Below are 57,671 nucleotides of genomic sequence, written 5' to 3' on the forward strand. Positions count from 1 at the left end.
TTTTTTCGTGTGCGCCCAGCATGGGCGCAATCTTGGAGGTGCGAGTCCTCCCGTGAGTTGACCACAGCGAACGAAGCGAAGCGCAACTGCGTGAGGGTGACCGAGCGTGGGGAGGAAGCGTGGAGCGAAGCCGCGAGCCGATGGACAAGAACCGGATAGAAGGCGGTGCCGATCAGGGCGAGCAGGCACGAAACTGCGAAGCTCTCGTGGTCAAGGATCAGGTGCTGTAGATCCGGCGGTTGTGCGGTGAAGGATTGCGTTCTTACCTGGGGAGATCTCGCCTCGTGCCTGAAAGGGCGACGGCGTCGAGTCGGAGCGAGAAGTCAGCAGAGGCCGTACTAGTCACAGGATAGGCCGGTGAGGCTGAAGCTAGTGATGAAGGGCCGAACGAGAAGGAGTGTTCAGCGTCATGTCGATGTGGCAGGCATTGCGTCAGATGCCCGGGCAAACGGGGCGAGCGGGAGTAGCGCGCGGTGAAGCTGCGCGTGTACCCGTGAGTGACGAAGCTTGCCGCCCGCGGCATGAATCCGGGAACACAGGGTCGGCGCTGCTGGAAGCGGCGTTGACGAGAGAGAACCTGAAGCAGGCGTTTAAGCGGGTACGGGCAAACAAAGGCGCTGCGGGTGTAGACGGTCTGGATATCGATCAGACCTCCCGACACCTGGTGACGGTGTGGCCTGTGATCCGCGAGCAATTGCTAAAGGGGACGTACCGGCCGAGTCCGGTACGGCGAGTGACGATTCCGAAAGCGGACGGAGGCGAGCGCGAGCTGGGCATCCCGACGGTGACGGATCGGCTGATCCAGCAAGCACTGCTGCAGGTGTTGCAGCCGATTCTGGACCCTACCTTCAGCGAGCATAGCTACGGCTTTCGGCCCGGGCGCAGTGCGCACGACGCGGTGTTAACCGCGCAGTCGTACGTGCAGTCTGGGCGGCGGGTTGTGGTGGACGTGGATCTGGAGAAGTTCTTCGACCGGGTCAATCACGACATTCTGATCGACCGCTTACAGAAACGCCTTGGCGACGCCGGAGTCATCCAGTTGATCCGGGCGTATTTGAACAGCGGCATCATGGATGACGGGGTGGTGCAGCAAAGACATCAGGGCACGCCGCAAGGCGGGCCGCTATCACCATTGCTGGCCAACGTGCTGCTCGATGAGGTGGATCGGGAATTGGAAAGGCGGGGTCATTGCTTCGTGCGCTACGCCGACGATTCGAACGTGTATGTTCGTAGCCGCCGTGCAGGTGAACGAGTGATGGCACTGTTGCGACGCTTGTATGGTCGGCTGCGCTTGAAGGTCAACGAGACCAAGAGCGCGGTGGCGAGCGTGTTCGGCCGCAAGTTTCTGGGCTACGGCTTGTGGGTAGCTCCGGGCGGTGTAGTGAAGCGCAAGGTAGCGGCCAAACCGCTCCTGGCGTTTAAGCGTCGCATTCGTGAACTGACCCGCCGTTCTGGCGGGCGCAGCATGAAGGAGGTGGTGGAACGGTTACGGCCTTACGTGTTGGGGTGGAAGGCATACTTCAGGATGGCGCAAACGCCCAGTGTGTGGTCGGCACTGGAGGAGTGGATGCGTCACCGGCTGCGCGCTATCCAGCTTAAACACTGGCGCCATGGCCTTACCATCTACCGGGAACTCCGTGCGTTGGGTGCATCCGCTGAAACAGCGCGCCAGGTGGCGGCGAATAACCGTTGCTGGTGGCGCAACAGCGACCGTGCTCTCAAACGCGTGCTCACTATCGCCTACTTCGATCGACTGGGGGTACCTCGACTCTCCTAACCTCAACTTCTCGAACCGCCCGGTGCGGACCCGCATGCCGGGTGGTGTGGCAGGGGTACGGCCTCTTGGCCGTCCCCTATGCCGATCAGAACGGCAAGTCGGGCTGACGTGGCGGTTTATCCGCACCGGCCACTTTTTGCGCCTTCAACCAGCGTTCGATAACCTGCACGACATGGTCCCGCTCGTCATCATCCAGCAGTTTTCCCGCCGCGATGCCATGCCATTTCGCGAGGCAACCCCGACAGCACGTTGCCGTGGCGTGCTGCGCGATAAATACCGGATGGCCGCGAAACGGCGTCTGCTTGCCGTCGTTCGGCGGATGCTCAGGCGCAAGCCGCCGCGCAATCAGTTCACGCGCATGGCTGATCACGTCCGTCATGCCGTGTTCACGCAAATAAGCCTCCTCACGCGCGCCCAAACGGAAACGCATGCGAAATTTCGAATGCGACAGGGCATCGAAAACGGTATCGATATCGCGCATGGCACTCGCTCAGAACGGCTTGCGATACAGCGATGAATCCGTAAAACCTTCCGCGTTCAGCACGTATCCCACCACGATCAACGCAGTCTTTTCGATGCCTTTTTCAAGCACTTTCCCTGCGATATCCGCAAGCGTACCGAGCACTTTCTCTTCGTCCGGCCAGCTTGCGCGGAAGATCACGGCTACAGGACACTCCGCGCCGTAATGCGGAATCAGATCAGCGACGATTCGTTCGATATGACGCACGCCAAGGTGAACTGCCATGGTCGCGCGATGGCGTGCGAGATCGGCGAGCTGCTCGCCTTCGGGCATCGATGTCTTCGTGGCGAAGCGCGTCAGGATCACCGTTTGCGAGATCCCGGGCAACGTGAATTCGCAACCAAGGGACGCCGCCGATGCCGCTGCCGCCGTGACGCCGGGAACGATTTCATAAGGAATCAAAAGCATATTCAAGCGCCGTATCTGCTCACCTATTGCGCCGTATAGCGATGGATCACCGGAATGCACGCGGGCAACGTCTTGCCCTTTGAGGTGAGCCGCTTCGAGCAACGCCACGATTTCGTCGAGATGAAGATCGGCCGTATTCACGACGCTTTCCGCGCCATGTCCGCTCAATACCGCTTCGGGCACAAGCGATCCAGCGTACAGGATGACCGGACAGGTCCGAATGAGGCGCTGGCCTTTCACCGTGATGAGTTCGGGATCTCCGGGTCCGGCGCCAATGAAATAGACCGTCATTTAAGGGGTTTTATCGAAAGTGATTGCGAATGGGACCCTGCTTCGAGTGCGTCTTGAAGCGAGTTTGTATCGGAGAATTCGCGCTGGACCGGTGGCAAGTTTGGCCTTTTCAGCATGACTACGGGCAAACCGCGTTCCCGCGCTACGGCAAGTTTCGCCTCCGTTGCCGCGCCGCCGCTATTCTTGCTGACGAGGACATCGGTTTGCTGCGTGTCGAAGAGCATGCGTTCACTTTCCAGCGAGAACGGGCCACGCGCACCGATGATTGTCGCGCGTGCGTTGCCCGGGTGCGAGTCGAGACAGCGAATGGTCCAGTGTTGCCCGGGAGGAATCTCATCAAGATGCGCAAGCGGTTCGCGGCCCAGCGTCCAGAGCGGAAATTTGTAAGGCGCGAGCGCGCGGATGATGTCCGGAAAATCGATTGCCTCGCGCCAATCGTCTTCGGATTGCGGCTGCCACGGTGCGCGGCGAAGCGCCCAGCATTCAATGTTTTTAAGCGCACTCGCCGTGCTCGCGTGATGGCTCATTTGTGCGGCGTAGGGATGCGTCGCATTGACGATCAAGCCGATGGATTCGGTTTCGATGAACGCCGCTAACCCTTCTATCCCGCCAAACCCGCCTACGCGGACGCGACAGATCAGATCGTCCGGTACACGGCCCAGTCCGGCGAGGCTATAAATATGCGCAGGGCCGAGACGTCGCGCGATTTTCAACGCGTCGCCGGTCCCTCCCAATAGCAGGGTCCGCATCATTGCGCCGCCCCTGCCGGCCGATCGATCCGCATCACGGTTTGACCGCGTGCAGCAGCGTGATCGGAAGCGCCTGGCGCCAGGTATCGAAGGCGCCTAGCGGCTGGGCATGCGCAACGCTGATACGCGTCATCTCGCCGCCGTGAAGCGCGCGCCATGCGACCAGCGTCATCTCGCTCTGGATCGTGACTGCATTGACTATCATCCGGCCGCCTTTCTTCAGATGAGACCAGCACGTATCAAGCATCTCCGGCACGGTCACGCCTCCGCCGATAAAAATCGCGTCGGGCTCAGGAAGTCCGGCCAACGCGTCAGGCGCTTCGCCCTCGACCAGTTGCAGTCCGGGTACGCCGAGCGCGTCGCGATTATGTTCGATCAGGCGTTGACGCTGGCCGTTCGCTTCGATCGCGATGGCACGGCAACCCGGATGCGCGCGCATCCATTCGATACCAATCGACCCGCATCCCGCACCCACGTCCCACAGCAGTTCGCCGGGCTCGGGAGCAAGCCGTGCCAGCGTGATCGCGCGGACATCGCGCTTCGTGAGCTGCCCGTCGTGCTGGTAAGCGTCGTCGGGAAGACCGGGCGTCAGGGGCAAGCGCCGCGCGTGGTTTTCCGCGATGCATTCGATCGCCACCAGATTCAGCGCGGCCACTTCGCTTGCCGTCCACGCACTGGCCACGCTGTCGATACGACGCTCGCGCTCGCCACCCAGGTGCTCGAATACGCTCAGCCGGCTCGCGCCGAAACCGCGCGTGGTCAGCAATTGCGCGACCACGCCGGGACTCGCGGCGTTGCTGCTCAGAACGAAAAGGCGCGCGCCGTGATGGAGCTGCGTTTCGAGGGCCGCGACCGGGCGCCCGACCAGCGAGACTACCGCGACGTCCTGCAGCCCCCAGTGCAAACGCGCGGCGGCAAGCGATAACGAAGACGGCGCGGGCACCACGCAGAATTCATCGGCAGTCAGTTCGCGGGCGAAAGTCGAGCCAACGCCGTACATCATCGGGTCGCCGCTTGCGAGAACGCACACCTGTTTGCGTCCGTGACGATATTCGAGCACGGGCGCGATCGTAAACGGCGCAGGCCATGCGCGACGTTCGCCGCCTATCCGCGCGGGTAACAACGCGAGATGACGCGCGCCGCCGAAAATAGTATCGGCTGCCAGCAGCGCCTGGCGCGCTTGCCGGCTCAGTCCGCGCCAGCCATCCTCCCCGATCCCCAACACGGTCAACCACGGTGACATCTGCCGGTCCTCTGATCTATTTTCCAACTCGTTCACTCACTCATTCACTGCTCGCGCCTCGTCTGCAACGCGGCCGGCACTATGCGGCTAAAGCACGTACGGCCTGACGCCTGCGCGCTTTAGCCGCTGCAAAAACGGGCATAATAGCGCGGTTAGTCGGTGCCCTTACGGGCCTAACAGGGAACACAGCAGAACTGTGGCTGCCCCCGCAATTGTACGCAGCGAGTCCGCGCTCCACTGCCACTGGTTTCGACTGGGAAGGCCGGTACGGATGACGACCTGCAAGCCAAGAGACCTGCCGACCGCAATTCTTCGTGCAAGCCAACATCGGGCGGGGTGTACCGATGCCGCGAACGTGCCATCCCGTGAAAGGGTCCGGCATGCTCGGGCGCCGCGCGAGACCGGACGGGTCACGCTTTGAACGAACCACTCACTACTGTACGCGGATTAGCGCACGCATCATCCCAAGCATCACGGCCATCGGCGTGTCCCGGTCTGATGCGGATCGTGCCTGCACGCGACGGCGGCCTGTGCCGCATTCGTCTCGTAAGGGGCGAGCTGAGCGCAGCGCAGGCGCGTGTCGTGACGCAAGTGTCGCTCGAATTCGGTTCCGGTTTCATCGATGCAACCAATCGCGCGAATCTCCAGATTCGCGGCGTCACTGAAGAGACAGACGCGCAGGAAGCGCTCGTCTCGCGGCTCGTCAATGCAGGGCTCGGTCCCGACACCCCCGATTCCGACGACCAGCGTAACGTCATGTCCAGTCCGCTGGCGGGCCTCGATTCGCACGCCTTGCTCGATGTCGTCCCACTCGTTTCCACATTGATCGGGCAGATGCAGCGTGACGTGCGTTTGCATCAGCTATCGCCAAAATTTGCGTTGATGGTCGACGGGGGCGAGCGCCTTGCCATGCTCGACCATCCTCACGATGTATGGCTTTCAGTGGTATCGGCGGAACGGTTTGTATTTGGGCTCGCGGGGTGTCCACCCCAATTTGAAAACGATGCGCCTGCGTTGGCTGCGGTGAAAACCGGGCACGTCCCTGAACTCGTTATTGCGCTGCTGCATACCTTCCTCGATCTTGCTCAGCCCTGGCAGACCAGGATGCGTGATCTGCTGACGACATATTCCATCGAAGACATTCTTGGCCGCGCGCAGGAGAAGCTTGGCTTTGCTTTGGATCATGACGTTGAGCATTGGCGACGTCCCGCCTCCGATGCAAAGCTGCGTTTCGGCGTGCATCGTCAAGAGATGGGCGACAGCGTGTGTGTCGGTGCGCAAGTGCCGCTTGGGCGCCTGGATGCCGCAACACTGCTTGCGCTCGCCGATCTTGCGCCACGATTACGCATGACGCCCTGGCAAAGCGTCATGCTGCTCGACGTGCCTTCTGCTAATGCCCAAACGGTCGTTGCACAACTCGCCGCACTCGGTCTCGCGACGAACCCCGACGAACCCTTCGCGCGCCTGATTGCGTGTGCGGGTTCGCCAGGCTGCGCAAAAAGTTTTACCGATACTAAAACTGACGCGCGACTTCTCGCTCGGTCAATGCCGCCCACGGGCGACGTACACCTAAGCGGTTGCGCGCGCTCATGCGCGGCGGCACATCGCGTCGATACCACCTTGCTGGCTGTTGCACCCGGCCGCTACGATCTCTACGGCAACGCACCTGAGCCCCTCGCGCGCCATCTCACCATTGAACAGGCAGCCCGCTGGCTAGCCCGGAGTCACCTTGATGCTTGACTACATTCGCGACGGCCAGGCGATTTATCGCGCGTCGTTTGCGACCATTCGCGCCGAGGCCAACCTCTCGGCCATTCCCACCGATCTCGAGAAACTTGCCGTGCGCGTGATCCACGCATGCGGCATGACAGACGTCATCGACGACCTCGTGTTCTCTCACGGCGCGGGCACGGCAGGCCGCCTGGCGCTCAGCAAAGGCTCTTCTATTCTCTGCGATGCCCGCATGGTCGCCGAAGGCATCACGCGCGCGAGACTGCCGGCGGATAACCGCGTGATCTGCACGCTCAACGATCCTTCCGTGCCTGAACGCGCTCGCGCACTCGGCAACACGCGCTCCGCTGCCGCGCTCGAGCTGTGGCAACCAGATCTTGAAGGCAGTGTGGTCGTGATCGGTAATGCGCCCACTGCACTCTTTCATCTGCTCGACATGCTCGACGCAGGCGCGCCCAGACCCGCGCTGATCCTGGGCTTCCCCGTGGGGTTTATCGGCGCGGCAGAATCGAAAGCGCTGCTTGCCGCCGATAGCCGCGGCGTGCCATTCGTCGCATTGCGCGGCCGGCGTGGCGGCAGCGCGATGGCGGCCGCTGCCGTGAACGCGCTGGCAACGGAGACCGAATAGATGAGCGGACGCCTCTATGGACTCGGTGTCGGCCCCGGTGACCCCGAGCTGATCACAGTAAAGGCACTGCGCTTGCTGACCTCGGCTGCGGTGGTCGCTTACTTCGTGGCAAAGGGCAAGAGAGGCAACGCGTTCGGCATTATCGAAGTGCATTTGAAAGAGACGCAAACCCGCATGCCGCTGGTTTATCCCGTCACAACAGAAGCGCTTGAACCGCCGCTCTGCTATGAAACGATCATCGGCGACTTCTACGATGAATCCGCCCTGCGCATCGCGGATCATCTAGAAGCCGGCCGCGATGTAGCCGTGATCTGCGAAGGCGATCCGTTCTTCTACGGCTCGTACATGTATCTGCATGACCGGCTGTCCGAACGATTCGAAGCGCATGTCGTGCCCGGCGTGTGTTCCATGCTCGGCGGGGTTGCCGTGCTTGGCGTGCCGCTTGTGTATCGGAACCAAAGCTTGTCGGTGTTATCGGGCGTGCTGCCGGAAGCCGATCTCAGGCAACGTCTCGCCACCGCCGATGCCGCCGTGATCATGAAACTGGGCCGCAACTTCGATAAGGTACGACGCGTGCTGACCGAACTCGGACTCGATAAACGCGCGCTTTACGTCGAACGCGCGACCATGGCGAACCAGCGCATCGTGCCGCTGGAAGAAGTCGATCCCATGGCGTCGCCCTACTTCTCGCTGCTCGTCGTGCCGGGGGAAAAATGGCAGGCGTGAGCGAGTTGAGCGATCAGGTTCCCGTAGCAATCGTGGTGCTGGGCACGGGCGCGGTTGATACCGCTCGCAGCATCCAGGCGCGGTATCCGGGTTCGCTCATTCATGGACTCGCAAGCCGCGTGCAGGGCGATGTTACGTTTACCGAACTGGGCTTGCACCTGCGCGAACTCTATGCGCGCAACACGCCGATTGTCGCCTTGTGCGCGGCGGGCATCGTGATCCGATGCCTGGCATCTGCGCTCGCCGACAAGACTCATGAACCGCCCGTGCTGGCCGTGGCCGAAGACGGCAGCGCGGTCGTGCCCTTGCTTGGTGGGTTGGGTGGAGTGAACGTGATGGCGCGGGAAATAGCGGCGGCGCTGGACGTCGCGCCGGCAATCACAACGAGCGGTGAACTACGTTTCGGCACTTGCTTGCTGAACCCGCCGGCGGGATACGTGTTAGCCGATATCGAACACGGGAAACGTTTTGTGTCCGATCTTCTGGCAGGCGCCACGACGCGTATTGAAGGTCACGCGCCGTGGCTCGACGCAGCAGACTTGCCACGCGCTGCCGACGCGGGCCTCGCGATCCGCATCACGCCGCATACGAGCGAAGTTGCGGGCGAGCTGATAATTCATCCGCGTTGCGCGGTGGTGTGCGTGACGGCGTTGTCGTCAGAGGGCTCCATCGTCGAACGCGTGCGCGGGATCTTGCGTGAACAACGCATTGCACCGATAGCGCTGGCGGCGGTCCTCGCGCCCTTGAACATGATGACGTCGGTATCGCTTGTCGAAGCCGCACATACATTAGATATGCCGCTGCGCTTCGGAACGCTTCCAGCAGGTTTTGTCGTGCTTGAGTCTCTTGATGCCGGCATCACAATTGCTCTCGCGCCACAGCCGCTCGATCCCTCGACACTCGGACAAGCACGCGGCACGCTGACCGTGATTGGTCTCGGCCCCGGCAGCGCAGATCTAATGGTGCCCGCTGCAAGACATGCGTTAATTCGAGCAGACGATGTCCTCGGTTACGAGACCTATGTGCGCATGGCCGGTCCGTTCGCGTCGCATCAGGTCCTGCATTGCACCGACAACCGCGAAGAGATGCAGCGCGCGCGTCATGCGTTCGAACTGGCGAGTGCAGGACGTAACGTGGTGGTGGTCTCGTCGGGAGATCCCGGGGTCTTTGCAATGGCCGCGGCCGTGCTCGAAGCGCTCGATCAGGCCCGCGACAACGCGCCGTGGAACGCGGTGGAGTTGGCGGTCGTCCCGGGAGTTTCAGCAGCCCTTGCGACGGCTGCCAAGGCCGGTGCGCCCCTCGGCCACGACTTCTGCATGCTGTCGCTATCGGACAACCTCAAGCCGTGGGCCGTGATAGAAACGCGCTTGCGGTACGCGGCTCAGGCCGATCTCGTGATGGCGTTTTATAACCCCGTCTCTCGCGCGCGGCCGTGGCAACTCGATCGCGCGCTCGATATCGTGCGGGAGCATCGGAGCGGGGCAACCGTGATCGTGCTGGGTAGAAATATCGGCAGGCCGGGCGAAACACTGACCACCACGACGCTGGAAAAACTGCATTCCAGTCAAGTCGATATGCGTACGATGGTGATTGTCGGTTCGTCCACCACGCGCAGTTTTCCGCGAGCCGATGGTCATGGCGACTGGGTATACACGCCGCGCTGGTACGAATGAACTAGGACGAAGTCATGGAAGCGGCCGTACGATACTCCGCGCGCCATGACTCGGCTAGCGTCGCGCAACGCCCTAAGCGCACCGCTTGATTTTCAAAATCGACGATGACAATCTGATCCGCCGCATCGGGACGCGAAGGTGTTTCCGGACTGCGGCCGTCGGTCAGCAGCCACAAGAAACGCCGCTGTGAAGGGCGATGACGTGCTGCCCTAAGCAGCACATTAGCGCCTGCATGTACGCCCAGCGCAAGCGGCGTTCCCCCGCCTCCACCAATAGGCGCGAGCCAACGTTCATTCCACCAATGCGCCGCTCCAGGTTCACGACGCACTTGCGCCTCCCCACCGCCGAAGCAGACCAGCGCCACCTCTGCGCGCTCGCGGTACGCCCGGTCGAATAGCGCCACGACCAGTCCTTTAGCAAGCGCGAGCCGCTTGCCGCTTAGCATCGACCCGGAGCAATCGAGCACGAAGCAATGCAACGCGCTGCTGTCGCCCTGCTCGCGATGAAATCTCAGGTGAGTTCTGTCCAGAGGTTGATTGCGTTTCGCCAGCAGCGTCTGCAACCAGTCGATGCGCGTGCTCACTTCGCCCGCACGTGATCGCGTTGTACCTTGCGCTGAAGGTTCTAGCCATCGAAGGCGGCCGGGTTCGGCCTCTGCATCATGCCTTCGATGGCTCAGGATTTTTTTGCGGCAAGCGGCCTGACGTTCTTGACTGCCTTGATGTCTACGGGCTCGGGAGGCATGAAGCCAAAGTTCGCTTCATCAGTGTCTTTCTGTTGCGTACGGGCTTCAGGAGAGCGTTGATTGCTGCCTTGATCGCTGGGTGCGCTGCCTTCTTTGCGTCGATGCAGCAACACCGATTCCGCCACGCGTTCCACGTGCTCAACGTTCACCGCTGGAGCCTCTTCGAACGCCGCCAGCGCTCGCGCTGCGCGCAGCATGGTGAGATCGGCACGCAAGCCGTCCACATGCGCATCGATGCATAACTCGCTGACGCGCGCGTGAACCGCGTCGTCGAATTCGAGGGTCGAAAGCATTGCTCTGGCTTGGCGAAGCTTTAGCGCCAAGGCTTCTTGTTGCCCCGTGAACCGCAAGCGAAAAGCGTCAGGATTCGTATCGAATGCGAGACGCGCCTTGACGATTTCACGACGTGTTCCCGCATCAAAACAGTTTTGCAGGGGGACCGCCAGACCGAACCGATCCAGTAGTTGCGGCCTGAGTTCGCCCTCCTCCGGATTCATCGTCCCAATCAGCACGAACCGCGCGTCATGCCGATGCGAAATGCCGTCTCGCTCAATGACGTTGACGCCACTGGCCGCGACATCGAGCAACTGATCCACGAGTTGGTTGGGCAGCAGATTGACTTCATCGACGTACAACACGCCCTGATGCGCTTTCGCGAGCAAACCCGGCGAAAAGCGCACGCCGCCGTCGCGCAACACAGCTTCGATATCCAGCGAACCAATCAACTGTTCTTCACTTGCCCCCAGCGGTAGGGTCACGAACTGGCCCTCGGGCAGCAGTTCAGCGAGAGCGCGCGCGGTCGTCGATTTCGCTGTGCCACGCGGACCGCTCACTAACACGCCGCCCAGCGCAGGATCGATGGCCGCCAATAAAAGTGCTTGCTGCAAGGGTTTTTGTGCGACCAGTGCGGCAAACGGAAAGATGGATTCGCTCACGTTCGTTGCCCTTCGAGTTGCTGTTCGGCATCCAGCAGATGACGTTCGACCTGCTCCTGATATGCGCCTGGACTTTGCCACAAGCCACGCTGCATCGCTTCGGTCAAACGCTCGCAGATCGAATGCAGCGCATGGGGATTGTGCTGCTGCATGAACTCACGCGTGTCCGAGTCGTTGACGTAGGCGTCCGCCACCAGCGCGTATTGATGATCCGATACGGCTCGCGCGGTGGCGTCGTAACCGAACAAATAATCTACCGTGGCCGCAAGTTCGGATGCGCCCTTGTAACCATGCCGCTTCACGCCGTCGATCCATTTTGGATTGACCACGCGTGAACGGATCACGCGCGAGATTTCTTCCTGCAAGGTTCGGATGCGCGGCGCGGCGGGATTGCTGTGGTCAGGGTTATACGCTTGCGGCTGGGCGCCCGAAAGATGCCGCACGGCCGCTACCATGCCGCCCTGAAACTGGTGATAGTCGTTCGAATCCAGCAAGTCGTGTTCGCGGTTGTCCTGGTTCTGCACCACCACGTCAATCGTCGACAAGCGCGCGCCGAAGGTGTCGCGAGCCTCCACGCCATCGCCTCTTTGCGAATACGCATATCCGCCCGAGCTTTGAAAACCGCGTGCGAGATCGGCGTCATTTTGCCATTGCTTCGCGTCGATCATCTCCTGCAAACCTGAACCGTACGCGCCCGGCTTCGTGCTGAACACGCGCCATCCCGCACGCAAGCGCGCTTCCTTTTCGTCGAGTCCGCGCGCCATGTGTTCGTCGCGTTCACGCATGATGCGCGCACGGATCGGGTTGAGGTCTTCGGCTTCGTCGTCGAGTTCGGCCACGGCTTGCACGGCGGCATCGAAGAGATGCATCAGGTTCGCGAACGCATCGCGGAAGAATCCCGATACCCGCAGCGTCACGTCGATGCGCGGACGGTTGAAAATGGTGATGGGCAAGACTTCGAAATCGGTCACGCGATTGCTGCCTGCCGCCCACTTGGGCCTAACGCCGATCAACGCCATGGCTTGGGCGATATCGTCACCGCCGGTGCGCATGGTGGCCGTGCCCCATACCGATAAACCAATCGCGCGCGGATAATCGCCGTGCTCCTGAAGGTGGCGTTCGATCAGCAGGTTGGCCGACTTCAGGCCGAGCGTCCACGCTGCGCGCGTTGGTACGGCGCGGGTATCGACCGAATAAAAATTGCGGCCGGTAGGCAAGACGTCCGGCCTTCCACGCGATGGCGATCCGCTTGGGCCCGGTGGTACAAAACGTCCATCGAGACCGCGTTGAAGCTGCTTTAGCTCCTGAGGGCCGCAAGCGTCGAGCCGTGCGAGCAAGTCGCCATTCAACCGCGTCAATACTTGCGATGTGTACGGCCCCGCTGTATTGGATGGCCGGTCAAGCAATGACGTCGCAAGCAACTCGAGACGCTCGCGCGTGTCGCCGTGATGACGCCACGGCGAGTCGATCACGTTTTCAAGTTCAGCAGGACGGGGACCTGTCCACGGCGCGCTCCAGTCGGCATCCAGCGGATCGAATGTCTCGCCCAGATTCAAATCTCGCGCCAGCGCGGTCAGCACGCTTGCGTTCGCGCCCTGTGCATCGCCAGTTGGATAACGGCCGAGAGCAAGCAGGGTATCGCGACGTTGCACGCCTTGCGGTGACGCGCCGAACACGTGCAGGCCATCGCGAATCTGAGCTTCCTTCAGCTCGCATAAATACGCGTCGGCTCGGGTCAGTAGCGTATCTTCGGTATCGGCGTCGCGGGGTTTATCGAGTCCGAGTTCTTCATGCAGACTGTGCTCGACGATGCTTGCCAAAATCGTTTTGCGAAGGAGTTTTGCGCGGCGTGGATCGACCATCAATGCTTCGTAGTACTCGTCGACCTGACGTTCGAGATCCTGCAACGGGCCATAGTTTTCAGCGCGCGTGAGCGGCGGCATCAAGTGGTCGATGATGACCGCCTGCGCCCGCCGCTTCGCCTGACTGCCCTCGCCCGGGTCATTCACAATGAACGGATACAGGTGCGGCATGGCGCCAAGCGTCAAATCAGGCCAGCATGAAGCGCTCAACGCAACGCTCTTGCCCGGCAGCCATTCAAGGTTGCCGTGCTTGCCCACGTGAACGATCGCGTCCACGTTGAATCGCAGCCGCAGCCAGAAGTAAAACGCGAGATAAGCATGCGGCGGCACGAGCTCCGCGTCGTGATAACTGGCGTAGTCGCCACGTTCACGAGAACGCGCCGGCTGAATACCGATGAACACATGCCCGCAGCGCCAGCCCGCGATCATGAAGCGGCCGCGACGGATGGTGGGATCACTTTCGGGCGGCCCCCAGCGCGCATTCAACTCCTGCTGGACGTTGTCCGGCAGCTTCTCGAAAGCATCGAGGTAATCATCAAGCGACAGGCTTTGCAACGCGGGACGCAAATCGCGAACCACCGGATCATTCGTCACGCCTGAGGTGAGCGCCTGCATTAGCGCGTCGCCATCGGCGGGAATTTGATCCACTCGATACCCTTCTTTCGCAAGCATCGAAAGAATGTTGACGACGGACGCCGGTGTATCGAGACCCACGCCATTGCCGATGCGGCCTTCACTCAGCGGATAGTTCGCAAGCACGAGCGCAATGCGTTTGTCGGCGTTATCGAGCTGCCGCAAGCGACACCAGCGTTGGCTCAACTCGGCCACGAAACGCACGCGTTCAAGGTCGGGCTGATATCGCACGACATCGACTTGAGTGATCTTGCATCGATACGCAAGTCCCTTGAAGCTGATCGCGCGCGTGATGATGCGGCCATCGACTTCCGGCAGTGCGACATGCATGGCGACATCGCGCGAATTCAGTCCGTGGTTGTCCTTCAACCAGTCTTCGCGATTTCCCCCGCTAAGAATGACTTGCAGTACCGGCGCATCGCCCGCGAGTTCGAACGGCACAGGGTCGTCTATGACGCCGGCAGCAAATGAGGTTGTGTTCAGCACCAGTGACACAGCGTGATCCGCGCAAAGCTGTTGCACGACCTCGCGACTCAACGGGTCTTTAAGCGACGCCATGGCGATCGGCAGCGGGTTGAGGCCTTGCGCCTCCAGGGCATCGATCAACGCATTGAAAACATCGGTATTGCCGGACTGCAAATGCGCCCGATAGAACAGCACCGCAACAACGGGCGCGCCTTGAACCCACTGCTCCTTCCAGTCGTCCACGATCGCGATCTGCCGCGCCGGATGATAGATTGCCACCGCTGGCAACGGGGTCGGTTCGTTCGCTTCACGCCCATATCCCAGCGCCCGGAACGCGATGCAACGCAGGAACGCTTCGGCATTCTTCGCGCCACCCTCACGCAGATAACGCCAAAGCTGATCGCACAACGCAGGCTCGGCTGTACTCTTCGCCACGAGATTCGCATCTTCCTGCAGGTCGCCCGAAAACATCACGAGCATCTGGCCATTGCGGCGCGCAAGCGTGGTGATGCTCTCGATCCCGTAGGGCCAATACGCTTCGCCGCCAAGATGATCGATAACGATCACGCGTGCATGTTTGAGCACGTCATCGACGTAAAAATCCACCGATGCCGGCTGGCGCAAGAACGCCTGGTTCGCCAGCCGGATCGCCGGGAAGTCCGCTTCCAGATTCGGCACGACACTGGCTAAAAGCGAGAGCGTGGTATCGGCGGAACTCAATATGACGACAGGTGCCGGCGTCTGGTCGATACGCATGACGCCGGCAGCGTCGTCGACAAAACCACCGGGCGTCGTGCGTAGCAGATGCATGGATCAGGCCTGCACGGGTGCGTTGGCGAGGGCGGCAGTCAGCGCTTGTTGCAGGCGCGGCTGGTCGAGATCCTCGCCAATCAACACGAAGCGGCTGATGCCTTCGAGAGCCTCCTTGCCGGTCCAACGGCGATCGAAGTAGGTGTCAAACCGCTGACCCACGCCCTGCACGACCAGCCGCATGGGCGTGCCCGGCAAAGCCGCGAAACCCTTCACGCGATAAATCGTGTTGGCATCCACCAGCGAGCGCAATGCCGCAATCACGGCCTCGCGCGACTCGACCCGTGCTTCGACCACGACTGAATCGAAGTCATCGTGGTGATGATCGACGTGGCCTTCGTCGTCGGCAGAACCATGATGGTCGACACGCAGATGAATCGTCGTCTCCGACGCTGCCTCCAGCCCGAGCAGCGCATGCAGATCAAGCTGCCCCATCTGCGCCGGTACGATCTTGACGCCGGCCGGAATCTCGCCGCGAATCAGCGTTTCCACCGCGCGCTGCTGCGTTTCATCGATCAAATCAGTCTTGTTGAGGACCACCAGATCCGCTGAAGCGAGTTGATCTTCGAACAACTCATGCAGCGGCGATTCGTGATCGAGATTCGGATCGGCGCGGCGTTGTGCATCCACTGCCTGGGGGTTAGCCGCGAACTGGCCGCTTGCCGCAGCGGGTCCATCGACCACCGTCACGACGGCATCCACGGTGAACGCATTCTTGATGGAGGGCCAGTTGAACGCCTGCACGAGCGGCTTGGGCAACGCAAGTCCGGAGGTCTCGATCAGCACGTGATCGATCTGATCGCGCCGCTCGACGAGCAGCTCCATCACGGGATAAAACTCTTCCTGCACCGTGCAGCAAAGACAGCCATTCGATAACTCGTACAGATTCGGCTGGTCCGTGACGCTTTCATCCTCGCAACCGATGGTGCAGCCCTTCAGGATTTCACCATCGATGCCCAGTTCGCCGAACTCGTTCACGATCACCGCAATCCGCAGCCCTTTCGCGTGTTGCAGGATGTGCCGCATCAGCGTGGTCTTGCCGCTGCCGAGGAAACCCGTGACCACCGTGACCGGGATTTTGCGCGTTTGCATCCGTTGCTCCGTTTTATCGATTGGCTGCTTGCTGCCGGAATGCGCGGCCCTTTTGCGACTCACGCGAGCATTGAAATGCGCGTGCGAATACGGCGATGCGGGACGGATATCCGGAAACAGCATGGTGAAAAGTGTCGAGCGTATGCCGCATCCCCGCGACATCGTCCGCTTCAGTGTTGACTCGTTCCGGCCGGTATCCGGGCTGGCGAAAGTGCCGCTTCACCTTCCCGCGTGGCATGGCCATGCAGTGGTTCTTGAAGCCGGCTTTATCGCGCTACATGACGTAAAACAGGGGTGAATCCACGTCGCGCGATTTTCGCTTACCGTTGCGGGGGCAGCGCAGGTTGGCATGGCCAGAGTTCCGGCAACGCTCCCTGCTTCCCGTTTAACTGCGCGCAGCAGAGACCGCGCGCGAGCACCAGAAAACTATCGCGAAGTCTAGGCTGATGGCTGATTAGCGTCAAGGTTCAGGCGGGGTACGCGTGGGGTATGCGCGGGGATCGCGTGGCGGTTAAAGGCCTGAAAGCCCAGCGCAACCCACACCCGCTGTGCTATCTTTGGCCCGCGTCTGGTGCTCACGCGCGCTTTTCCCGCGCGCGTAGGTGCTCACGCGCGCTTTTCCCGCGCGCGTAGTTAAACGGGAAACAGGATGCTGCACGCGCGTATTTTCAAGGTTCAACGCTTAAGACTTACGCTTGAGACCTCACGCGCAGTGTCGACAAAACCTGTGCTGTCCCCGCAACGGTAAGCGACCCGCGCGCGCATCGAATGACGCTCGTTCGACCCGCGCGCCCATTTCCTCCATAGCCACTGCTCCGCGGAGCGGGAAGGCGAGCGGAATGAGGTTGCTCAGCCCGGATACCGGCCAGTCGCCAAGTGGCGCGCTCTAAAAGCGCGCCGGACGCCACATCCGCGAGGGACGGATGAAGGACGCAATGCTTTTATCGACTGACATGAATCCAATTTTTCCGCGTCTGGCACCGCCCTCGCGCCGACCTTTACCTTTACGCGGGCCATCATGAGCGCATGGGTCATCGGCATAGGCTGCCGTCGCGGTGTCAGCGTCGAACAGATTCATGCTGCCGTATTCGCGGCGCTGGGAACGCGGCCACTGGCGGGCGCTCGCGCGCTGGCATCGATTGATAGCAAGAAAGACGAAACCGCGCTGCTCGAATTCGCCGCTCGCCACGGTTTGCCGCTGCATTTTTTCTCGAAGCAACGCATCGCGCAGGTTGAAACCGGCGCGTCGGAACGCGTTCAGGCGCTGCTTGGCATCGACGGTGTGTGCGAGCCGTGCGCGTTGCTCGCGTCGCGCAATGGCCGCATTGTCGCGCCGAAGACGGTGACCGATGGCGTGACTGTCGCTATCGCTGAAGACAATCTGAATCAACAGACTGACAACGAGACAACATCATGAAAACGGACGAAGAATCGCATCTGCGCATGACCCAGCGGCGCAAGGAAGGTCACGAGAAAAAGCAGGCCGCCGCATCGATAGAAAAGGGTCTGCTGATCGTCAATACAGGCACCGGCAAGGGCAAGACCACCGCGGCGTTCGGCATGGCCGTCCGTGTGCTCGGGCATGGCATGCGGCTCGGCGTGGTGCAGTTCATCAAAGGTGCATTACACACATCCGAGCGCGATTTCCTGGGCGCAATCGCGCACTGCGACTTCATCACCATGGGCGACGGCTACACGTGGGACACGCAGAATCGCGATGCCGATATTGCTACGGCTCGCAAAGGCTGGGACGCTGCGCGCACGATGATCGAAAGCGGCGAGTATCAAATGGTCGTGCTCGATGAACTGTGCACGGTGCTCAAATACGAGTACCTGCCCCTTGACGAAGTGCTCGCGGTGCTCACTGCGCGGCCCGAGATGCTGCATGTGGTCGTGACCGGCCGCCATGCGCCGGATGCGCTGATCGAAGCAGCAGATCTTGTGACGGAGATGCGCGCGATCAAGCATCCGTATCGCGAGCAAGGCGTCAAGGCACAACGCGGCGTCGAGTTCTGACGTGCGCGCCTGCCCCGCTTTATTCATCAGCGCGCCCGCGTCGAACCAGGGCAAGACCACCGTCACCGCGGGACTCGCTCGCTATTACGCGCGGCATGGCCTGCGAGTGCGGGTCTTCAAGACCGGTCCCGACTTCCTCGATCCGATGATCCTGGAGCGCGCGTCCGGCGCGCCGGTGTATTCGCTGCATTTGTGGATGGTGGGTGAAAGCGGCTGCCGCGCGCTGCTCGCAAAAGCCGCGCAGGAAGCCGATTTGATCCTGATCGAAGGCGTGATGGGCCTCTTCGACGGCACGCCCAGCAGCGCCGATCTCGCCACCACGTTCGGCGTGCCGGTGCTCGCTGTGATCGGCGCGCACGGCATGGCGCAGACCTTCGGAGCAATGGCGTTTGGACTCGCGCGCTATCGCGCTGACCTGCCGTTTCACGGCGTGCTTGCCAATCGCGTGGCGTCGGCACGGCATGCGCAAATGCTGAGCGAATCCATTCCCGAAGGCATTCGATATTGCGGGCATCTGTCGAGCACCGACGACATTGCGCTCCCCGGTCGGCACCTCGGTCTCACGCAAGCAGCAGAGGTGGCGGACATCGATGCACGGCTAGATCGCGCAGCGGATGCCATCGGCGAGACAACGTTGCGCGAGTTGCCGCCCGCCGTAATGTTTGCCCACGAAGCCCTTGAGCAGCCTCCGCGGTTGCTCGACGGCATGCACATCGCCATCGCCCGCGACGGCGCGTTTTCGTTCATCTACCCGGCCAACCTCGATCTGCTGACGTCGATGGGCGCAACGCTCGCGCCCTTCTCACCCCTCGCCGATGAACCCGTTCCCGCGCATGCCGATGCGCTTTATCTGCCGGGTGGATATCCGGAATTGCACGCCGTTCAACTCGCCGCGAACGCAGTCAGCGCCGCCTCAATTCGTGCGCATAGTGGCGCAGGTAAAGCGGTGGTCGCGGAATGCGGCGGCATGCTGTATCTGCTCGATTCGCTGACGGACATAGAGGGCTCGCAGCATACGATGCTCGGTCTCCTGCCCGGCCACGCGAAGATGCAAAAGCGCCTGGCCCGGCTCGCGATGCAACGTGTTGAAAGCCGCCACGGCACTCACACCGGCCACACCTTCCACTACTCGTCGATGACCACTTCCATGCTGCCAGCGCTCACCGCGACGCATGCCACCACGGGCGTGGAAGGCGAAGCGATTTACCGTCACGGCCCGATCACCGCAACCTACATGCACACTTACTGGCCGACGAATCCGGCGGTAGCAGCCGCCCTCTTTCGCGGCGAAATGCTATGACAATTACCCCGATGGAAATGCCTACCGAAATAAAAGTACCGCTTGAACTCACGTTCACTATTGAGCGCGCCAGACGGCTTGAACCCGTGGGCTCACCCTGCACGGACGTATGCCGGCTCGACAAAACCACCGGTCATTGCGAAGGCTGCTTCAGAAGCCGTGAAGAAATCAAGGCATGGAAGACCATGGCCGATACCGACAAGCTCGCGCTGTTCGATACCCTCCTTGCACGCAAGACAGCGCGATAAAAAAGGGGCGGCCCGCAAGCCGCCCCTCATTGAGTCTCCGCTCGCGAAAAGCTCAAGCCGAAGCAATCCGCCGTGCCGGCACCTTCTCCAACTCGCGATGTGCAAGCGCACCGAAGAGCAAGCCGAGCGTGGTCCAGATCACCGCTTGAATACCAATCGCGGCCACGCGGAATTTCCACAGCAGCGTGGCCGAGAACAGCCTCGGCACTTCATCAATCGGCGGCAACGCAAGGTACGCCAGCGCCATCAGCACGATATACACAGCAATCGAAACCAGTACCGCGTTCCAGTTGCCATGACGCGTTTGCAAACGGCGCTGCAGCCGAACAGCAAACACCGCCACGATCAGCGAGATCGCGACCATGCCGAAAAACAACGCGGTCCGTGCGCCGATGGTGTCAGGATTGCCTACGGATGGCGGATTAGGCGGGTACTTGAGGAACGGCACAATCGCAACCGTCACGAAGCCGAACAAACCGAGCAATGCCGACGTGCCGCGTGCGCGCAAAACGCCCATCCGAGCATACGAGAAGGCGAACACGAGCGAGAACAGGCCGCCCAGTGCTGTCCCGAACACGCAAACACCGGTCAGCAAACCTAGTCCCGCTTGCGTGCCGCGACTGACAAGTTCGACGTCGTCGGCGGGATCGTGCTGATGCCCCGCCGCCGCTTCCGCTTGCTCGTGCAGCTTTTCCTGCTGCGACTCAAAAGCAATCGCCCGTTCAACTGCAGGTTCACCAAAGGTCTTGGCCACGCAAAAGCCGAGCAGGCCCGCGACTAGTCCCGCGATCATGCCGCGTATCAAAAGGTTTCGGATCATGTCGTTCTCAGTGGCAGGGAAAGCCGAGCAGATGGCGACCGTCGTGGACGAACTCGTGGATGTACATGCCCTGGAAGATCGACGTCGCGCCCTGTTCGGCGCCGACAAAATAAATCGCGAGCAGCGCAAGCAAGCCAATAAAGATAGCCCAGGGCAACACTTCGCGCACCGGAATGGGCACGGGTGCATCAAATGCGGGATTGATGCCGGAGAAACTGGCGGATGTGGCAGGGCGGTTCATGAACGACTCCAAGGGAATACGCGTCCCGTAAGACAAAAGAAAGGCTGCAGCGGGGGTCTGACTTGCAGATAGGAATATCTGCTCACAGTGGCGCGACCGTGCCGGGTTTTCACCGGCTTCCTCGCGCTGCAAGCTTGCCATTCTAAAATGAGTTGGTGGAATGTAAAGCAATCCGTTAATCGAGAGCCATGAAAACTGAACTTATCTTGCTGTGTCACGCAACTACGCGCGCGATGAAAACCGGCTCGTTTCCGAAAATAGGCGACGCTATTGATGAATCGGAGTTACCCCGTCTCCCGCAACTTGCTTCGGCGTTTCGTCCGGATCGTGTCGTCACAAGCCCGGCAGACGCGGCCATGCAAACGGGTCACACGTTCAACATTACAGCGAGTGTCGACACCTCATGGCGCGATCTTGATTACGGTCGATGGCAAGGCCGCTCAATCCGCGAGATCCATGATGAAGATGCGGAGGGTTTGGGCGCATGGCTTTCCGAACCGGGAAGCATGGCGCATGGAGGCGAGAGTCTGGAAGCCCTTCAAACAAGGGTTCGCAGCGCACTGAAGAACAATCGGGAGGCCGGAGTCACGCTGGTCGTGACGCATGCCATCGTAGTGAAGACCGTGCTGGCCACAGTCCTGGACGCACCCCTGACTGCAGTCTATTGCATGGACCTGGAGCCGCTTTCGGCCATCACACTGACCCGCTCAGGCGACGCATGGCGTCTTCGATGCAAATCTTTCGTGTGATAAAACCACCGTCGTCTTCGCTGGCGTGCGTCAGTCTGCGGCGCCGCGTGCCATCCGCTGCAGCGTCGAAGAGTCGATCGCGCCTGCGCAGATCCTGACCGCTTCTTTCAGCGTGCGGGGGCGGCCCGCCGCGAAATGCGCTTCAAGAATAGCGATGGCGCGAAGCCGTTCACCATTGCCGAGCTTCTCGCCGGTCGCTAATTCGAGCACCGATATAAAGTAGGTCGCCGGTGGCGTCGAGCGCGAAGACCCCGTTGGCGTGGCGACCGGAATGGCATCTGTCCACGCCTGTTTTGCAATGGTCGCTACATCGGATTGGGCGCGCCAATCCGCGCTTCTCAATTCACTCAGTTCAAACTCGTTTCGACTGGTCATCAATCAAGCCCTGAAATATTCCTCGGATCACTGCGGGGATAAATAGCAAGGATTATTCCAGGTTGGATGAGTACGCTAAAGACGAATCGGGACGCACCGCTCAGTGCACCCCATCCCACCGCCGTGAGAACACGATCAGCAGCGGCATCAGGATCGCCCAGCCGATAGCCAGCAAGATCATCGCGGGCAGCGGATGCACGAAGCGAACCGCGCCGAGCGCTGCGCCGGCGCGAAACGACATCGGTCCGGCAATGGCGCCGAGCACCGAAGCAAGCAGTACGCGTTGTTTGAGCCAGCCGAACGTTGTGTTGAATTGAGCGGCAAACAGCGCCCACAATGCAAGGATCCAGTAAGGTGCAGCGCCGGGCAATATCATGCCGTTGGGGTACGCCAGCAGTCCGCTGAGAACCGGCAGGCTCTCCCAGATTGCGCCCATCGCTACTACACTGACCAGTAGCTTGAACTCTGTCAGCGGCCGCTCGACCCGCGCCAGATGGATGGCGACGAGCATGACGGCTGTGGCGACGCCCATCCATGGGACGTCGTGTGCAGCGCTCAGTACACACGCAAACCAGCCGAGTTGCCCGACCACGAAATAGATGGACGGTGCCCAGCGCTCCGCCCTCGACGGGCGCCGTGTGCCAAAGGATGAGATTTGCATGCCGTTTCTTGTTTCCAGACCAGGTGCGTAAGGTGTGAAGATGCAATACCGCTCGACGTATAGCTTGCGCATATCGCATGCCGCCCGCTTGTGCACCCTAAGCACGATACCCGCGATGCCCGGACAAACGTGGATCATTCGTCTGACCATCGGCTCCGCTTTCGACGGCCCTGTCGTAACATTCCTGAAATTATCGCGCCGGATAATCGATAATTTGCAGGATTGCCGGTTTTGTATTGCCTGCAGGGACGAGTCAACGCGGTCAATACGCCCAACCAAACGGAGCTTCCCATGATTTCGCAGGATAAACAGCGCCGCTTCGAAGAAGACCTGATTGACAGCTACGACGAAGAACTCGAGATGGAAGTCGACGACCGTATCCTCGATGGCGACAGCGCGCTTTCCGCCGAAGCACGCGAGCAGCGCAAGATCTACTTTCGCGAACTGTTCCGCCTGCAAGGTGAACTCGTCAAGCTGCAGGACTGGGTTGTCGCCAGCGGCCACCGGCTCGTGGTGATCTTTGAAGGACGCGACGCCGCCGGCAAGGGTGGCGCAATCAAGCGCATCACGCAGCGGCTGAATCCACGGGTTTGCCGGGTCGCTGCCTTGCCCGCACCGAACAATCGCGAACGCACGCAATGGTATTTCCAGCGTTATGTCTCGCATCTGCCGGCGGGCGGCGAGATCGTGCTGTTCGACCGCAGCTGGTACAACCGGGCGGGCGTGGAACGCGTGATGAATTTCTGTACCGATGCCGAGTACGAAGAGTTCTTTCGCTCAGTGCCGGAATTCGAAAAGATGCTGGCGCGCAGCGGCGTGCAGATCCTGAAGTACTGGTTCTCGATCACGGATGACGAACAGGAAGTCCGCTTTCAGGCGCGCATTCAAGATCCGTTGAAGCAGTGGAAACTGAGTCCGATGGACCTGGAAAGCCGTCGTCGCTGGGAAGCCTATACGCACGCGAAGGAAGTGATGCTGGCGCGTTCGCATATTCCCGAAGCGCCGTGGTGGGTCGTGCAAGCCGTGGACAAGAAACGCGCTCGGCTCAACTGCATTCACCATTTGCTGAGCCAGGTGCCGTATCACGAGATCGATCATCCCACGATCGAGTTGCCTGACCGCGTCTTTAACGACGATTACCTGCGGCAGCCCGTGCCCGAAAGCATTATCGTGCCGGAAATATATTGATTGATGAAGGGTTTAGCAGTGGCAAGTCTTGTCATGCATGGCATGGACCTGCGGCGGCTGGACATCGCAACGATCGGCTTGATCGTGGCGATGCCTGAAGACCGCTTGAAACATGTATTGCGAACTCTTCATGACCACGACGAACGTCACTTGCATCAGGTTGAAATCGAGCGTCACCATCAGGCGCATCAAGACCAACAGCGGTAGTACGACGGCGGGTCGGTAGAGTTGTCGTTCGATTAAAGCTCTCATGACGGCTCCCGTATCCATAGTTTTATTCTACGGACCGGGAGCCCCCGGATAAACCCTCTGTTATCGAAGACACTTGTCGCACGTATTGAACAATCGCGCTAACGGTGCTGCGATTCACGCTTAACGTGACGCTACGCTCGCATCTGACTCGGACGCAACCGGTGCGGCAGGTGCAGCCGGCATGTCTCCCCAGCCACCGCCCAGCGCACGGATCAGGTTCACTGTCGACGTCGCCTGCACGCCTGCCAGTTGAACCGCTGTGCGCTGCGACTGGAGCACGGTACGCTGTGCATCGATCACGTCAAGATACGTCACCGCCCCCTCCTTGTATTGCGACTGCGAGAGCTGAGCTGCCCGGTTCGACGCATTCACCGCTTCAGCTTGCGTGCGCGTCTGGTCCTGCAGGATGCGCAGGTCCGAGAGGTTGTCCTCTACTTCCTGGAACGCCACCAGCACCTGCTGCCGGTAATTCGCGACATCCTCTTCATAGATCGCGCGTGCGTTCGCGAGATTGCCCTTGCGCCGGCCGCCATCGAAGATCGGCAAATTGAGCGCCGTGCCCGCGAACGGTCCTAGCAGGAACGTACGGCTCGACCAGTTGAAGAGATCGCCCAGCGTCGCCGATTCGAAGCCGCCCGAACCCGTTATGTTGAGCGACGGGAAAAACGCCGCCTTCGCCACCCCGATGCGCGAATTCGCCGCTGCCATTGCACGCTCGGCCGCCGAGATATCCGGCCGGCGTTCGAGCAGCGATGAAGGCAAGCCCGGCGGAATCTTGATATCGACCGGCGTCAGCGGGTTAGCCGCCATCGAGAACTGCGACGCTGCCTTACCGAGCAGCACTGCAAGACTATGCTCGGATGCAGCACGCAAGCGCTGCACCGTCATGGCGTCGGACTTGGCCGTAGCAAGTTCTGACCTTGCCTGTGCTACGTCCAGCTCGCTGATCTCACCTTCGTTAAAGCGGTTTTGCACCAGCTTCAAAGCCTGCTCGCGCAGCGTCACGGTCCGCGCGAAGACATCGCTTTCCGAATCGAGCTCACGCAGGTTGAAGTAGTTCTGCGCCACGTCCGCCTGCAACGCGAGTTGCACGGACCGGAACAGCGCTTCGCTTTGCTCGGTGTCGGCGTTCGCCGCCTTCACCGAGTCCGACACGCGGCCGAACAGATCCACTTCATACGACGCACTGCCCTCTGCACGCCACAAAGTCTGTGCCGGTACATTCCCGTTAGCGGGAAGGAACTGCGACGCCGGCGAGAGTTTCTCGCGCGTCGGACCAAAGCCTGCATCGAGTGTCGGGAACAAGCCTGCCCGCGCGGTCTGGTTGATCGCCCGTGATTCCTTCACGCGCGCGGCCGCTGCCTTCAGGTTCTGGTTCGCCTCGAGCGCCTGATGCTCCAGGTCGTTGAGCGTGGGATCGTTGAAGACCGTCCACCATTCGCCGCGCAGCACCTGTTCCGACGGCTGCGCCGTCTTCCACGTGCCCTGTTCAGAGGGCGGCAACGCAGTTTCCTGCGGTGTTTCCTTGAAGGCTGCCGGCGCGCTTACGTCGGGCTTCGTGTAGGTCGGTGCGAGCGAGCAGCCCGCGACGACCAGCAACGATCCAAGTAACGCCGACAACCCCAGCCATCGCTTCGTATTCAACGTTTTCATTTCAATCTCTCTCATGCTTCAACTGAAGCATTGACACCGCGCATGTGCGGATTGTGGCCATGCTTGTCGACGAGATGTTCGCCGCCAGCCAGCTTTCTCAACAGCACATAAAACACCGGCGTGAGCATCAAGCCGAACAGCGTCACCCCGAGCATGCCGAAGAACACTGCCACACCCATTGCATGGCGCATTTCCGAACCCGCACCCGACGACAGCACCAGCGGCACCACGCCCATGATGAAAGCAATCGACGTCATCAGGATCGGCCGCAGACGCAAGCGGCTCGCTTCGATTGCCGCTTCCACGATGGAGCGTCCCTGCATTTCCAGCTCGCGCGCAAACTCCACGATCAGGATGGCGTTCTTCGCCGACAGCCCCACGAGCACCATCAAGCCGATCTGCGTAAAGATGTTGTTGTCGCCCTTCGTGAGCCACACGCCGACCAGCGCCGAGAGAATACTCATGGGCACGATCAGGATCACGGCGAGCGGCAGCGTCAGGCTTTCATACAACGCAGCCAGCACGAGGAACACGAGCAGCACGCTGATCGGGAAGACCCACAACGCGGCATTGCCCGCGAGGATCTGCTGATACGTCAAATCGGTCCATTCGAACTTGATGCCGCGCGGCAACGTTTCAGCGGCGATGCGTTCCACTGCTGCCTGCGCCTGACCCGACGAATAACCCGGAGCCGGACCACCGTTGATATCGGCAGAGGTGTAGCCGTTGTAGCGCACCACCATCTCGGGACCATAGGTCGGCGTCACCTTCACGAGCGACGACAACGGCACCATCTCGCCATTTGCGTTACGCGTCTTGAGCAGACCGATGTCTTCCGAACTCGAACGGAACGGCGCATCCGCCTGCACCCGGACCTGATACACACGGCCGAAGCGGTTGAAGTCGTTCACATACAGCGAGCCGAGATACACCTGCATCGTGCTGAATACATCGGTGACGGAGACACCCAGTTGCTTCGCTTTCACCCGGTCCAGATCCACGTTCAGTTGCGGCACGTTGATCTGATAGCTCGAGAACGTCGGACCGAGTTCAGGCGTCTGGGATGCACGCTTGATAAACGCTTGAGTCGCGTCGTTCAATGCGGCGTAGCCCAGCGCGCCACGGTCTTCCAGTTGCAGCTTGAAGCCACCCAGCGTCCCGAGTCCAAGCACGGGCGGCGGCGGGAACACAGCAATGAACGAACCCTTGATTGCCGCGTATTTCTGGTTCAGCGAGCCCGCTATGGCGCCTGCGGAAAGTGCTGCGCCCTTACGCTCGCCGAACGGCTTGAGCGTCACGAACACAATGCCCGCGCTCGACGAATTCGTGAAACCGTTCACCGACAAACCCGGAAACTCCACCGCGCTTTGAACGCCCGGCGTCTTTCTCGCGATGTCCGTCATCTGGCGAATCACCGCCTCGGTACGATCGAGCGACGCGCCGTTAGGCAACTGCGCAAAGCTGATCAAATACTCCTTGTCCTGCGCCGGCACGAAACCGCCGGGCACGACCTTGCTCATCAGCACGGCGCCGCACAGCAGCACGATATACACGCCCATCATCAGCGCCTTGCGGTTGATGACGCCCGTTACGCCCTTGCCGTAGTTTTCCGAACCACGCTTGAAGACCTTGTTGAACTGGCGGAAGAAACCACCGAACACACGGTCCATGCCGCGCGTCAGCCAGTCCTTCGGTTCGTTATGGCCCTTCAGCAGCAAAGCAGCCAGCGCCGGCGACAAGGTGAGCGAATTGAAGGCCGAGATCACCGTCGAAATGGCGATGGTCATCGCAAACTGTTTATAGAACTGACCCGTCAAACCGGACATGAACGCGAGCGGCACGAACACGGCAGTCAGCGTCAAGGCAATGGCGATAATCGGCCCGCTCACTTCTCGCATGGCCTGATAGGTCGCCTCTCGCGCCGATAACCCCGCCTCGATATTCCGTTCAACGTTCTCCACCACCACGATCGCATCGTCCACCACGATCCCGATTGCCAGCACCATCCCGAACAATGACAACGCGTTGATCGAGAAGCCGAAAGCCAGCAGCAGCGAGAACGTACCGATGATCGACACCGGCACGGCCAGCAGCGGAATAATCGATGCGCGCCAGGTTTGCAGGAACACGATCACCACCAGCACGACCAGCGCAATAGCTTCGATCAGCGTATGGATCACTGCTTCAATACTTGAACGCACGAACTGCGTCGGGTCATAGACGATTTCATAATCGACGCCCACCGGCATGTCCGCCTTCAGTTCCTTCATGGTCTGGCGGACCTGATCGGAAATTTGCAGCGAGTTCGCACCCGGTTGCTGGTTGATCGCCATCGCGACCGCCGACTTGTTGTCGAGCAGCGAACGCAAGCCATATTCCGATGCCGCCAACTCGACCCGCGCCACATCGCTCAGATGCGTAACTGCGCCGTCGGGCGACGTCTTGAGCACGATGTCCCGGAATTCCGCTTCGGTCTGCAAACGGCCTTGCGCATTCACGTTCAGTTGCAACGGCACGTTCGACGATGTCGGCGATGCACCGATCACGCCCGCCGCCACCTGCACGTTCTGCTCGCGGATTGCGTTGACTACGTCGGTCGCCGTCATGCCACGCTGGGCGACCTTTTGCGGATCGAGCCAGATGCGCATGGAGTAATCGCCCGAGCCCCAAAGCTGAACCTGCCCCACGCCCTGGATCCGCTCAAGCCGGTCCTTCACGTTGATCAGCGCATAGTTGCGCAGATACGTCATGTCGTAGCGGTCATTGGGCGAATTCAAGTGAACCACCATGGTGAGCGTCGGCGACGACTTGATCGTCGTCACACCAAGTCGCGTCACGTCTTCCGGCAGGCGCGGCAGCGCTTGCGCCACGCGGTTCTGCACGAGTTCCTGCGCCTTGTCCGGGTCCGTGCCGAGCTTGAACGTCACCGTGATGTTCAGGTTGCCGTCGCTGTTGGCTTGCGACTGCATGTACAGCATGTCTTCCACGCCGTTGATCTGCTCTTCCAGCGGCGACGCCACAGTTTCGGCGATCACCTTCGGATTGGCACCCGGATACTGCGCATGGACGACCACGGACGGCGGCACGACTTCCGGATATTCGGAGATCGGCAGCTTGAACATGGCGATGATGCCCGCCAGCAGGATGAGCACCGACATCACACCCGCAAAGATCGGGCGGTCGATGAAAAACTTGGAAATGTTCATGACGTTTTCTTTATGTGCATGAGAGGCTGCGCGCGCGTGAGCACCGGCCGGTTCGTCCTGTCAGGAACGAACCCGCCACGTGCCACGCACACAAGGAGCCGCTGTTAAGCGCTTATAAACCCGTCTTGCAAAGCGCGTCTTATGAAGCGTCTTTGGCCGGCAACGCATTCGCCATTGCTACGGAATTGGCCTTCACCACATCGTTCGGACGTACGCGCTGCAGACCGTTCACCACGATCCGCTCGCCTGGCTGCAGGCCCTTCACAATTACGCGCATCCCTTCGCTCAAGGTGCCGAGCGTGACTTCGCGGTATTGCACGCGGCTGTCCGCGTCGACCACCATCACGAACTTCTTGTCCTGGTCGGTGCCAATCGCGGCATCGTCAATCAGCACAGCCGGATGCGGCGTGCCTCCGCCAACCTTGATGCGTGCATAGAGGCCCGGCACCAGCGAACCGTCGGCGTTATCGAAACGTGCCCGCACGCGAATCGTGCCCGAGCCCGTATCGAGTTGATTGTCGACGGACGCAACCTTGCCTTCGCGCGAGAAACCATCTTCGTTCGCGAGGCCGAGCGAGACCGGCACGCTGGCACGCGAGTCGCGGCTGAGGTAGCGCAGGTAGGTTTGTTCATCGACATCGAACGAAGCGTAGATGGGCGACACCGACACCAGCGTGGTCAGCAGCGGCGCGCTGGAACCCGTCGACACGATGTTGCCGACCGTCATTTCCGCACGCGATACCCGGCCCGACACCGGCGCGGTGATCTGCGTGTATGTCAGGTTGATCTTCGCCGTCTCGAGCGCCGCTTGCGCAGCCTTCAGGTTCGCCGCCGCTTCGTGCGACGCGTTTTGCTTCTCGTCATAGTCACGCTTGGCGATGGCGTTATCCGCCAGCAAGCGCTCCGCGCGCGCGGCATCGGTCGATGTATAACCATTGCGAGCTTGCGCTGCCGCGAGTTGCGCAGCCGCTTGATCGACTGCCGCCACGTACGGCCGCGGGTCGATGGTGAAGAGCGCATCGCCCTTCTTCACCAATGCGCCATCGGCAAAATGCACCGCGACGATAGTCCCCGGCACAAGCGGACGGATCTCGACCTTGTCGACCGCTTCCAGGCGGCCCGAATAGTTCTGGTAGTCGGTGATGGTCTTCGAGACCACCGTGGCGACATCCACTTCCATGGCCGGCGCCGACGGTTTGACGGCGGCTTCAGCACCGTTCACCGGCAGATCGCCGCGGCCGAAACCATGCATGGCAGTGAATGTTCCGATGCCTGCGACGACCAGCGCGGCGCCTAGCGCGACGGTAAGACGTTTGCGAGTGATGGACATGCGTTGCTCCGATTAAGTCGTTGAGATTGTTTGAATTTTTTGGGTGTCGCGAAGCGCCGCAACCGGCGCGGCCGTCTGCACACGAAGCCGTTTCTTGAAGAACGCGACCACGTCGGCAATGGCCGCCGGGTCCGCTGCAAGCGCGTTATGCGATGCATTGACGTGCCGCGTGACTTCCGTTGGCACGCCTGCCGCGATCAGCTCGCCCGCATATTTCTCTGCTTCGATATGCAGCAGGTCGTGCTGGGCGCTTGCGATCAGCGCCGGCGGCAGACCGGCAAGACGCCGCGATTCCAGCGGCGCTGCATACGGATGAAGCCGTTGTGATGCGTTCGGCAGATACGCGCGATAACACTGCGCGCACTCGGTCATGCAGATATCCGGCGAGCGCACTTTGTTCTCATCGGCCATGCGCGTCATGCTTGGGTCCAGCAACGGCGCGAGCAGCGCTTGCGCCAGGATCACGATGTCGCCGCGATCCCGCGCGATGGCCGCCAGACAGGTAGCGAGGTTGCCGCCTGCGTCGTGCCCCGCGACCCCGAGGCGGTTTGCATCGGCTCGTTGTGCACGAGCGTTCGCTATGGCCCATTGCGCCGCCCGATAGGCATCTTCGGGCGCGGCAGGAAACGGGAAAGCCGGCGCCAGTGAATAGCCCACCGAGATGACCCACGCCGCTGTATCCCGTGCAATGGTGCTAGCCGTGACGTCGGCATCATCCAGCGTGCCGCGCACAAAGCCGCCGCCGTGAAAATAAAGCACGACCGGGAGGACGGTGCCGTCCGAGGCGGGGCGATAACTGCGCAAGGTTATGGGTTGCGCATGTCCCGCGATTCGAACATCCTCTATGCAGAGGCCCAGATCCAGCGTCGATGCCATGGTTATTTTCAGCGCGTCCGCGCCATCCCACCCGAGTTGCGATGGAACGAATTCTGGGGGCAACGACATTTGAAATAAATGCCTATAATCCGGCAACACAATTCGGTCGCACCGAACAATCGCGATTGAAACTGCCCATTCCTGTCTGAGCGGCATCCTTATTCCTGGAGCCGCAAAGCATTGACGGTGAGAGAAAAATGGACCGGCTACAAGCTATGCAGGTGTTTACAAGAGTCGTCGACACCAATAGTTTTTCACGCGCAGCGGACACGCTGGACATGCCGCGCGCCTCGGTGACAACGATTATTCAGAACCTCGAAGCGTTCCTGAACGTGCGTCTCCTGCAACGCACGACACGGCGCCTGAACCTCACGCCGGACGGTGCTGCGTATTACGAGCGCTGCGTGCGGATCCTCGCGGACATTGAGGAGACCGAGAGTTCGTTCGCCAATACCGGCAAGGGTCCGCGCGGTAAATTGCGCATCGATATGCCGGGTTCTATTGGGCGCATGATCGTCATGCCGCAGCTTTGTGAATTCCACAACCGTTATCCGGATATCGAGTTGATGATCGGTTTCGGCGACAAACCGGTCGACCTCATTCAGGAAGGCGTGGATTGTGTCATTCGCGTGGGAACGCTGCAGGATTCGAGTCTGGTGGCGCGGCGGATTGGCGTGTTTCAGGGCCTGACCGCGGCAAGTCCGGAATATCTCGAACTGCATGGCGTGCCGCATACCATCGACGATTTGCAGCAGCACACGGCCGTGAATTATTTCTCCAGCCGCACCGGTCGCGTGATGGATATGGATTTTGTTGTGGATGGGAAGTCCATCGACGTGAAAATGCGCGGGAAGATCGCCGTGAACGACGCCGAGGCTTATATTGCGTGCGGCGTCAAAGGTGTGGGAATCGTGCAGATACCCCGCTTCATGGCGCTTCCGCATTTGCGCTCCGGCGAATTGATTGAAGTGCTGCCGCAGTGGAAGCCGTTGCCCATGCCGATTTCGGTGGTTTATCCGCATAACCGGCATTTGTCGCCGAAGGTGCGGGTTTTTGTCGACTGGGCCGCTGAGTTGTTTGAACGGTGTCCGTTGCTTTCCGGGCAGGAAGATGCCGAGCAACGGTGTCTGCCGACGGCCACGCCGGCGAAGGCTATCGTCAAGCATGGGACGCCGGATGTTGCCGGCACCGCTGAGGTGGTGGTTTAGGGAGGCGTGGGTGGGGGCAATGCCGGGTTGCACGGGTTCTGGGGTTAGCAGTTCTGGGGCAATGCCGGGTTGCTGCTGCTTAGCATAGTGGTTTGCTTAGGTTGGCTAATCTCTTTATCGCTATTAGCCACTGTGCGTGGCGGCACGTCATTTCTTTGTCCAAAGCGACAAAGAAACGAAGCAAAGAAAACGCTTTCACCGCTCTACCCTAAGTGTCCACAGCGTGCAGTTCCATTTCATGGGTGCCCCAAAAGCACGGTGCTCGCAAGAGCTTAGGATGTGTGAACCCCTCTTTCTCGCGAATCCTGACAGTAAAACGCTGCGCCCCGTACGCTCTCGGGCAAGCACCCGTGCCATAGAAACCCGCACAGCCTCACGCGTATTTGCCGCTGTGGTGCTTCGCGGGTTAGCCATCAGTTCGCATTGTTATTTGCCGGGTTATGCCTTAAGCATTCTGCAGATCCATTTCTGGGTGGTTTAAAAAATGGTTCGACATGCATACAAATTTGGAGATTGGTTTTCCGCGGATAGCGCGGGGTACTCCTTGGGCAGGTTCAGTCGCTAGTGCTAGCCCGAGAGCGTACGGGGCGAAGCGTTTTACTGTCAGGATTCGCGAGAAAGAGGGTTTCACACATCCTCCGCTCTGGCGAGCACCGTGCTTTTGGGGCACCAATGAATAGAAACTGCACGCTGTGGACACTTAGGGTAGAGCGGTGAAAGCGTTTTCTTTGCTTCGTTTCTTTGTCGCTTTGGACAAAGAAATGACGCGCCGCCACGCGCAGTGGCTAATAGAGCGAAAAAGATCAGCTAACACTAAATGCGCGAAGACCTAAAAAGCAGCAACCCGGCAATGAACCAGACCGCCACCCCCGGAACCTAGCATTGACCCCGACCGCCACCGCCCCCCCGAAAGTCCACCGGCGCGAGCGAAAAACCACCTTCCCGAGTAAGGGCTTAAGCCCCCTCCGCCATTACTGGTTTAGTCGCAAAAGCCCTTCCTATAAGGGCTTTTGCGATTATTCGCGTACCGCGATTAATCAATTCGCTTAACGATCATTTATCCGCAGCGCTCACTTGATTACATTTCGTCCTGTCGCAGCGCGGCTTGTCGATTAGCGTTATTGCTCAGACTCATTGCCTACATCAAGGCCCGCTGCCCCGCTATCAGTCCGATAGCATCGACCACGTTCGGTGCCTATCGAAATGAACCGACAGGAGCAGCACGCATGAAAACCGCAATCGCAACTCTCTCGCTTACCGCTATCTCAGCCATCGTTTCCACAACCGCATTCGCTGACGGCGGCATTGGCCACGCAGGCACGTATCAAACAGCCGTAGCCACCCAAAGCACCATGACACGCGCACAAGTCCGTGCCGAATTGGCCGCATCCTACGCAAACGGCACCCTGCCCGCGCTGAATCGCAATACCTACCCCGAGCGCAGCATGGCCGGGATCGCAATTGCCGAGCAGCACGAACAACGTGCACGCGACGCAGCAGCCGCGGAACAACGCAACCGTGGAATCGTAGAATTCGCAAACGGTTCGGTGACGCAAAGCGGCAACGCTCACGTCCAGTAAACCAAGGAGCCCATCATGAATGAATCAGCCCCCCTTGAAGACTTCTCCGCGCTAGACGACTGGCTTCCGGAAGCAGCGCAATGGCAACCGTATCGCCCGCAAACAACGCACACGCGCCAGGCAATGGAATGGGCGGATTCGGCGGCAGGTTGAACGGGTCAGAGTGTGGTTGGCGCGGAACTTCAGCTCCGCGCCAGAGCTAATGATGTGAGCGGCCGATCGCGGTAGAAGCGATCAGCCGCTTTTGTTTCAACCACACGCCCCTATTTCGCCACACGCAGTACAGAAGTCGCAACCGTCCCTGCGGATCATTGCATTCGCACCACATGTCGGGCACTTGCGGCCAGGAATGGGCAACAACGCGTGCGGATTGGCGGCATCCACGTTGTCTTCCACCACTGTAGTGATGTCGTCATCGCCCGACTCAAGCGGCGCCGATACAAGACCCGCCTGCGCGCTCTCATGCCGGCGCTGCGCCAATACGCGCGACGGGACCTGACCGCCCTCGATATCGAGGAAACCGCGTCGATGCAAGATCTGCTGGATCGCATACGCAAGCGCCGCGACCTCCGAATCGTGCCAGCGCGGTGCCTTGTGCCCGCCGGGACGTTCAACGTCGCCCAGCCGCACCTGTCCGCGATCCCACGATACCTTGCGCATATCCTGCAGATTGCGCGCGACAAAACCACCCCGCGCCGCCAGTGACAACGACCGCATGGTCGCCGTGATCCATTGCTGCGATTCGTCGCGCTGACCCGTCGGGATGAAGAACTCGATAGGCCGCTCGATGGTGACATCTTCACCGCCCAGCCGCCCGGTAATCTCCATGAACGACACCGCCACGTAAAGCGACTTCTTGCCGGCCTGCGTGAGGTACTCCACCTTCTCGATGATCGCCGGCAACTCGCCGCGCGGACGATGATCGATCGCAATGCGCAACGGGTCCAGTTGAACCTCAGCATCTGCCGCGTCTGAAGGATCGGATGCCGCGACCGCGGGCGCCTCCGGCGTCACCGACAACACCGCCCCCAGCGTATCGTTCGGCCGGTAGGTGGCCAACCCTTTCAGGCCCCGATGCCACGCGTCGAAGTAAAGGTCCTTGAACTTATCGAATGGATAATCGGCGGGCACATTGACCGTCTTTGAAATGGAGGTATCGACGAAAGGCTGCACCGACGCCATCATTTCCAGATGATCGTTCGCGGACATATCGAGTGCGCTCACGAAGTAATCAGGCAACGCCTTCACGTCACCACCCAGCTCGCGATACAAGCGGTACGCGTAGTCTTCCACCGTGAACGATTGCCGGCTGCCGTCGGCCATGCGCTTGGTGCGCTGATAAGTCCACGAGAACGCCGGTTCGATACCGTTCGACGCGTTGTCGGCAAACGCCAGGCTCACGGTGCCGGTCGGCGCAATGGAAAGCAGGTGGCTGTTGCGAATGCCGTCGCGATGAATCTCCGCCTTGATGTCATCCGGCAAACGCGACGCAAAAGTGCCTGTTTCAAGGTACTTTTCTGCATCGAACAAGGGGAACGCACCGCGCTCGCGAGCCAGTTCAACCGACGCGCGATACGCTTCGTCGCGCATGGTCCGCGCCACACGTGTCGCAAAGTCGCGGCCTTCCGGCGAGTTGTAGCGCACGCCGAGCATGACGAGCGTGTCGCCAAGACCGGTGAAACCTACACCTATGCGCCGCTTCGCCTGCGCTTCCCGATCCTGCTCGGGTAGCGGCCAGAGCGTGACGTCGAGCACATCGTCAAGAAAACGAACCTGTGTGCGCGTGCTTTTCGCCAAACCATCCCAGTCGAATACTGGTGTTCCTCCATGACGCTGCGCGAACGGCTCACGCACGAACCGCGTCAGGTTCAACGGTCCAAGGTTGCAGCAGCCATACGCAGGCAACGGTTGCTCGCCGCAGGGGTTCGTCGCGCGGATTGTCTCCACGGCGCGCAAGTTGTTGTCGTCGTTCATGCGCGACACGAACACCACCCCCGGCTCCGCGACGTCATAGGTCGAGCGCATGATGGTGTCCCACACCTCCCGCGCCCGCACTTCCCGATAGACCCACACGCCATCGTCACGCTGCCGTGCATCGGCCGATGCCTTGAACGCAGGCGACGGTTCCGCGCGATGCACGAGTTGCCACGGGGCATCGTCGGCCACCGCCTGCATGAATTCATCGGTCACCGCCACCGATACATTGAAGTTATTCCAGCGCCCTTTCACATGCTTTGCCGCGATAAATTCAAGCAAGTCAGGATGCGAGCAATCCAGGATGCCCATCTGCGCGCCGCGCCGCGACCCGGCGCTTTCAACGGTTCGGCATGACGCGTCGAACACATCCATGTAACTGCACGGCCCCGACGCCGACGATCCCGTGGAATGCACGCGTGCGCCCTTCGGACGGATCGCGGAAAAGTTGTAACCCACGCCGCCACCGCGCCGCATGGTTTCGGCGGCCTGCAGCAAGGCCACGTAGATGCCCGGCAAGCCGTCCTCGTCGACGCCCTGGATGGCGTCGCCCACCGGTTGCACGAAGCAGTTGATGAGCGTTGCCTGGATACCCGTGCCAGCGGCGCTCATGATCCGGCCTGCCCCCAGCGCGCCACGCCGGAAATTCTCGAAAAAATCGTTCTCGACCTGCTTGCGCCGCGCCTCGGGTTCGGCGAGCGCTACGCCTCGTGCGACCCGCCGGTAAATATCGTCGATGCGCGTTTCGTCACCCTTCGCGTACTTTTCCAGCATGACGTCGATGGAAAACTGCTGCGGTGAAACGGTAATCTTCAAGTCGTCTTCAGCCATGTCCTGTCCTCATGTCCAGCGGTTTGTTGCGTTGTACCGGAATGGTTGGAGCGCACCTCGTCGGCGGCACTCCATCCAAATTACACCTTTCGGAGTAGTCCCGCCGGAGGAGCGACTTGGAGTCGCGCCCTCCTAACGGCGAATGGGCGGCATAGGCCGCAGTCCCTAATCTTGCAGTCGATTCTTCACTAAACGCAAATTTAATCGACAGGCAAGCACCATGACTGCCGCACGCAAATCGCAAGCCACCTCAGTCGTCCATGACGCATCATCCGCGGACCCGCGCGCCTGGCGCGTGCTGTGGTCGAGCACCTTCGCGTTCACCATCTGCTTCGCGATCTGGATGATGTTCGCGATTCTCGGCATTCCGCTGAAGACTCAACTAGGTCTCTCCGATACCGAATTCGGCCTGATCGCCGCCACCCCGGTTCTGTCGGGCTCCCTCGCCCGTGTCCCGCTCGGCATTTGCACTGACCGCTTCGGCGGACGCATCGTCTTTTTCCTCACGATGCTCGCTACCGTCATCCCCATCTGGATGCTCACCTACGCCACGCAGTTCTGGCAATTCATTGCGCTGGGGCTGCTTGTAGGCCTCGCCGGCGCGAGCTTTTCGGTCGGTACACCGTATGTGGCACGCTGGTTCCCCAAGGACCGCCAAGGCTTGGCCATGGGCATCTTCGGTGCGGGCAATTCGGGGGCTGCACTCACCAAATTCGTCGCACCCGTGTTGATCGTGACGGCCGGTACGTGGATGATCGTGCCGAAGGTCTACGCCATCGCCATGCTTGTCACGGCCATTCTCTTCTGGATGACATCCGCGACGAATCCCGCCCATCGCATTGCCAATCCGCCGAGCTTCGCGAGCCAGCTGGCTGTGATAAAAGACCGCCGCGCATGGCGCTATTCGCAGTATTACTCGGTTGTGTTCGGAGGCTATGTTGGATTAGCGCTGTGGCTGCCGCATTACTACGTCAATCATTATGGATTCCATATTGAACAGGCCGCACTGCTGGCCGCATGCTTCTCGCTGCCGGGCGGTGTTCTTCGTGCTGTTGGCGGATGGCTGTCCGATCGCTACGGCGCGAAGAAAACAACGTGGGTCGTCATGTGGACCGTGCTGACGTGCTTCTTCTTTTTAAGCTATCCCGACACCGGTTTCACCGTGCAGTCGAGCTACGGTCCGATCGGCTTCAATATCGCGCTCTCGCCCACTGTGTTTACGGTCCTGATGTTTACCGTCGGCATTGCAATGGCGATCGGCAAGGCGTCCGTCTTCAAGTTTGTCTCCGATGACTACACCGGCAACATTGGCGCGGTATCCGGCGTGGTCGGCCTCGCGGGCGGTCTGGCCGGCTTCGCCCTACCCATTCTTTTCGGACTGCTCGCCGACCTGACCGGCGTGAGCAGCACCTGTTTCATGCTGCTGTTCGGCGCTACCGCCGTCAGCCTCATCTGGATGACCTTCTCCTTCCGCTCGCATGGCGACTCTGCCGTGCCGCTTGCCCGCGTCTAATTTAACCATCCAACCCATAAAAACATGTCCGACTATCTCCTCAAAAAATGGGAACCGGAAGATCCGGCTTTCTGGAAAACACGCGGCTCGGCCATTGCCAATCGCAACCTCTGGATCTCGATCCCGGCGCTGATGCTCGCCTTCGCGGTGTGGTCGTTATGGAGCGTCGTTGTCGTCAACCTCGACAAAGGCGGATTCCACTTCACGAAGAACGAGTTGTTCTGGTTGACCGCGTTGCCCGCATTATCGGGCGCCACGCTGCGGATCTTCTATTCCTTTCTCGTGCCGATCTTCGGCGGCCGCCGCTTCACCGCGTTCTCCACGGCCACGCTGCTGATTCCGGCAGTCGGCATGGGCTTCGCATTGCGTGATCCATCAACGGGCTATGGCACGCTGCTGGTGCTCGCGTTGCTGTGCGGATTTGGCGGCGCGAACTTCAGTTCATCGATGGCGAATATCAGCTTCTTCTTTCCCAAAGCACAGAAAGGATTAGCCACGGGATTGAACGCCGGCATTGGCAACCTGGGTGTGTCGCTCGTGCAGTTCGTGACGCCCCTCGTGATCGCCACGGCCGCGTTCGCTTCGTTCGCGGGCGATGGCCAGACCTTCGTCGCGAACGGTGCCGAACGCGGCATATGGCTGCAGAACGCGGGCTTCATCTGGGTGCCGTTTATCGTGGCGGCGTCGGTGGCGGCTTGGTTCGGCATGAACGACATCGCCGATGCGAAAGCTTCGTTCGCTGAACAAGCCGTGATCTTCAAGCGTAAGCACAACTGGTTGATGTGCTGGCTTTATATCGGCACGTTCGGTTCGTTTATTGGCTTCTCTGCGGGTTTTGCTTTGCTGACCAAAGCGCAATTTCCGTCGATCAACCCTACCGCCTACGCATTTCTTGGGCCGCTCGCTGGCGCGCTGACACGTCCGATCGGCGGATGGATCTCCGACCATCTTGGTGGCGCGCGCGTCACGCTCTGGACCTTCATCGGCATGATCGCCGCCGTGTTCGGAGTGATCTCGTTCATGCCGGACGCCGGCGCGGCGGGCAACTTCACCGGTTTTCTCGCGATGTTCATCGTGCTCTTCATGCTGACCGGAATTGGCAACGGTTCGACCTTCCGCATGATCCCGGTGATCTTCATGACCGAGCATCAGCACCGCGCCAACGGCCTCGACGAAGCCGCGCAACGCCAGGCCCTGCACAACGCCGGCAAGGAGTCCGCTGCGGTACTCGGCTTCTCCGCTGCTATCGGCGCGTATGGCGGCTTCTTCATCCCGAAGACCTTCGGCACCGCGCTCGACATGACGGGCTCCGCTATTCCCGCGCTCTACGTCTTTATCGCCTTCTACGTGACGTGCGTCGCCATCACGTGGTTCTGCTACGCACGCCGCAACGCGAGCATGCCTTGCTGACGCACCCTATTCGACACAGGACACAACAATGAGTCATTTTCTGGATCGCCTGAAGTTCGTCAAGCGCACGCAGTCGACGTTTTCGAACGGGCACGGTGCGGTTGTCAGCGAGGATCGCAAGTGGGAAGAAGGGTATAGGAATAGATGGCAACACGACAAGGTCGTGCGCTCAACGCATGGCGTGAACTGCACGGGTTCGTGTTCATGGAAGGTCTATGTCAAGAGCGGGCTGATTGTCTGGGAAACGCAGCAGACCGACTATCCGCGTACGCGCGCCGACCTGCCGAATCACGAACCGCGCGGCTGTCCGCGTGGCGCCTCGTATAGCTGGTACGTGTATTCCGCGCAGCGCGTGAAGTACCCGATGATCCGCGGCCGCCTGATGGAGATGTGGCGCGAAGCACGGCAGAGTCTCGACCCGGTCGCGGCGTGGGCATCGATCAGTCAGGACCCCGTCAAGTCCAAACGCTACAAGAGCGTGCGTGGTCTAGGCGGTTTTGTGCGCGCCGACTGGAACACCGCCAACGAAATGATCGCTGCTGCGAACGCGTTCACGATCGGCAAGTTCGGACCGGATCGCGTGATCGGTTTCTCGCCCATTCCCGCGATGTCGATGGTGTCCTACGCCGCGGGGTCGCGTTACCTCAGCCTGATCGGCGGCGTGTGCCTGTCGTTCTATGACTGGTATTGCGATCTGCCGCCCGCTTCGCCGCAAGTCTGGGGCGAGCAGACCGACGTGCCCGAATCGGCGGACTGGTACAACTCCACCTATTTGATGGTCTGGGGATCGAACATTCCCCAGACCCGCACGCCCGATGCGCATTTCTATACCGAGGTGCGTTACAAGGGCACGAAGACCGTCGCGGTATCGTCGGATTTCGGCGAGATGGTCAAGTTCGGCGACATCTGGCTCGCGCCGAAGCAAGGCACGGACGCAGCGTTGGCGATGGCAATGGGCCACGTCGTGCTCAAGGAATTCCACGCGGCGAACGCGTCGAACAAGTCCGCCTACTTCCGCGACTACATCAAGCAATACACCGACATGCCCATGCTCGTGCTCTTGCGCGACAACGGCGGCATGCTCGTCCCCGATCACTTCCTGCGCGCCTCGCATCTCGCCGATAACCTCGACGAAGCGAACAACGCGCAATGGAAAACGCTCGTGATCGATGCAGACAGCGGCGAGATTGTTGCGCCGAACGGCACCATCGGGTTTCGCTGGAACGAAGCCGCGCACAACGACGGCCAGAAGATCGGCCGCTGGAATCTGGAAATGAAGGACGGCGGCAGCGGACGAGCGATCGACCCGTGCGTCTCCCTGATCGATGCAGACGCGCACGACGAAGTCGTCGCCGTTGGTTTCCCCTATTTCGGCAGCGAACACAACGCATTGCTTGAACGTCACGTACCCGCACGCCGCGTGACGCTCGCGGACGGCACGAGCGCGCTGGTCGCAACCGTGTTCGACTTGCAGATGGCGAACTACGGCGTGGATCAAGGACTTGGCGGACCGAACGTCGCGCAAAGCTATGACGACGATGTCCCCTACACGCCCGCATGGCAGGAAAAGCACACCACGGTCCCGCGCAATCTCGTGATCCAGGTGGCGCGCGAGTTCGCGACGAACGCCCATCAGACGCAGGGCAAGAGCATGGTGATCGTGGGCGCGGCGCTCAATCACTGGTACCACAACGACATGATTTATCGCGGCATCATCAACTTGCTGATGATGTGCGGTTGCGTGGGTAAAAGCGGCGGCGGCTGGGCGCATTACGTCGGTCAGGAAAAGCTGCGGCCGCAATTCGGCTGGGCGCCGCTCGCGTTCGCGCTCGACTGGTCCAAGCCGCCGCGCCAGATGAACGGCACGTCGTTCTTCTATAACCACACGAGCCAGTGGCGTCATGAAAAACTCGCGCTGGATGAAGTGCTGGCACCGACCGCGAACAAGGCGAATTACTCGAACCTCGCCATGCTCGACCTGAACGCCAAGTCCGAGCGCATGGGCTGGTTGCCAAGCGCGCCGCAACTCGGCGCGAATCCGCTCGATCTCACCGACGAAGCGGCGCGCGCCAGCATGAAACCGATTGACTACGTGGTGGACCGCCTGAAGTCGGGCGCGTTGCAATTCTCCTGCGATGACCCCGATAACCCCGTCAACTTCCCGCGCAACATGTTCGTCTGGCGCTCGAATATTCTGGGCAGCTCGGGCAAGGGCCACGAGTACTTCCTGAAGTATTTGCTCGGCACGCAGAACGCCCTTTTCTCCGATGAAAACGAAGCGATCATGCCCGGCGAGGTTCATGTACGCGAAGCGGCGGAAGGCAAGCTCGACTTGCTGACCGTGCTCGACTTCCGCATGAGCACTACCTGCCTGTAAGGCGATATCGTCCTGCCGACAGCCACGTGGTACGAGAAGGATGACTTGAATACATCGGACATGCATCCGTTCATTCATCCGTTGTCCGAAGCCGTGCAACCCTTGTGGGAGAGCAAGAGCGACTGGGAAATTTACAAAGGCATCGCGGCAAAGTTCGCGGAGATTGGCGGTGAACATCTGGGCACGCGCACGGATCTCGTCTGCACGCCGCTCATGCACGACACCCCCGGTGAACTTGGTCAGCCATTCGAACCGAAGGATTGGCGCGCAGGCGAATGTGACCTGATCCCTGGCAAGACCGCGCCTTCCATGACGGTCGTTGAACGCAACTACAAGGACGTATATCGCAAGTTCACGTCAGTAGGACCGCTGCTCGATACACAGGGCAACGGCGGCAAGGGCATCAACTGGAACAGCGCGCACGAAGTGGGCGAACTCGCGGACATCACGCGCACGGTGACTGAAGCCGGCGTGAGTCACGGACGGCCGCGGCTTGACAGCGCTATCGACGCCGCCGAAATGATCTTGACGTTCGCACCCGAGACCAACGGCCACGTTGCAGTCAAGGCATGGGAAGCGTTGTCGAAGATCACGGGACGCGAACACGCGCACCTGGCCACGGGTCGCGAACACGACAAGATCCGTTTCCGCGATGTCCAGGCGCAACCGCGCAAGATCATCTCCGCCCCAACCTGGTCAGGGCTCGAGTCCGAAGAAGTCAGCTACAACGCCGGCTATACCAACGTGCACGAACTGATCCCATGGCGCACGCTGACGGGCCGCCAGCAGTTCTATCAGGACCATCGCTGGATGCTCGACTTCGGTGAAGGCTCGTGCGTGTATCGCCCGGCTATCGATACGAAGACTGTCACCGCGATGCTCGGCGCGAAGTCGAATGGCGAGCACGAACTCGTGCTCAACTGGATCACGCCGCACCAGAAATGGGGCATCCATTCCACGTATTCCGACAACCTGCGCATGCTGACGCTGTCGCGCGGCGGGCCGCACGTATGGGTCTCGGAAGCGGAAGCCAAGGAAGCCGGTCTCGTCGATAACGACTGGGTGGAAGTATTCAATCTGAACGGCACGCTGACTGCGCGCGTGGTGGTCAGCCAGCGTGTGCCGCGCGGCATGTGCCTGATGTATCACGCGCAGGAAAAAATCGTCAACGTGCCGGGTGCGGAAACGAGCGGCATGCGTGGTGGTATCCATAACTCGGTCACGCGCACGGTGCTCAAACCCACTCACATGATTGGCGGTTATGCGCAGCAGGCCTACGGCTTTAACTACTACGGCACGGTGGGTTCGAACCGCGACGAGTATGTGATCGTGAGAAAGATGAAAAAGGTCGCGTGGCTCGAAGGCCCGCTCAATGAAGGCGAAGGAGCCGCATCATGAAGATCCGCGCACAAGTTGCAATGGTGTTGAACCTGGACAAATGCATCGGTTGCCATACCTGCTCCGTGACATGCAAGAACGTGTGGACTTCGCGCGACGGCGTGGAGTACGCATGGTTCAACAACGTGGAAACGAAACCCGGCATTGGCTATCCGAAGGAATGGCAGAACCAGAAGAAGTGGCGAGGCGGCTGGACCCGCGACGCCAGCGGCAAGCTTCATCCGCGTCAGGGCGGCAAGCTGAAGGTCCTCGCAAACCTGTTCGCGAATCCGAATCTGCCAGCCATCGACGACTACTACGAGCCCTTCACGTTCGATTACGAACATCTGCAAAAGGCGCGCTTGCCCGAGACGCCGCCGACCGCAAGGCCGGTGTCCGTCCTCACGGGCAAGAAGATGGAGAAGATCGAATGGGGCCCGAACTGGGAAGATGACCTCGGCGGCGAGTTCTCGTCGCGTGGCCGCGATGCGCTCTTCGAGAACGTGCAGAAGGAGATGTACTCGACCTTCGAGAACACGTTCATGATGTATCTGCCGCGTCTGTGCGAGCACTGCCTGAACCCGGCATGCGTGGCGTCGTGTCCGTCGGGCTCGGTGTACAAACGCGAAGACGACGGCATTGTGCTCGTCGATCAGGACAAGTGTCGCGGCTGGCGCATGTGCATCTCGGGTTGCCCGTACAAGAAGATCTATTTCAACTGGAAAAGTGGCAAGGCGGAGAAGTGCATCTTCTGTTATCCGCGTCTTGAAGCGGGTCAACCGACCGTGTGCGCGGAAACGTGCGTCGGGCGTATTCGCTATCTTGGCGTGCTGCTGTACGACGCGGACAAGATTGGCGACGCCGCATCGGTCGAACATGAACAGGACTTGTACCAGTCGCAGCTGGACGTGTTCCTCGATCCGCATGATCCGGCTGTTCAGGCCGAAGCGCTCGCACAGGGAATTTCGCAAAGCTGGCTGGACGCAGCGGTCAAATCGCCCGTCTACAAGATGGCGGTGGAATGGAAAGTCGCGTTCCCGCTGCATCCGGAGTACCGGACTTTGCCGATGGTGTGGTACATCCCCCCACTTTCTCCGATTCAATCTGCAGCGGACGCGGGACATATCGGCATGGACGGCATCATTCCGGACGTCAAGAGCCTGCGCATTCCGGTGAAGTATCTAGCGAACCTGCTGACCGCTGGCGACGAGGCGCCTGTCACGTCCGCGCTAGAACGCATGCTCGCCATGCGTGCGTTCAAACGCGCCGAGGTCGTGCATGGCCGCGCTGAACCCGAGTTGCTCGACGGTCTGAACATCACACCCGCGCAAGTGGAAGACATGTACCAGACGATGGCCATCGCCAATTATGAGGACCGGTTCGTGGTGCCGTCATCGCATAAGGAACAAGCCGAAGACAGCTTCAACGACAAAGGCAGTTGTGGATTTACCTTCGGCAATGGTTGCTCCGGCGGGGTATCGGAGGGATCGTTGTTCGGCAAGAAACAGCAAGGCAGCGTGGTGTTCGCGGACATGCCGAAGTCACGCAAGAAATCGGGAGTGGCATCGTGAGCGAAACATCCATTTACACGTTGCTCTCGACCTTGCTCGACTATCCGGAGGCCGAGTTGCTCGATGCCTTGCAAGAGATCAATCAGGAACTCAGTGGCTTTCCTGAGGCCACTCAAGCCGCCTTGCAACCGTTGCTCGCCCTGCTCAGGGAGCACTCGTTGATCGAGTTGCAGGAGAACTACGTTGCAACGTTCGATCGCAATCCTGCGCACTCGCTGCATCTGTTCGAGCACGTTCACGGCGAGAGCCGCGATCGCGGACAGGCGATGGTCGACCTTCTGGATGAATATCGCCGGCTGGGTCTTGAGATGGCGACCAACGAGTTGCCCGATCATGTGCCGCTGTTCCTCGAAGTGCTGGGAACTATCGATCCGGTGGAAGCACCCGCACTGCTCGATGAAGCCATCCACGTGCTGGCCGCGCTGGGGGATCGTCTGGCACGCGACGAGAGTCCGTACGCAGGTGTTTTCACTGTGCTCCGTTCAATGACGGATGTCGTGCCGCAAGCCGCCGAAACACCGCCGATCCGCGACATGGACGAAGCGCTCGAACGTTTCGGCCCCGGCGCCGACGGTGTAGAGCCGCTGCTCGCGCCATCGATGCCCACGCCGCTCGCCCAGCCGATGCACTTCCATCCGCGACCGCCTGCTACGGCCAACTAAGTTCCAGGGATTACGTTCATGCTCAATCAATTTCTGTTCGGTATCTATCCGTACATTGCGGCGGCCGTTTTCCTGTTCGGCAGCTTCGCGCGCTTCGAGCGCGAACAATACACATGGAAAGCCGATAGTTCGCAGCTGCTTCATCGCGGCAATCTGCGGCTTGGCAGCATCCTGTTTCACGTCGGTATTCTCGGACTCTTCTTCGGGCATCTTGCCGGCCTGCTCACGCCCGTTGCTGTTTGGGACTGGCTCGGGATCGAGCACAGCACGAAACAAGCTGTGGCAATGATCGCGGGCGGCGTGATGGGCTCCCTGTGTCTCGCCGGTCTCGTCATCCTGATTCACCGCCGCCTCACCAACGCGCGTGTTTCCGCCGTGACCCGCACTGGCGACAAGGTGTTGCTGGTGTGGATTCTCGTCACCCTGCTGCTCGGCTTGTCGACTATCCGGGAGTCAGCGGATCACATGGACGGCCACATGATGGTCCAGCTCATGACTTGGGCGCAGCATGTCGTCACGTTCCGCGGTGACGCAGCGCAGTACGTGGCGGCCGCGCCATTCGTATTCCGGATGCATCTGTTCATGGGCATGTCGCTGTTCGTGATCTTCCCGTTCACCCGCCTCGTGCACGTCTGGAGCGGCTTCGCTTCCGTCACGTACCTGAGCCGCGCATGGCAACTCGTGCGGCCTCGCTAACCTGTCAAGAGGAGAACATCATGGCGATCATCGTCAATGGCGTGGAGCTTGCGGACATAGACCTGGAGCGCGAAATGCCGGCGCATGGGAGTACGCTGGACTCAGCGCCGGACTCACATCAGGCAGCGCTGACGGCGGCAGTGCTGCGCCGCGTGCTACTCGATGAAGCGGCTCAGTTGAACATCATGGCCTCGGCTCAGAACGACGAAGCCATGATCGAAGCGTTGCTCGATCATCAACTCGCTGAAGCTGCTGCACCCACGCATGAAGAATGCGAGCGCCACTACCTCGCTGACCTGGAGCGCTGGCGAGTGAACGAGCGCGCGCGTGTCAGCCACATCCTGTTTCAGGTAACGGAGAAAGTGGATCTGGCGGCGCTGCGTCAACGCGCCCAACAGACGCTCGATGAACTGCTGCACGCCGACGATCTCGACCTGCGCTTCGCTCACTGTGCGCGTACCTTGTCGAATTGCCCGTCGGGCGTCGATGGCGGCGCACTCGGTGAAATAGGCCGCGGCGACACGGTCGCGGCGTTCGAACGCGCTGTATTTGCAGCGCCCGCTGGTACCCTCTGCCCTGCACTTGTCGAAACGGAGTTCGGCTTCCACATCATCCGGGTTCACGAGAAGTCGCCGGGTTCGGTGTTACCGTTCGAGCAGGTCGAACTGCGGATTCGCGTCGCCATGTCTCAGGCGCTGCGCGATCTCGCCGAGCGGCGTTATGTGATGGAAGCGGTCGGACGCGCTAATATTCAAGGCTGGAAAGACGGGGTAGCGACATGACAGAAGCAGCGGCGAACCTGCGCATCTTTGGTATTTGCGGGCGGTCGGGACAGGGCAAGACAACGTTGATCGAGGCACTTTTGCCCTGGTTCCACGCGCGTGGACTGGTCGTGAACGTGGTGAAGCACAGTCATCACTCAATCGATCTCGAACCGCCGGGCAAGGACAGCGCGCGTTATCGCGCGGCCGGCGCGGGCGAAGTGCTGATTGCATCGCCGTACAGATACGCCATCGTGCGCGAACTGCATGACGCGCCCGAACCGCCGCTGGCGGATCTTGTCGCTCGGCTCGCACCAGCGGACTTGACGCTGGTGGAAGGCTTCACGCGCGAGCCTTTGCCGCGCCTTGAAGTCGTGCGTCCCGAGGCGGGCCGCGACCCGCTGTACCTGACCGATGCGGCAATCCTTGCGATTGCCACCAACGACGCCCTGCGTCTTCATGACGCATCCGCGATCCCGCTTCTGCCTCTGGCGGACGTTGGCCGGATTGGTGAGTTCATATGTAAAACAGTCGGACTCTCCCTGATGGACGCTCACACGCCGGATAATTAGCACCCTTTGCATTCCGGTCGCGCAAGCACGCAGTTCCATGTCCGATCATCCGCTTCACCTGACCTCCTCCCTCGCCACGCCGTTCCGATACCGCTTATCCACGCGCATTGTCGCGTTGTCCGGCGTGGCGCTGGCATTAGTTCTGTCCATGATTGCGGGTACGCTCTGGCTGTCCTGGCAACTCGAAGGCGCAGGGGCCGCAATCAATGACGCAGGCAGCCTGCGCATGCGCGCGGGTAACGTGGCGATCCAGCTCAACGAAGCACGGGCCGGCCACAAAGCCGACGTAAAGTCGCAAAGCACCCTGCTCGATCTCACGCTGGCCAATTTGGAAAGCGGAGATCCCGAACGCCCGTTATTCCTTCCCGCCGCACCCGCAATCCACGCTCAGCTAGCGGCCGTGTCGCGGTCCTGGCACGAGTCGCTGATGCCAGCAATCTCGCATGATTTATCGAGTTCCATCGATACCCCCTCGCTGTATCTCGCCCGGCTGCCCGCGTTCGTGGCCGAAGCCGATGCCCTGGTCCGCATGATCGAGCGTGAAAACGCGCGCAAGACCGCCTGGCTGCGACGCTGGCAAATAGCCCTTGCAGCGCTCGCGTGCCTGGGTACGATTGCGATCGTGTATTTGCTCTATGCGTGGTTCGTCACGCCCGTACGGCGTCTGGAGCGCGGTTTGTCCCGTATCGAGCAGCGCGAATTCAGCGCGCGCTTGCCCGTCGAATCGCGCGACGAGTTCGGTCATCTTGCGCATGGCTTCAACCGGATGGCGAGCGAGCTTCAAAGCTTGTACCGGGATCTCGCGCTGCGCGTGACAAGCAAAACCGCTCAACTCGCCACCCGCAACGGCGAGCTGGTCGCACTCTACGAGATGACCTCATTCCTGCATGGCGCGCATGACGTTGAAGTCCTGTGGCGCGGGTTTCTTGCGCGTGTCATGCGCCAGTTCAATGCCGGCGGAGGCACCGTTCGCGTCCTCGCGCAAGAAGCGGACAACCTGCATCTGGTTGTGTCCGAAGGTTTGCCCGAGCCCATTCTGAATGCCGAGCGCTGCATGCCGGCCAGCACCTGCGCGTGCGGCGCGGCAGCCACCAGCGGCCTTACGGTCGTACGCGATCTGCGCATGCAGCAAACGGCTGACAGCGGGCCCGCGACTCGTTGCAGCAAGGCAGGTTTCGATGCAGTCGCGGCCTTCGGCATCGTCTCGCACGACGTAACGCTGGGTTCGTTCTCGCTGCATTTTCGCGGTGACCGCCCCATGCTGCCGTCGGAAACACGGCTGCTCGAAACGCTCGGCAAACATCTGGGCACAGCTTTGCAGAATCATCGGCTCGCCACGGCGGCGCGTCAGCTTGCGGTCGCGCAGGAACGTCACCTGGTCGCGCAAGGACTGCATGACAGCATTGCGCAGAGCCTGCGCAAGGACTGCATGACAGCATTGCGCAGAGCCTGAATTTCCTGAAGCTGCAACTGCATTTACTCGATAACGCCGCCAGCCGCGACGACATGAACGAAGTGCGCGAGATCGCACCGTTGTTGCGCGGAGGTCTCGAGGAAAGTTATGAGGACGTGCGTGAACTGCTCGTCAATTTCCGCACGAAGTTTGCGACCGGCAACCTTCGCGACGCGGTGGACGAGACGGTCACGCGCTTCGAGCGGCAAACGGATGCAGTAGTCACACTCGACTACGACGAAACAGGCGGACTGCCCTTGCCGCCCGACCAGCAGCTACAGGTGCTGTTCATTCTTCAGGAGGCGTTGTCGAACGTACGCAAACATGCGCTGGCTACGCAGGTCCACGTTACGCTCAAGAACGCGCGCGATTTTGAACTGACGATACACGACAACGGCGACGGTTACGATCCCGCTAATATCGCCAGCCGCGGTGAGGCGCACGTCGGTTTCCACATCATGCATGAACGCGCGGCGCGGCTTGGCGCGCTCTTAGAGCTGACCAGCGAACCTGGCACGGGCGCACGCGTATACCTTCTGCTGCCCGTCAGCGAACGGCAGGCAGCATGACTATCCGCATTCTTTTAATCGATGACCACACGCTGTTTCGCTCCGGCGTGCGCGCGTTATTGCAGCGTCTGCCCGACTTTGAAGTCGTGGACGATGCCGCCGATGGCATCGAAGGATTCAAGCGCGCAAAGCAGCATCGCCCGGACGTGATCCTGCTCGACTTGAACATGCCGGGGTTATCGGGGATCGAAACGTTGCAGTTGCTGCGGCAGGATTTGCCGGATACAGCGGTCATCATGCTGACCGTGTCGGAAGACGTGGATGAACTGACCCGCGCGCTGCGTGACGGTGCGTGCGGCTATCTGTTGAAAAACATGGAAGCCGATGCGCTCGCTACCATGATCCGCCGCGCGGCGGCGGGCGAATCCGTGATCGCTGAGAGCATGACTCAGCGGCTGATCGCGCAGATGAGAACGCCGGCACACGTGGAAGAAGCCGTGCTGCCCACGTCGCTCGAATCACGCAGTTCAGCGTCTCCTGTATTAACGCCAAGAGAACGCGACATCGTGCGGATCCTGGCGCGCGGCGCAAGCAACAAGGATATTGCGCGTGAACTCGACCTGGCCGAAAGCACCGTGAAGATTCACGTGCGCAACGTGCTTCGAAAACTCAATCTGTCGAGCCGCGTGCAGATCGCGATTCACGCGCTTGCACGCGACCTGGCCGACGAGTAACCGACTAACCCTGACGCGATCCCATCAGCTCGCGATACACGTCGCAGTATCGCAATGCCGATGCTTCCCAGCCGAAGTCCTGTTCCATCGCGCGACGCACCACGGCTTTCCATTCCAGCCGCCGTTGCTTCAATGCAAACGCGCGCCGGATCGCGGCAACAATCGATGGCCGGTCGAATTTCTCGAATACAAAACCAGTAGCGATTTCGTCCGCGAGATTCTCCAGCGACGCATCCACCACGGTATCGGCGAGCCCTCCAACGCAGTGCACGAGCGGGAGCGAACCGTATGCCAGCGCGTACAACTGCGTCAGGCCGCACGGCTCGAAGCGTGACGGCACCATGACGATATCGCTGCCCGCGATAATCGAATGAGAGAGCGTTTCGTCGAATCCAAGCTCCACGGCAACCGCTTGCGGATGCGCCAGCGCAGCATTCTTGAGGCCATTTTCAAGCGCTGGATCGCCGGTGCCCAGCACGACGAGTTGCCCCCCGCGCTGGACGATATCCGGAAGCGCCGACAGCAACAGATCAATTCCCTTCTGCTCGGTCAGCCGGCTTACCACGCCGAACAGCAACGCATCCGGCTCGCGCGCCAGCCCGACACGTTCCTGCAATGCCGCTTTGCACTTCGCTTTGCCGGTGAATTTGGCGATGGAGTAAGGCGTGTTGATGGTGGTATCGGTCGCCGGATTCCACACGGTTTTATCGACGCCATTGAGAATGCCGCTGATATCGTGCGTGCGGGTTCGCAGCAAACCATCGAGCCCGGCGCCCTGAGCGTGAGTTTGAATCTCGCGTGCGTAAGTCGGACTCACGGTCGTGATGCGATCCGCGTAGAACAGTCCGGCTTTGAGAAACGACAGATGACCGTAGAACTCGACGCCATCGACGGAGAAAAAATCCGCCGGCAACTGCAGCACGCCGAATTCCGCGGCGGGAAACACGCCCTGATACGCGAGGTTATGAACCGTCATGACCGAGGGCACGCGCGCCGCGCCGGTCGCGCGCTCGTGTGCCCGCAGATACGCCGGCGCGAGGCCGGCGTGCCAGTCGTGCGCGTGGAGGACGTCGGGTTTCCAGGCCGTGTCCGCTCCGTTCGCGAGCCGCGCGGCCGCCCAGCCGAGCAGTGCGAAACGCCGGTCGCTATCGGCATATTGCGTATGCGAGCTGTCCAGATACGGATTGCCCGGCCGATCGTAGAACGCATCCGCGCGGACTACGTAGACCACGATTCCATGCGGTCCGAGCAGACCTCGCTCGAGCCGCACGTGATCGATGCCAAACGCCCAGCCAAGGTCGGCTACGGGCTCGATCTGCGTCAACCCCGCCACCACCGAAGGAAATGCCGGCAGGATCACGCGGGCATTCGTGCCCAGTTGCGTCTGGGCCGGCGGCAATGCGCTCACGACATCGGCGAGGCCGCCGGTTTTCAAAAGCGGATACATCTCCGCTGCAACATGCAGCACGCATACGGTCATCGGTTCCCCATTGGCTTGTTTCCGGTCGCCCGAATTATGACTGCTTCGCTTGTCCGAGACGTGTCAGCGCGTCCTGTGTCACGAGCACCACGCCGTTTTCGGTTCGGAAAAACCGCTCCGCATCGTAATCAGGATCTTCACCGATGACCAGCCCCTCGGGCAACGTGCAACCCCGGTCGATCACCACCCGCTTCAGGCGGCAGCTCGGGCCTACCGTGACCTGCGGCAACAGAACGGCTTCGTTAATGTGACAGAACGAATGCACCCGCACCGCCGATGAAAACACCGACCGCGCGACTTGGGAACCCGAGATCACGCAGCCGCCGCACACAAGCAAGTTGTTGATCGCGCCCTGCTGCCCGTGCAGGTCGCGCACGAACTTGCCCGGCGGCAACTGCTCCTGATTCGTCCAGATGGGCCATTTGCGGTCGTACAAGTCGAGCGCTGGAATGGTCGACGCGAGGTCCAGATTTGCCGACCAATATGCGTCCACGGTACCCACATCACGCCAGTACGGCGGTGCGTTCGGGTCGGTTTCCGACGTCACGCATGACATGCCGAACGGGTGCGCGATCGCCTTGCCGCTTGTCACCACACGCGGCAGGATGTCCTTGCCGAAGTCGTGATCCGTATCGGAGGTCAGGATGTTTTCTTCGAGCAATTGATACAGGTACTTCGCGCTGAACACATAGATGCCCATGCTCGCGAGCGCGACGTCCGGCTTGCCCGGCATCGCGGGAGGATCCTCCGGCTTCTCCAGGAAATCCGTTATACGACGCTGTGCATCGACGTGCATCACGCCGAACGCGGTCGCCTCCATGCGCGGCACCTCGATACAGCCGACCGTGCAATCCGCGCCGCTCTCGACGTGATCGAGAATCATGCGCGTGTAGTCCTGCTTGTAGATGTGGTCCCCCGCCAGCACGATGATGTACTCGGGCCCGATCGACCGGATGATGTCCAGGTTCTGGAAGACCGCATCCGCCGTCCCCCTGTACCAGCTTGAGTCAACGCGTTGCTGGGCCGGCCAGATATCGATGAACTCGTTGAACTCGCCGCGCAGGAAACCCCAGCCGCGCTGCAGGTGGCGCAAGAGCGAATGCGCCTTGTATTGCGTGACAACCGCGATGCGCCGGATGCCTGAGTTCAGGCAATTCGACAACGCGAAGTCCACGATCCGGTATTTGCCGCCAAAATGCACTGCTGGCTTAACGCGTTTATTCGTGAGCGGTCCGAGCCGGGTACCCCGGCCGCCCGCAAGGACGATAGCCAGCGTGTTCTTCTGCAGATCCGTACGATTTCCTGTCAGCGTCTCCATACCGACCTCCTGTTTTGCGGCCTGTCTCTGGCCTGTTTGTAGCTTGTTTCAGCTGTTTACCGGTGCTTGCTGGCGAATGACTCGAATGGGACTGGGTGGTTTTCTCCAGAGGATTTGAACCTCAGTTTGAACAACAGTTGATTGAGCGGTTTGGGATGATTTTGCTGCAAAGGTGAATAGTTCGCACCTGCTTTTCGGAAATTGATGCGCGAGTTCGTCAAAATCGCTTGGCAATCCGATGGAATGTCTTTGGCGGACAGACTCTCGCCCTTATGCGTCGCATCAAATCCACGAGTTTTAGCAATCCTCGTGCCAAGTGATGCCAAGCGGATCCCGCTCTCACGGGTCTTTCACGAGCAGGTTCCACGGACAGGATCTTCCGATACAGGCAAAAACCACGGCACAATGATGTCTGGCATGCCGAACATGCATGCGGTTTTCGTGCGCGGCCGTGAGGCCGCTGTCCTGCACCTCTAAAAACCATCATGCAAAACGTCCTCAGTATTCAGTCACACGTGGTCTTCGGCCACGCAGGCAACAGCGCGGCGGTTTTCCCCATGCGCCGCATGGGCGTCAACGTCTGGCCGCTCAACACCGTGCAGTTTTCGAATCACACGCAATACGGGCGCTGGACCGGCGGGGTTGTCGACGCCGACGAACTGACGCGCGTGATCGAAGGGATTGGTGCTATCGGCGTGCTGTCGCGCTGCAATGCAATCCTGTCGGGTTATCTCGGCTCGCCTGAGCAAGGCGCCGCAGTCGTGGAAATTGTCAGGATGGTGAAAGCCGTCAATCCGAAAGCGCGCTATTTCTGCGACCCCGTCATGGGCACGACTAGCGGCTGCATCGTCGAACCGGGCATCCAGGAGTTCTTGGTGAACATCATGCCGGAGGTCTCCGATGCCATGACGCCGAATCACATCGAATTGCAGAAGCTGACGGGACGCACCATCGAAACGGTGGACGAAGCGGTCGCGGCCTGCCGCGAGGTGATCGCCCGTGGCCCGAAAGTCATCCTCGTCAAACACCTGATCGACAGAAACAGCCGCGCCGATACCTTCAACATGCTCGCCGTGACCGCGACCGAAGCGTGGTTTGCGCAGCGGCCGCTCTACCCTTTCGCGCGGCAACCGGTCGGCGTGGGCGACCTGACCAGCGCGGTATTTCTCGCGCGTACGCTGCTGGGCGACTCGGTGCGAGATGCGCTGGAGCACACGCTTGCCGCAGTGAACGCCGTCGTACGGAATACATTCCAGGCCGGACGCTATGAGCTTGAGATCGTCGCGTCGCAAGACGAGATCGCCTATCCCACGGAACGTTTTCCCGCGCTTGGGGTGGAGTCGGAATAGCAAGCAGGACGCCTTGGCGCCAGTCCACGAACGCTTTCGCGAGCGGGACCGGCACTTGCTCCGTCCCCTGACGTCTCCGGCTTAAGGCCGGCCCCCAGCAGGTGCATCGCGAGCAGGCGCTACGCAATAACGCGTTGCCTACAGCGCGCTTCGCACCGAATCAGGGAACGTTATGAACCCAGTACTCGAAGGTCAGGTCGCGCTCATCACCGGTGGCAGTTCGGGCATAGGCTACGGCGTGGCTCAAGCGCTCGCCGATGCCGGCGCGAGCGTCGCGATTAACTACCACTCGCATGGCGAAGCTGCTGAAGCGCTCGCGGCATCGATACAAAAAGCCGGCGGCCAGGCTATCGCCATCCAGGCCGATGTCTCCGACGAAGCCGACATCGACGCCATGTTCGACACATTGATCAAGCGTTTCGGAACGGTCGACATCGTGGTCGCAAATTCCGGCCTGCAGAAGGACGCGAAATTCGTCGACATGTCGCTCGCCGACTGGAACGCCGTGTTGAACGTGAACCTCACGGGCCAGTTCCTCACCGCTCAACGCGCCGTGCGTGAATTCCTCCGGCGCGGTTCGCGTCCCGTGTCCAAGGCGCTGGGCAAGATCATCTGCATGAGCTCGGTGCATGAGGTGATTCCATGGGCGGGACACGTCAACTATGCATCGTCGAAAGGCGGCATCCAGATGATGATGAAATCGCTCGCGCAGGAAGTCGCGCCGCACGGGATCCGCGTGAATTCGATTGCACCGGGCGCCATCCGCACGCCGATCAACAAGGCGGCGTGGGACAACCCCGAAGCGTTGAAGGCGCTGCTCGAACTCGTGCCCTACGGCCGGATTGGCGAGAGCGAGGATATCGGCCGGGCAGCGGTCTGGCTGGCGTCCGACGACAGCGACTATGTGGTTGGCACCACCTTGTTCGTGGACGGCGGCATGACCCTGTATCCGGGCTTTGCCGACAATGGTTAGCTCTCGCGAAGACCGCCCCCGACCGGAACAGGGCATTGGGGTTGAGGCGCATGGGTTGATCGGCAATATGCGCACGACCGCGCTCGTGTCGACCGATGGCGTGATCGATTTCATGTGCTTTCCGCGCATCGATTCGCCGACTGTGTTCGGATCGCTGCTGCACCCGGAAAATGGCGGCGCGTTCAGCATCACGCCGACCTTCGACGTCTCGCGCACGAAGCAGATGTATCTGCCGGAAACGAACGTGCTGCTGACGCGCTTCATGTCGGCGCAGGCCGTGTGCGAGATCGTCGACTTCATGCCCGTCTCGGATGACGACGACGCCAAGGCGACCTCCAATTGCGTCGTGCGGATCGTGCGTGCGATTTACGGCGACATGTCCGTGCAAATGCGCTGCGCGCCGCGTTTGGACTATGCCCGCGGCAGTCACGAAATTACGCAAGTCGATGCCAATACGCTGCGCTTCACGCCCGCAAGCCGGGCGGCCGGCGCTCAGACAGAAGCCCTCACGCTCGATGCGACCGTGCCCTTGTCGATCGATCACGACGACGCTGTCGCAAGCTTCGATCTCAAGGAGGACGAGACGGTTTGCTTCATCTTCGGCGCGGAATCTGAAGCCTTGCGCAGGACGCTTCCTTGCAAGGAAGCGCTGTCCGGCACCATCGACTTCTGGCGCGAATGGTCCGCGCAATCCACCTACCGCGGCCGTTATCGCGAAGTCGTGATGCGCTCCGCGCTGCTGCTCAAGTTGTTGAGCTCGCGGGAAACTGGCGCGATTGTCGCTGCGCCGACGTTCGGGTTGCCGGAAACATCGGATGGCAAACGCCGCTGGGATTATCGATACACCTGGATTCGTGACGCTGCATTCTCCGTCTACGCGTTGCTCCGGCTGGGCTACATTGGCGAGGCACGCAACTTCAAGAACTGGATCGCCGAGCGCAACAAGGAGTGCGGCTCGGACGGGTCGTTCCGGGTCATGTACGCGGTAGACGGCGAGGAGACGCCGGAAGAAGAAATCGTCCCCGAACTTTATGGCACCGGCAGCGAACCTCCGCAGGTCGGCAATGGAGCGCGCGATCAAACGCAGCTCGACGTCTACGGTGCGTTGCTGGACGCTATTTACCTGTACAACAAATACGGCGAAGCCATTTCCTACGACGGCTGGGGCCACGTCACGCAGACGGTGAATTTCGTTGCGGAAAACTGGCAACAAGCAGACCAGGGAATCTGGGAATTTCGCAACGGCGGCCGGCCATTGCTGCATTCCCGCCTGATGTGCTGGGTCGCCATGGATCGCGCAATCCGCCTCGCGCAAAAACGTTCTCTGCCCGCGCCGTTCGCCGAGTGGAACGCGGTACGCGACGCCATTCACGCCGATATCTACGCGAACTTCTGGAACGACAAGATCCAGAGCTTCGTGCAGACGCCCGATTCGGCGACGCTGGATGCATCCACGCTGATGATGCCGCTCGTACGTTTTATCGGCCCGAAAGATCCGCGCTGGCTTTCGACGCTCGATGCAATCGGCAGCGAACTAGGCGTCGATCCGCTGATTTTCCGCTACACGCGCGGCGATTCGCTCGATGGTCTTCCCGGCGAGGAAGGCGGTTTCAGCGCGTGTTCGTTCTGGTACGCGGAAGCACTTGTGCGAGCAGGCCGGGTGAATGAAGGACGGCTGATATTCGAGAAGATGCTGGCCTATGCCAACCACGTTGGCCTGTACTCCGAAGAGGTTGCGATCAGCGGCGAAGCGTTGGGCAATTTCCCCCAGGCACTGACCCATCTTGCGCTGATCAGCACCGCGTTCCAGCTCGACCGGAGCCTGGACGGGGCACATCCGCAGTGGTCGTAGAAAACACGCTCGAGTACGCAGTCGAACCTATCTAATGCAAGGGTAACAATGAAGCAGATCAAGGTGGACGTCGCCGTCATTGGCGCTGGGACGGCTGGCATGGCCGCGTATCGTGCGGCACGGCATGCAGGCAAAAAGGCTGTAATCATCGAAGGCGCCGAGTTCGGCACCACCTGCGCGCGCGTGGGCTGCATGCCGTCCAAGCTGCTGCTCGCGGCGGCCAATGGACTACACGATGCAAAGGCACAAGCGCCCCGAGGCATTGAAG

The 57,671-nt window shown here is 60.6% G+C and carries 46 protein-coding genes, 2 pseudogenes and 4 riboswitches (1 of these 52 running past the window's edge); of the genes and pseudogenes, 28 read left to right on the top strand and 20 right to left on the bottom strand.

Annotation, left to right across the window (positions count from 1 at the left end; genetic code table 11):
• The first annotated feature begins 409 nt into the window (after positions 1-409).
• Entirely contained in the window at positions 410-1,777 is a 1,368-nt protein-coding gene (gene ltrA / locus ACMX25_RS24665) for a group II intron reverse transcriptase/maturase (RefSeq protein ID WP_414952672.1), read from the top strand.
• Between the two features lie 85 nt (positions 1,778-1,862).
• On the opposite strand, the gene ACMX25_RS24670 is transcribed toward ltrA, so the two are convergent.
• From ACMX25_RS24670 to cbiE, 4 genes are read right to left on the bottom strand one after another with little or no spacing between them, the layout of a single operon-like run.
• Positions 1,863-2,258, bottom strand: coding sequence for a DUF4186 domain-containing protein (locus ACMX25_RS24670; protein WP_414952673.1), 396 nt, complete (start codon positions 2,256-2,258; stop codon positions 1,863-1,865).
• Between the two features lie 9 nt (positions 2,259-2,267).
• Positions 2,268-2,996, bottom strand: coding sequence for a precorrin-4 C(11)-methyltransferase (gene cobM, locus ACMX25_RS24675; protein WP_414952674.1), 729 nt, complete (start codon positions 2,994-2,996; stop codon positions 2,268-2,270).
• Positions 2,993-3,748 (bottom strand): cobalt-precorrin-6A reductase, encoded by a 756-nt coding sequence (locus tag ACMX25_RS24680; RefSeq protein WP_414952675.1) that lies wholly within the window; start codon positions 3,746-3,748, stop codon positions 2,993-2,995. Before ACMX25_RS24680 ends, cobM begins: the two co-directional genes overlap by 4 nt.
• A gap of 31 nt (positions 3,749-3,779) precedes the next feature.
• Entirely contained in the window at positions 3,780-4,988 is a 1,209-nt protein-coding gene (cbiE, locus tag ACMX25_RS24685; RefSeq protein WP_414952676.1) for a precorrin-6y C5,15-methyltransferase (decarboxylating) subunit CbiE, read from the bottom strand.
• A gap of 140 nt (positions 4,989-5,128) precedes the next feature.
• A riboswitch (cobalamin riboswitch) is annotated at positions 5,129-5,305 on the top strand.
• Positions 5,306-5,486: 181 nt separating this feature from the next.
• On the opposite strand from cbiE, the gene cobG reads away from it, so the two are divergent.
• The 4 genes from cobG to cobJ are packed head-to-tail and all read left to right on the top strand — an operon-like array spanning position 5,487 to position 9,746.
• Positions 5,487-6,728, top strand: coding sequence for a precorrin-3B synthase (gene cobG, locus ACMX25_RS24690; protein WP_414952677.1), 1,242 nt, complete (start codon positions 5,487-5,489; stop codon positions 6,726-6,728).
• Positions 6,721-7,347 (top strand): precorrin-8X methylmutase, encoded by a 627-nt coding sequence (locus ACMX25_RS24695; protein ID WP_414952678.1) that lies wholly within the window; start codon positions 6,721-6,723, stop codon positions 7,345-7,347. Before cobG ends, ACMX25_RS24695 begins: the two co-directional genes overlap by 8 nt.
• Positions 7,348-8,073 carry a precorrin-2 C(20)-methyltransferase gene (locus ACMX25_RS24700; protein ID WP_414952679.1) on the top strand — a complete coding sequence of 242 codons (726 nt, stop codon included), beginning with the start codon at positions 7,348-7,350 and terminating at the stop codon, positions 8,071-8,073.
• Positions 8,061-9,746, top strand: coding sequence for a precorrin-3B C(17)-methyltransferase (gene cobJ, locus ACMX25_RS24705; RefSeq protein ID WP_414952680.1), 1,686 nt, complete (start codon positions 8,061-8,063; stop codon positions 9,744-9,746). Before ACMX25_RS24700 ends, cobJ begins: the two co-directional genes overlap by 13 nt.
• Position 9,747: 1 nt before the next feature.
• Here the strand turns inward: cobJ and ACMX25_RS24710 are convergent, their stop codons facing one another.
• The 4 genes from ACMX25_RS24710 to cobW form a co-directional block, all read right to left on the bottom strand.
• The gene (locus ACMX25_RS24710) at positions 9,748-10,329 is read right to left on the bottom strand and encodes a vWA domain-containing protein (RefSeq protein ID WP_414952681.1); all 582 of its coding nucleotides are present in this window, start codon (positions 10,327-10,329) and stop codon (positions 9,748-9,750) included.
• Positions 10,330-10,421: 92 nt separating this feature from the next.
• A complete protein-coding gene (locus ACMX25_RS24715) occupies positions 10,422-11,426 on the bottom strand; it encodes an ATP-binding protein (protein WP_414952682.1) in 1,005 nt (334 codons plus the stop codon).
• Positions 11,423-15,196 carry a cobaltochelatase subunit CobN gene (cobN, locus tag ACMX25_RS24720; RefSeq protein WP_414952683.1) on the bottom strand — a complete coding sequence of 1,258 codons (3,774 nt, stop codon included), beginning with the start codon at positions 15,194-15,196 and terminating at the stop codon, positions 11,423-11,425. The genes ACMX25_RS24715 and cobN overlap by 4 nt, the downstream gene beginning before the upstream one ends.
• Positions 15,197-15,199: 3 nt before the next feature.
• Positions 15,200-16,288 carry a cobalamin biosynthesis protein CobW gene (gene cobW, locus ACMX25_RS24725; RefSeq protein ID WP_414952684.1) on the bottom strand — a complete coding sequence of 363 codons (1,089 nt, stop codon included), beginning with the start codon at positions 16,286-16,288 and terminating at the stop codon, positions 15,200-15,202.
• A 171-nt stretch (positions 16,289-16,459) separates the two neighbouring features.
• Positions 16,460-16,726: riboswitch (cobalamin riboswitch) on the bottom strand.
• A gap of 145 nt (positions 16,727-16,871) precedes the next feature.
• Positions 16,872-17,172: riboswitch (cobalamin riboswitch) on the top strand.
• A gap of 134 nt (positions 17,173-17,306) precedes the next feature.
• Here cobW and ACMX25_RS24730 point away from each other — a divergent pair.
• Genes ACMX25_RS24730 through ACMX25_RS24745 form a run of 4 tightly spaced genes read left to right on the top strand, consistent with a single transcriptional unit; the run spans position 17,307 to position 19,852 of the window.
• Positions 17,307-17,705 (top strand): cobalamin biosynthesis protein, encoded by a 399-nt coding sequence (locus tag ACMX25_RS24730; protein ID WP_414952685.1) that lies wholly within the window; start codon positions 17,307-17,309, stop codon positions 17,703-17,705.
• Complete coding sequence (gene cobO / locus ACMX25_RS24735) at positions 17,702-18,304, top strand: cob(I)yrinic acid a,c-diamide adenosyltransferase (RefSeq protein ID WP_414952686.1); 603 nt, start codon at positions 17,702-17,704, stop codon at positions 18,302-18,304. Before ACMX25_RS24730 ends, cobO begins: the two co-directional genes overlap by 4 nt.
• Position 18,305: 1 nt before the next feature.
• Complete coding sequence (locus ACMX25_RS24740; protein ID WP_414952687.1) at positions 18,306-19,604, top strand: cobyrinate a,c-diamide synthase; 1,299 nt, start codon at positions 18,306-18,308, stop codon at positions 19,602-19,604.
• Positions 19,601-19,852, top strand: a complete 252-nt coding sequence (locus tag ACMX25_RS24745) for a DUF1289 domain-containing protein (protein WP_414952688.1) — start codon at positions 19,601-19,603, stop codon at positions 19,850-19,852. The genes ACMX25_RS24740 and ACMX25_RS24745 overlap by 4 nt, the downstream gene beginning before the upstream one ends.
• Positions 19,853-19,904: 52 nt before the next feature.
• Here the strand turns inward: ACMX25_RS24745 and ACMX25_RS24750 are convergent, their stop codons facing one another.
• Both ACMX25_RS24750 and ACMX25_RS24755 read right to left on the bottom strand, forming a co-directional pair.
• On the bottom strand, positions 19,905-20,672 hold the full coding sequence (locus ACMX25_RS24750; protein ID WP_414952689.1) for a CbtA family protein: 768 nt from the start codon (positions 20,670-20,672) through the stop codon (positions 19,905-19,907).
• Between the two features lie 7 nt (positions 20,673-20,679).
• A complete protein-coding gene (locus ACMX25_RS24755) occupies positions 20,680-20,913 on the bottom strand; it encodes a CbtB domain-containing protein (protein ID WP_414952690.1) in 234 nt (77 codons plus the stop codon).
• A riboswitch (adenosylcobalamin (AdoCbl) riboswitch) is annotated at positions 20,914-21,062 on the bottom strand.
• A 39-nt stretch (positions 21,063-21,101) separates the two neighbouring features.
• On the opposite strand from ACMX25_RS24755, the gene ACMX25_RS24760 reads away from it, so the two are divergent.
• Positions 21,102-21,662, top strand: a complete 561-nt coding sequence (locus ACMX25_RS24760) for a histidine phosphatase family protein (protein WP_414952691.1) — start codon at positions 21,102-21,104, stop codon at positions 21,660-21,662.
• Positions 21,663-21,692: 30 nt separating this feature from the next.
• Here ACMX25_RS24760 and ACMX25_RS24765 read toward each other — a convergent pair whose 3' ends face one another.
• Both ACMX25_RS24765 and ACMX25_RS24770 read right to left on the bottom strand, forming a co-directional pair.
• Positions 21,693-22,037 carry a hypothetical protein gene (locus tag ACMX25_RS24765; protein ID WP_414952692.1) on the bottom strand — a complete coding sequence of 115 codons (345 nt, stop codon included), beginning with the start codon at positions 22,035-22,037 and terminating at the stop codon, positions 21,693-21,695.
• Positions 22,038-22,137: 100 nt separating this feature from the next.
• Positions 22,138-22,698 carry a DUF2878 domain-containing protein gene (locus tag ACMX25_RS24770; RefSeq protein WP_414952693.1) on the bottom strand — a complete coding sequence of 187 codons (561 nt, stop codon included), beginning with the start codon at positions 22,696-22,698 and terminating at the stop codon, positions 22,138-22,140.
• A 291-nt stretch (positions 22,699-22,989) separates the two neighbouring features.
• Between ACMX25_RS24770 and ppk2 the strand changes: the two genes are divergently transcribed.
• Complete coding sequence (ppk2, locus tag ACMX25_RS24775; protein ID WP_414952694.1) at positions 22,990-23,886, top strand: polyphosphate kinase 2; 897 nt, start codon at positions 22,990-22,992, stop codon at positions 23,884-23,886.
• Positions 23,887-23,898: 12 nt separating this feature from the next.
• On the opposite strand, the gene ACMX25_RS24780 is transcribed toward ppk2, so the two are convergent.
• From ACMX25_RS24780 to ACMX25_RS24800, 5 genes are all read right to left on the bottom strand, one after another.
• Positions 23,899-24,138: a hypothetical protein gene (locus ACMX25_RS24780; RefSeq protein ID WP_414952695.1), complete on the bottom strand. Its 240-nt coding sequence runs from the start codon at positions 24,136-24,138 to the stop codon at positions 23,899-23,901.
• Between the two features lie 120 nt (positions 24,139-24,258).
• Complete coding sequence (locus tag ACMX25_RS24785) at positions 24,259-25,791, bottom strand: efflux transporter outer membrane subunit (protein WP_414952697.1); 1,533 nt, start codon at positions 25,789-25,791, stop codon at positions 24,259-24,261.
• 11 nt (positions 25,792-25,802) lie between these two features.
• Complete coding sequence (locus ACMX25_RS24790; protein WP_414952698.1) at positions 25,803-28,997, bottom strand: efflux RND transporter permease subunit; 3,195 nt, start codon at positions 28,995-28,997, stop codon at positions 25,803-25,805.
• A 139-nt stretch (positions 28,998-29,136) separates the two neighbouring features.
• Positions 29,137-30,327, bottom strand: a complete 1,191-nt coding sequence (locus ACMX25_RS24795) for an efflux RND transporter periplasmic adaptor subunit (protein ID WP_414952699.1) — start codon at positions 30,325-30,327, stop codon at positions 29,137-29,139.
• A 12-nt stretch (positions 30,328-30,339) separates the two neighbouring features.
• Positions 30,340-31,203, bottom strand: coding sequence for an alpha/beta hydrolase fold domain-containing protein (locus ACMX25_RS24800; protein WP_414952760.1), 864 nt, complete (start codon positions 31,201-31,203; stop codon positions 30,340-30,342).
• Between the two features lie 197 nt (positions 31,204-31,400).
• Between ACMX25_RS24800 and ACMX25_RS24805 the strand changes: the two genes are divergently transcribed.
• From ACMX25_RS24805 to ACMX25_RS24815, 3 genes are all read left to right on the top strand, one after another.
• Positions 31,401-32,411 (top strand): LysR family transcriptional regulator, encoded by a 1,011-nt coding sequence (locus tag ACMX25_RS24805; protein WP_414952700.1) that lies wholly within the window; start codon positions 31,401-31,403, stop codon positions 32,409-32,411.
• 1,226 nt (positions 32,412-33,637) lie between these two features.
• Positions 33,638-33,991 (top strand): DUF4148 domain-containing protein, encoded by a 354-nt coding sequence (locus tag ACMX25_RS24810; protein WP_299711551.1) that lies wholly within the window; start codon positions 33,638-33,640, stop codon positions 33,989-33,991.
• A 15-nt stretch (positions 33,992-34,006) separates the two neighbouring features.
• On the top strand, positions 34,007-34,144 hold the full coding sequence (locus tag ACMX25_RS24815) for a hypothetical protein (protein ID WP_414952701.1): 138 nt from the start codon (positions 34,007-34,009) through the stop codon (positions 34,142-34,144).
• Positions 34,145-34,240: 96 nt separating this feature from the next.
• Here the strand turns inward: ACMX25_RS24815 and ACMX25_RS24820 are convergent, their stop codons facing one another.
• A complete protein-coding gene (locus tag ACMX25_RS24820) occupies positions 34,241-36,796 on the bottom strand; it encodes an adenosylcobalamin-dependent ribonucleoside-diphosphate reductase (protein ID WP_414952702.1) in 2,556 nt (851 codons plus the stop codon).
• A 220-nt stretch (positions 36,797-37,016) separates the two neighbouring features.
• Here ACMX25_RS24820 and ACMX25_RS24825 point away from each other — a divergent pair, with 220 nt between their 5' ends.
• The 10 genes and pseudogenes from ACMX25_RS24825 to ACMX25_RS24875 all read left to right on the top strand — a co-directional run bounded on the left by ACMX25_RS24825 (position 37,017) and on the right by ACMX25_RS24875 (position 50,431).
• Entirely contained in the window at positions 37,017-38,309 is a 1,293-nt protein-coding gene (locus ACMX25_RS24825) for an MFS transporter (RefSeq protein ID WP_414952703.1), read from the top strand.
• 24 nt (positions 38,310-38,333) lie between these two features.
• Positions 38,334-39,719: a NarK family nitrate/nitrite MFS transporter gene (locus ACMX25_RS24830; protein WP_414952704.1), complete on the top strand. Its 1,386-nt coding sequence runs from the start codon at positions 38,334-38,336 to the stop codon at positions 39,717-39,719.
• Positions 39,720-39,747: 28 nt separating this feature from the next.
• Positions 39,748-43,494, top strand: a pseudogene (locus ACMX25_RS24835) (nitrate reductase subunit alpha).
• Positions 43,491-45,044, top strand: a complete 1,554-nt coding sequence (gene narH / locus ACMX25_RS24840) for a nitrate reductase subunit beta (protein WP_414952705.1) — start codon at positions 43,491-43,493, stop codon at positions 45,042-45,044. Before ACMX25_RS24835 ends, narH begins: the two are co-directional and overlap by 4 nt.
• The gene (narJ, locus tag ACMX25_RS24845) at positions 45,038-45,706 is read left to right on the top strand and encodes a nitrate reductase molybdenum cofactor assembly chaperone (RefSeq protein WP_414952761.1); all 669 of its coding nucleotides are present in this window, start codon (positions 45,038-45,040) and stop codon (positions 45,704-45,706) included. The genes narH and narJ overlap by 7 nt, the downstream gene beginning before the upstream one ends.
• Positions 45,707-45,724: 18 nt before the next feature.
• Positions 45,725-46,402 (top strand): respiratory nitrate reductase subunit gamma, encoded by a 678-nt coding sequence (gene narI / locus ACMX25_RS24850; RefSeq protein WP_414952706.1) that lies wholly within the window; start codon positions 45,725-45,727, stop codon positions 46,400-46,402.
• A 20-nt stretch (positions 46,403-46,422) separates the two neighbouring features.
• Positions 46,423-47,184: a peptidylprolyl isomerase gene (locus ACMX25_RS24855; protein WP_414952707.1), complete on the top strand. Its 762-nt coding sequence runs from the start codon at positions 46,423-46,425 to the stop codon at positions 47,182-47,184.
• Entirely contained in the window at positions 47,181-47,735 is a 555-nt protein-coding gene (gene mobB, locus ACMX25_RS24860) for a molybdopterin-guanine dinucleotide biosynthesis protein B (RefSeq protein WP_414952708.1), read from the top strand. Before ACMX25_RS24855 ends, mobB begins: the two co-directional genes overlap by 4 nt.
• Before the next feature lie 37 nt (positions 47,736-47,772).
• Positions 47,773-49,757: pseudogene (locus ACMX25_RS24865) on the top strand (type IV pili methyl-accepting chemotaxis transducer N-terminal domain-containing protein).
• Positions 49,754-50,431 (top strand): response regulator, encoded by a 678-nt coding sequence (locus ACMX25_RS24875; RefSeq protein WP_414952710.1) that lies wholly within the window; start codon positions 49,754-49,756, stop codon positions 50,429-50,431. Before ACMX25_RS24865 ends, ACMX25_RS24875 begins: the two are co-directional and overlap by 4 nt.
• 4 nt (positions 50,432-50,435) lie before the next feature.
• On the opposite strand, the gene glgA is transcribed toward ACMX25_RS24875, so the two are convergent.
• A complete protein-coding gene (gene glgA, locus ACMX25_RS24880) occupies positions 50,436-51,911 on the bottom strand; it encodes a glycogen synthase GlgA (RefSeq protein WP_414952711.1) in 1,476 nt (491 codons plus the stop codon).
• A 34-nt stretch (positions 51,912-51,945) separates the two neighbouring features.
• Complete coding sequence (glgC, locus tag ACMX25_RS24885) at positions 51,946-53,229, bottom strand: glucose-1-phosphate adenylyltransferase (RefSeq protein WP_299711590.1); 1,284 nt, start codon at positions 53,227-53,229, stop codon at positions 51,946-51,948.
• A gap of 485 nt (positions 53,230-53,714) precedes the next feature.
• Here glgC and pdxY point away from each other — a divergent pair, with 485 nt between their 5' ends.
• From pdxY to ACMX25_RS24905, 4 genes are all read left to right on the top strand, one after another.
• On the top strand, positions 53,715-54,578 hold the full coding sequence (gene pdxY, locus ACMX25_RS24890) for a pyridoxal kinase PdxY (protein WP_414952712.1): 864 nt from the start codon (positions 53,715-53,717) through the stop codon (positions 54,576-54,578).
• A 172-nt stretch (positions 54,579-54,750) separates the two neighbouring features.
• Positions 54,751-55,551, top strand: a complete 801-nt coding sequence (locus tag ACMX25_RS24895; RefSeq protein ID WP_414952713.1) for an SDR family oxidoreductase — start codon at positions 54,751-54,753, stop codon at positions 55,549-55,551.
• Entirely contained in the window at positions 55,544-57,403 is a 1,860-nt protein-coding gene (locus tag ACMX25_RS24900) for a glycoside hydrolase family 15 protein (RefSeq protein WP_414952714.1), read from the top strand. Before ACMX25_RS24895 ends, ACMX25_RS24900 begins: the two co-directional genes overlap by 8 nt.
• A gap of 48 nt (positions 57,404-57,451) precedes the next feature.
• Positions 57,452-57,671 carry the 5' end (the start) of a dihydrolipoyl dehydrogenase gene (locus ACMX25_RS24905; RefSeq protein WP_414952715.1) on the top strand. It continues 1,217 nt past the right edge of the window, so only the first 220 of its 1,437 coding nucleotides appear in the window; it begins with the start codon at positions 57,452-57,454; the stop codon falls past the right edge of the window.

The sequence above is a fragment of the Caballeronia eucalypticola genome, from assembly GCF_047608185.1.
Classification (GTDB): domain Bacteria; phylum Pseudomonadota; class Gammaproteobacteria; order Burkholderiales; family Burkholderiaceae; genus Caballeronia.

Coding starts and splice junctions, on each gene's coding strand:
- ACMX25_RS24785 (WP_414952697.1), bottom strand. CDS start 25,791: ATGAAAACGTTGAATACGAAGCGATGGCTGGGGTTGTCGGCGTTACTT.
- cobO (WP_414952686.1), top strand. CDS start 17,702: ATGAAAACGGACGAAGAATCGCATCTGCGCATGACCCAGCGGCGCAAG.
- ACMX25_RS24765 (WP_414952692.1), bottom strand. CDS start 22,037: ATGACCAGTCGAAACGAGTTTGAACTGAGTGAATTGAGAAGCGCGGAT.
- glgC (WP_299711590.1), bottom strand. CDS start 53,229: ATGGAGACGCTGACAGGAAATCGTACGGATCTGCAGAAGAACACGCTG.
- ACMX25_RS24875 (WP_414952710.1), top strand. CDS start 49,754: ATGACTATCCGCATTCTTTTAATCGATGACCACACGCTGTTTCGCTCC.
- mobB (WP_414952708.1), top strand. CDS start 47,181: ATGACAGAAGCAGCGGCGAACCTGCGCATCTTTGGTATTTGCGGGCGG.
- cbiE (WP_414952676.1), bottom strand. CDS start 4,988: ATGTCACCGTGGTTGACCGTGTTGGGGATCGGGGAGGATGGCTGGCGC.
- ACMX25_RS24730 (WP_414952685.1), top strand. CDS start 17,307: ATGAGCGCATGGGTCATCGGCATAGGCTGCCGTCGCGGTGTCAGCGTC.
- ACMX25_RS24855 (WP_414952707.1), top strand. CDS start 46,423: ATGGCGATCATCGTCAATGGCGTGGAGCTTGCGGACATAGACCTGGAG.
- narH (WP_414952705.1), top strand. CDS start 43,491: ATGAAGATCCGCGCACAAGTTGCAATGGTGTTGAACCTGGACAAATGC.
- ACMX25_RS24795 (WP_414952699.1), bottom strand. CDS start 30,327: ATGTCCATCACTCGCAAACGTCTTACCGTCGCGCTAGGCGCCGCGCTG.
- ppk2 (WP_414952694.1), top strand. CDS start 22,990: ATGATTTCGCAGGATAAACAGCGCCGCTTCGAAGAAGACCTGATTGAC.
- ACMX25_RS24805 (WP_414952700.1), top strand. CDS start 31,401: ATGGACCGGCTACAAGCTATGCAGGTGTTTACAAGAGTCGTCGACACC.
- ACMX25_RS24755 (WP_414952690.1), bottom strand. CDS start 20,913: ATGAACCGCCCTGCCACATCCGCCAGTTTCTCCGGCATCAATCCCGCA.
- ACMX25_RS24810 (WP_299711551.1), top strand. CDS start 33,638: ATGAAAACCGCAATCGCAACTCTCTCGCTTACCGCTATCTCAGCCATC.
- glgA (WP_414952711.1), bottom strand. CDS start 51,911: ATGACCGTATGCGTGCTGCATGTTGCAGCGGAGATGTATCCGCTTTTG.
- ACMX25_RS24790 (WP_414952698.1), bottom strand. CDS start 28,997: ATGAACATTTCCAAGTTTTTCATCGACCGCCCGATCTTTGCGGGTGTG.
- ACMX25_RS24700 (WP_414952679.1), top strand. CDS start 7,348: ATGAGCGGACGCCTCTATGGACTCGGTGTCGGCCCCGGTGACCCCGAG.
- ACMX25_RS24695 (WP_414952678.1), top strand. CDS start 6,721: ATGCTTGACTACATTCGCGACGGCCAGGCGATTTATCGCGCGTCGTTT.
- cobG (WP_414952677.1), top strand. CDS start 5,487: ATGCGGATCGTGCCTGCACGCGACGGCGGCCTGTGCCGCATTCGTCTC.
- ACMX25_RS24830 (WP_414952704.1), top strand. CDS start 38,334: ATGTCCGACTATCTCCTCAAAAAATGGGAACCGGAAGATCCGGCTTTC.
- ACMX25_RS24900 (WP_414952714.1), top strand. CDS start 55,544: ATGGTTAGCTCTCGCGAAGACCGCCCCCGACCGGAACAGGGCATTGGG.
- ACMX25_RS24670 (WP_414952673.1), bottom strand. CDS start 2,258: ATGCGCGATATCGATACCGTTTTCGATGCCCTGTCGCATTCGAAATTT.
- ACMX25_RS24745 (WP_414952688.1), top strand. CDS start 19,601: ATGACAATTACCCCGATGGAAATGCCTACCGAAATAAAAGTACCGCTT.
- cobN (WP_414952683.1), bottom strand. CDS start 15,196: ATGCATCTGCTACGCACGACGCCCGGTGGTTTTGTCGACGACGCTGCC.
- ACMX25_RS24825 (WP_414952703.1), top strand. CDS start 37,017: ATGACTGCCGCACGCAAATCGCAAGCCACCTCAGTCGTCCATGACGCA.
- cobW (WP_414952684.1), bottom strand. CDS start 16,288: ATGCAAACGCGCAAAATCCCGGTCACGGTGGTCACGGGTTTCCTCGGC.
- ACMX25_RS24895 (WP_414952713.1), top strand. CDS start 54,751: ATGAACCCAGTACTCGAAGGTCAGGTCGCGCTCATCACCGGTGGCAGT.
- ACMX25_RS24760 (WP_414952691.1), top strand. CDS start 21,102: ATGAAAACTGAACTTATCTTGCTGTGTCACGCAACTACGCGCGCGATG.
- cobM (WP_414952674.1), bottom strand. CDS start 2,996: ATGACGGTCTATTTCATTGGCGCCGGACCCGGAGATCCCGAACTCATC.
- narI (WP_414952706.1), top strand. CDS start 45,725: ATGCTCAATCAATTTCTGTTCGGTATCTATCCGTACATTGCGGCGGCC.
- ACMX25_RS24750 (WP_414952689.1), bottom strand. CDS start 20,672: ATGATCCGAAACCTTTTGATACGCGGCATGATCGCGGGACTAGTCGCG.
- cobJ (WP_414952680.1), top strand. CDS start 8,061: ATGGCAGGCGTGAGCGAGTTGAGCGATCAGGTTCCCGTAGCAATCGTG.
- ACMX25_RS24820 (WP_414952702.1), bottom strand. CDS start 36,796: ATGGCTGAAGACGACTTGAAGATTACCGTTTCACCGCAGCAGTTTTCC.
- ACMX25_RS24815 (WP_414952701.1), top strand. CDS start 34,007: ATGAATGAATCAGCCCCCCTTGAAGACTTCTCCGCGCTAGACGACTGG.
- ACMX25_RS24780 (WP_414952695.1), bottom strand. CDS start 24,138: ATGAGAGCTTTAATCGAACGACAACTCTACCGACCCGCCGTCGTACTA.
- ltrA (WP_414952672.1), top strand. CDS start 410: ATGTCGATGTGGCAGGCATTGCGTCAGATGCCCGGGCAAACGGGGCGA.
- ACMX25_RS24680 (WP_414952675.1), bottom strand. CDS start 3,748: ATGATGCGGACCCTGCTATTGGGAGGGACCGGCGACGCGTTGAAAATC.
- ACMX25_RS24770 (WP_414952693.1), bottom strand. CDS start 22,698: ATGCAAATCTCATCCTTTGGCACACGGCGCCCGTCGAGGGCGGAGCGC.
- pdxY (WP_414952712.1), top strand. CDS start 53,715: ATGCAAAACGTCCTCAGTATTCAGTCACACGTGGTCTTCGGCCACGCA.
- ACMX25_RS24800 (WP_414952760.1), bottom strand. CDS start 31,203: ATGGCATCGACGCTGGATCTGGGCCTCTGCATAGAGGATGTTCGAATC.